Raw genomic sequence first — 56,336 nt, forward strand, 5'->3', positions numbered from 1 at the left:
GCGCGGCCGGCGAGTTCCGGTGCGGCACGGAGAAAGGCTTCGTTGAGCTGGTCGGGCGTGAAGTCGAAAACCGCTTGGACATCGGGCACGGCAAAGTGGCGTTGGGCGATGCCGCTCTCGCCTTTGAGGACAGCTTCAAGGAGGAGCAGTGAACGCGTGGAAAGCCGTTGGCGTGCGTGGGACCGCGCCATGATTTCCCAGCACTCCGGTTGGGTGAGGACGTTCGGCGGGACGGCGGTGGCGAGGGCGTGAAGATACATCGGCTGTAGGGTCAGTGCGTGATTTTATAAAGGGGTTTCATCGGCAGCAGTCGGAGACGACTGGCGGTGGCGAGCCAGCGCTGGCGGGCGGGTTTGAACAGGAACGGATGAAGGGCCGCGGCGGACGCGAGGCGCAGGCGGAAAAGGGTGCGCAAACGCTGTTGCACGGTGCGAAGCGTGGATTCCCACGAAGCCTCGCCGCGCGACCAGGCGAGCAAAGGATCGAGGGCCTGTTCGGCGCTTTGAAACGCCATCGCCATGCCATGGCCGGTGAACGGCGGAATCATCGCGTAGGTGTCGCCGAGGACGATGCGGTCGGTGCGCGTGGAGGGCTTGGAAAACCCGAGTCCGGCAATGGCGGAAAACGAAGCAGGATCGATTTTGGCGGTCGAAAGACGGTCGGCAAGTGCATCCAGACCGACGGCGCGCAAGTAGGAGACGAGTGCGGTTTCGCGGGTGAGTTCGCGGAGATCGGCGCGTTGTCGGAAAAGACCGGAGACATTGATGCGTCCGTCTTCTACGGCGCACAGACCGACATAGGCATGATCGCCCAGATGGAGTTCCAACTCTGCGTTGAGCGGGAGATGAAACGCATGGCATTTGAGGCCGATCCATTCAGGGCGCGCAGGACGGCGACCAGTGGCGAAAATGCGTCCGTCGGGCGCATCGCTTGGGTCGATGCGTATCTGCGTGCGGAGATCGCCGCCGACCGCGGTGAACGCATCGGCGAGACGTTGATCGAGCGCGTGCCGGCTGAGCGCGAGGGCGGGCGAGGCCAAGGTTTGCCGGCGCAACGGCTGGTCGCGCAAAAACCACGCGACCTCGCGATGAGGCGTTGCGTCGGCGAGAAATGGGGCGAGTCCGAGGCGCTCGATCGTCGTGGCGGAGAGTCCGGTGATGAATTCGCCGCAGACGCGGTGACGTGGATACGCGCCGGCTTCGAATAACGTGACGGGCACCGCGGCCCGGCGCAGCGCGAGGCCGAGGGAAAGACCGGCGAGGCCGCCGCCGATGATTTCGACCGGACGGTTCACGGGCGGCGTTCGGCGATCAGCCGATAGGCACCGAGCCACGTGTGGGAAATTTTCCAACGCCACGCGGCCGGATCGAGACCGAGGGCACGCGGAAGTTCGTCGCCGCGAAAACCGGCGGCGATGCTCACGTAGCCGTCGTGGCGGGTGACATGGTTGGCTCCACCCAGGGGCGCGAGGATTCTCCACATGTATTGGTTGAACCGCTTGCGCGTGGGCTCACTGAACAAGAGCAGGCGAGCGTGCGGACTGATGGCGTTGCCCAAGGCGTGAAGGGAGGCGTCGTCAAAGTGATGAAGGATGAGATTACCGATGATCACCGAGTAATCGTTCCAGCTGGTGAACGCCTGAATGTCGGCCTGATGCCAGAGCGACGTGGCGGGCCAAGACGGCGGCGCGGGAACGCGATCAATGCCATCGACACGTGGAGCGACGGTGCGGAGACGTGAGGAGAGTTCGCCGGTGCCGCTGCCGAGTTCGATCACGCGATCATCGGAGCGGATGTTGCTGGCGAGTGTGCGCTCAAACCAAGCGGCGTTTCCCATCGCGCGATTGATGACGCGCAAGTCGCGGCGACTGTGAATCGCATCGGGATCGCCGGGCGGAAGCGAATCGAGGAGCTCGGGTTCGAGGCGGCGTTGCACTAGAGCGGATTGTCGGTGGCGATGAATTCCCACGGCAGGTCGAACTTCGCGGCGAGCTCGGCTGCGAGGGCTTTCACACCATGGACCTCGGTCGCGTAGTGTCCGCACAGATAGAGATTCAGTTTTTGTTCCTGCGCGGTGTTGAACCACTCCTCGCGGAGTTCACCGGTGACGAGCGTGTCGACTCCGGCGGGCAGGAGCTCGTTAATCGCGCTATTCCCGCTGCCGCTGCAAAAAGCCACGGATGCGGGGGCATCGGAACCGTATTCGATGGCGATGACGCGGTCGTAGAGGCTTTCGAGTTGGGCACGCAATTCCGAGCGCGGACGTGAACCGGGCCGCGATGCGATGCGACCGATGGATTCGCCGTCTTTCACGAGGAACGGTCGGTCGGGCACGAGGCCGAGCTGGCGGGCGAGGAGGGCGTTGTTACCCAGCTCGGGGTGGCCGTCGAGCGGGAGATGATTGCTGTAGAGAGCGCAGTCGCCGCGAATGAGTGTGGTAACGCGGTCGTAAACCGGGCCGGTGATCGGGCGCGGCATGTCCCAATACATACCGTGATGAACGATGAGAAAATCCACGCCGGCGGCGACGGCCTGCTGGAAAGGGATGACGCCGGCATCGACGGCGGCGCCAATTTTGGTGATGCGGCCGCTATTGGAGAGTTGCAGGCCGTTGAAGGCGCCGGGGGCATCCTTGTAGGCGGAACGACGGGTGCGTTCATCGCAGTAAGTGACGAGATCTTGCAACGTGGCCATGCGGGTTGATGAAGACGCGGATTCGGAGTGGCAATTTTCAAAACGCGGGCTACCGATTGCGCACATGAGCGAAACCAGCTCCGCGGTCGACCTGATCGCCCAAGCCACCCAGCAATTTACCGAACGCCCCTCGTGGGATGATTATTTCATGGCGACCGCCGTGTTGATCTCCACGCGCTCGCCGTGCGAACGCCTCCATGTGGGCTGCGTCATCGTGAGCGGCGGCGACCGGCAAAACCGTATCATCGCCGCCGGATACAACGGCTTCCTGCCGGGCACGCCACACCTCTCGCGTCTGCGCGAAGGCCGCGAACAGGCGACGGTGCACGCGGAGCAAAACGCCATCGCCGACGCGGCCCGCCGCGGTAGTCCGGTCGAGGGCGGCGTGGCTTACGTGACCCATTACCCGTGCATCAACTGCGCGAAAATTCTCGCCGCCGCGGGCATCGCCGAGATCCGTTACCGCGAGGATTACACCAACGATCCGCTGGTGGGGCCTTTGCTCACGGATGCCAACGTGAGCATCGTGAAACTCTAACGCGCACGCGCTGTCTTTTATTCGTCGATGTCCACCCGCCATCCCGATTCCTCCTCCGTGCTGGGCGGTTCACTCCTGCTGGCGCATCCGTCGCTGCGCGAGGAGACCTTCAAGCACACGGTCATTCTTATCGCCTCGCATGATGATGACGGCGCCATGGGCGTCGTGCTCAACCGTCCGCTCGAGAAATGCCTGGGCGAGCTCAACGACGAGTTTGGCCAGAGTGCGCTCGCGCAGGTGCCGTTGTTTGAAGGCGGACCGGTGCAGCCGACGCAGGTGATCCTGTGCGTGTGGCGTCCGCATCCGGAGAGCGAAGGCTTTCAACTCATGTTTGGCATCGATCCGCAACGTGCGGAGGAACTCATGCACGAGGAAGGCGTTCACATGCGGGCATTCTTGGGTTACGCCGGATGGACGGGCGGCCAGCTCGAGGATGAAGTGAAGCGCGACACCTGGGTGGTGAGTCCGCTGGTGGCCGACCTGCTGGAAGATTCGCCCGACGAACAGCTTTGGCGTGATTTGCTGGGGCAGATCGACGACGAGTGGAAACTGCTCGCGAACGAGCCGGAAGACCCGAGTTTAAATTGAGTGACGACGGCGATATTTGCCGTTGACAGAGGCACACCTGAACTGTGTTTTCGTCTCTTTTATGAAAGTTGTTTCCTCTATCAAATCCGCGAAGAAGCGTCACCCTGCCTGCCAGGTCGTCCGCCGCAAAGGCCGCATCTACGTCATCAACAAGGTCGAGCCGCGCTACAAGGCCCGCCAAGGTTAATCTAAATCCCTCTTTAATAACGTGAAAGCCGAAGGCCATCCCGCGCTCAATAACGTTTGCTACCTCGATGTTTCGAGCGGCAAGCGTTTCCTCACCAAGTCCACGATGAAATCCGCCCGTAAGGAAGTCATCGATGGAGTCGAACATTTCGTCGTCCTCCGCGACGTGACCTCTGATTCGCATCCCGCCTACACCGGCGAGAAGCGCATCGTGGACACCGCCGGTCGTGTCGAGAAGTTCACCTCGAAGTTCAAGCGTGGTGCCGCCAAGGCCAAATAAGGCCTGAGCGACAGACGAACAACTTTCAGCCCGCCTTCACCGGCGGGCTTTTTTGTGCCCGTAAAACCGGACGCGGCTCCGTTTACGGTGTCGGCGGTGTGTCCGTGCCAAGGTTAAGCACGCGGGTTCGGCGGGCTTGGGTGCGGCTGCCTACGCGCTTACGGCTGGCGGGTGTGCTGTAGGGATTACGGCGGTAACCCTGGCGGGTCGGATCACTGGCGCACTTGAGTTGGTAGTCCTGCATGCGCGCGAAGAGGTCGAGCAACTGATCGGGCAGCGGATAGTCGTCGAGGCCGGAGCGTTGCAACGCGAGCAACAGTTCGTGCGAGGCTTCGAGCGTGGAAAGGCAGCCCTCGACGGGTTGTTGTTTGATCACGTAGCGACTCAGAGCAGTCGGCGTGAACATGAGGCGTGGCAGACGCTGGAGCGACGGGCTGAGACGCAGCATTTTTTTGGCTCCGGACCATGTGGCATCAAGGAGGAAAACCACCAGCCGACGTCCTCCGAGATCGGCGGGCGTGAGGTCGCCTTTGGAGAGGTTGCGCGCGCCGACACTCGGGTAGACGAGCATGACGAAATTCTGCGGATCGTTAATGATCTCCTGAACCGATTCATGGTCGTCGAAGGCGAGTCCCATCTGAAGTTCGCTGTTGGCGAGGCAGAGATGCGTGAGCCGGCCGGTGGCGGCTTTCTCGTGCTTGAATTCATGAGGGTGCATGAGAAAAACGAAACGAGTGCGCGTCTCCATCGGGGTGATCGAGGGACACCAGCAAATCGGCTTCGGCCAGAAGCAACGGTAGCACATTTCGCGACTCATGCTGCAACCTGAGTTAAACGGGTCGCCAAGCTCAAGTTCCGTCTTGCCGTCCGCCGATGCCAGATCGTTGCGGTAGTAACTGAACGAATACAGCCGTAAGCTGGCGTCATGACTGCACGGGAAACTTCAAAAGTGGCCTGACTCCGGCTGACAGACGTGAACTAATTCTAATTCGCATGAAACAACGCGGTAATAGGCACGAAGTGGATCTGGTATTCGTAGGCGCGGGGGTGATGACCACCACGCTGGCCACGTTGCTCAAGGAGCTGCAGCCTGACCTTACGATCGAAATCATCGAGGCGCTCGATACCGTCGCGGCCGAGAGTTCGAATCCGTGGAATAACGCGGGCACGGGCCACGCCGCTCTGTGCGAACTCAATTACACGCCTGAAAAAGCCGATGGCTCGGTGGACATCTCGAAGGCCATCCAGATCAACGAAGCCTTTGAGGTTTCGAAACAATTTTGGACCTCGTTGGTCGAGCGTCGCCGCCTGCCCGCGCCCCACGAGTTCATCGCCGCGGTGCCGCACTTGAGTTTTGTGCGCGGCAAGGACGTCGCGTTCCTGCGTGCGCGCCACGAGGCGCTCGCGGCCCACCCGCTGTTTGCCGGTATGGAATACACCGAGGACCGTGCGAAGATCGCCGCCTGGGCTCCGCTGGTCATGGCTGGTCGCGATCCCGCCGAGCCGGTGGCCGCTACACGCGCCGAAGAAGGGACCGATGTGAATTTCGGTGCGTTGACGCAGAACATGCTCGAATCGCTGAGCAAACAGCCGGGCGTCACCGTTCGCCTCGGTGAACGCGTGATCGATGTCGCGCGCAAATCCGACGGACGCTGGAAGCTGAAGATCGACGGCCGCGACGGAAAACGCCGCGTGCTGGCGCGCTTCGCATTTCTTGGCGCGGGTGGTGGTGCGCTGCCGTTGTTGCAGAAATCCGATATTCCCGAAGGCCGCGGTTTTGGCGGTTTCCCCGTGAGCGGTCAGTGGCTGCGTTGCGACAATGCCGAGGTGGTCGCGAGTCATCAGGCCAAGGTTTACGGCAAGGCCTCCGTGGGCGCGCCGCCGATGTCAGTGCCGCATCTCGACACGCGTGTCGTTGATGGAAAAAAGTCGCTGCTCTTCGGGCCTTACGCCGGATTTACCACGAAATTTTTGAAGAAAGGTTCGTTCCTCGATCTTCCGGGTTCGATCAAGCCGGGCAATCTCGGACCAATGCTGGCGGTGGCACGCGACAATGTGGACCTCACCAAATATTTGATCGGACAAGTCATCCAGTCACCGGAGCAACGTTTCGCTGCGCTGAAGGAGTATTTCCCCGAGGCCAATCCTGCGGACTGGCGTCTGGAGATTGCCGGCCAGCGCGTGCAGATCATCAAAAAGGACGAGAAAAAAGGCGGCGTGTTGCAGTTCGGCACAGAGGTCGTGACTGCGGCGGACGGTTCGATCGCGGCCTTGCTGGGCGCCTCGCCCGGCGCCTCGACGGCGGTCTCCATCATGCTTGGATTGATTCAGCGTTGTTTCCCCGAGCAGATGAAAACCGCCGCGTGGCAGGACAAGTTGCGCGAGTTGGTTCCATCCTATGGGAAATCACTCGCCAAGGATGTGGCTTTGCTGGCGCAGGTGCGCAATCATACCAATCGCGTGCTGGGACTCGCCGGTGCCGCGGCGGGAACGGACACGCGGTGAACTCCGGGTTGCGACCAAGCGAAGTTGGGGCATGGTAATGGAAGCTAAGCTACTTTTACCATGGTCGCCCTCAATCTTCGCTATGTTGCCGAGCTCGTCGGATCGGGCCGGTTGGGATTCGTCGCCACCAACGGCCTGCAGGACTATCTCGTGATCGAAGGTCAGCAGGAGGACGAGTATCGCCTGCGGATTAAAGAAGGGTGGCGCGTGGCGGAGATCCGGCCGATCTGCCGCAGCATCAATCCCAAGCTGATCCATTCACATCCCGACCTGCTGAAGGCGCGGGCGTTTTCCTACACATTGGTGATTCTCGAGCACCCGGCGCTGAAGGCCCGCGAAGGAAAACACGACGGAGACGCGGTGATATCCGACGACCCAATCAGGCCGGGGAAATGATCGGGCTGGGAGTTGCGATGGCGGATTTGGGGCGCACGGATGATTTGTGTGACCCGGGCGGCGGTTCATTAAGCACGGCCCAAAACATGCCGAGTTCACGCACGGCTTCGATGAACTCACTGAAGTTAATCGGCTTCACCACGTAAGCGTTCACGTTGAGTTTATAGGCACGGGTGAGATCACTTTCCATCTTGGACGAAGTGAGCATGACCACCGGAATCGATTTCAGATTCTCGTCCGACTTGATGTATTCGAGAACTTGGATGCCGTCGATTTTGGGTAGCTTCAAATCAAGCAGCACAACGGCGGGGTTACCACTGGGCCGATTGGCGTAGTCACCTTCGCGCTTGAGGTAGTGCAGTGCTTGTTCGCCGTCGCGGACGGTGACGACTTCATTGGCCAAATTAGTTTTGGTCAAAGCGCGCAAGGCGAGTTCCAGGTCGTCCGGATTATCTTCAACGAGAAGGATGGGCTTAAGCATGGTGGGAAGAGGTTTTACTGCTGATGACAGGCAATGACAGGTGGAAAACTGCGTATTCGTCCTGTCGGCTTTCGGCCCAGACACGGCCACCATGGCGTTCGATGATGCGTCGCACACTGGCCAGACCTATGCCGAGGCCGGTGAATTGATCGGAGGTATGCAGGCGTTGGAAGACTCCGAAAAGTTTGTCCGCATACTTCATATCAAAGCCGGCGCCGTTATCTTTAATGGTAACGATGCATTCATGATTGGTTTCTACTGCAGACACCTCGATGACGGCGTGGTTGCGCTTTGACGTGTATTTAACTGCGTTCTCGAAAAGGTTTTGCAGGGCCAGCAAGAGGAGGTTCGCGTCGCCGTTCACGCGCGGAAGTGGCGCGATATGCCAGTCGATCGAGCGGGCTTCGGCGTTTATCATGGCGTGGCTGCGTGCGGTTTCCACAAGGTCATTCAAATCCACCGGCTCAGTGTTGAGTGGGGTGAGATTCATGCGTGAAAAAGAGAGAAGCGTGTCCACCAGATTTCCGGCGTAGGCGGTGGATTTTAAGATTTTCTGAAGGAGGAAACGTCCCTCGTCATCAAGGAGTTCGCTTTTGTCCATCTGGAGCAGTTCCGCATAGCCGCGCACGTGACGGAAAGGTGCGCGCAAGTCGTGGGAAACGGTGTAGGCAAAAGCTTCCAGCTCCTTGTTCATGCGCTGCACCTCGGTGAGCAGATGTGATTTGGCGGCGGCTTGCTTGAGCACGATGTCAACGACGGCACTGCGGAAAATCATGGCGGCCTCCAGTTCGGCCTGAAGCCAAGGTGAAGACCGTCCGCGCACGGTTTCCTTCCAAGTGTCGAAACTCTTGCGCGGGTGCATGCGCAGCGTGTCTGTTCCCGAGGACGGTAATTTGTGGGGTTCGCCGCTCCATAGAACGGTGGTCACCAGTTCGGCCCGGAACCAAAGAATGTAACATTGCTCGACGGGGGAAATCGAAATGGCGAGCAAGCCGCCGGCAACGGATGCATCGTCGCCAATTTCTGGATACACGAACGGCAGCTCGTTGGTCTGGAAGAGACCGCCGGTGATGCGCGGGCCGACCCAGTCGCGGAGCTTGAGGATGGCGTCGTCGGGCGGGGTGATTCCATAGCGTATGATCTCGCCTTCACGCACGAGTGCGCTGCCGTGCGCGCCGGTGAGCTCCAGCATGTGACTGGAATCGAGTGCGGTGGTGAAATCCACGGCGTCGGTCATGTGGGCCAGCAAATCGGTGAGCACCTTGCGCAGCTGCACCTGCCGGGCGAGCTGGTCGGATTGTTCACGCGCGGCCAGTTGCATCGAAAGAATCTGCGCCAGTAGATCGCAGACAGAGCGCGTGGCGAAGGAGAGGTTGCGGGGTTCGCGGCCGTGGCAGGAAAGCAGTCCCCACAGTTTGCCATCACGCATGATGGACGCACTCATGGAGGAGCCGGTGCCCATGTTGCGCATGTATTCGAGGTGGATGGGCGAGATGCCGCGCAGCGTGGAGAGAGTTAAATCCAACGGAGGCAGTTCGCTCGAAACAGCCAGCAACCGCACCGGCTGGTAGTCGTTGCTCGCGATCAGGCGGAGGCGGTTGATGTGATAGAGATCGCGCGCCTGCTTCGGAATGTCGAAGGCGGGGAACCGGTGGTTGAGATAGGCCGGCAGCACATCGTTGCGGCTTTCGGCAATGACGGTGCCATTCCAGTCGGCGTCGAATTGATAAATCAGGACGCGATCAAAGGCGGTCAGGCGGCGGGTTTCCTCGGCGGCAAGGACGCAGAGTTCAGTGGCCGAGGACGTTTTACCCATACGCGCCAGCAGGGGCGGAAGTTCATGCCCCTCAAGCCCGGCATGCAATGCGTCGTCCACGGCATATTCACCTTCGACGATGATAAATCCACCGCGCGTGTGTGCGATCAGAGTCACCGGTGAGGCATCGGACGAAGGAGACCAACCGCTCGCCAGGCTGAGTGGATTTACGGTGAAACTTGGGTCGTCCAGCGCGCGGCGCAGTGCGCGGGCGTTGGACACACCGAGGGCTTGCTCCCATGTCCGGCCCAACACCGCGGCACCTGTGCCGGCGAGAGTGCGGGAGTTCTCGCTGGTGTGCGAAATGAGTGCGTCGATACCGCGAGCGGCCAGCAGAAAGCCGTGTGGCTGAATGGTGCCGGGAATGTGGATCGGCTCGCGTTCGCAATCGGACAGATCGGCCTGCGGAATGTTTTCGGAAGAGTTCACGCGTGGGCAAGGTTGGAGGCAAACCACTCGTGCAGACGGGCGAAGGTGGCTTGGGCGGAAGCGACGATCTGATCGTCGGTTTCAGGAGATGAGTGGGAGAGAAGAACCTGACGGAGCTCCTGCCATTTGTGCGGAGTATCGGCGCCGTAGCTTCGATAATAACTATAGCCGGCCCCTTCGCTGAAACCGAACTGCTTCTCCAAGTGACGTGAGATCATTTGTCCGCCGAGGGTGGAGCCTTCGATGACGTAGAGGGCTCCGAGCACTTCGGGCAACGTGTCGGCGGGCGGCAATTGTGTGCAGCGGGGAAGTGCGGCTATCCCGGCGTCATCGAAGCCGGCATGGTGAAGATCGGAGATGAGCAGCGGGGTTTTTTCACGTCCGTTCAAAAGCTCGCCATAGGCGGACTCATGGATGGTTTTTTCCCACTGCTCGATGAAACCAAAGAAGCCGCGAATGAGTGCTTGATGGTGCTGTATTGATGAGGCCAAGCCGACGACCTCTTCGAGTCGGACGTGGTGAGGGCGGCTTTCGTGACGCAGGCGGTCTAACAGCATAATATCAGGGTGGAGTGGGGCGGCGGCCGGGCAAGGGAGACCTTGGTGTATTTGACCTCTTATGGCTATCAGGTTTTCTCCGGTTCAAGGCGGGGAATGCGAGCCAGTGCATCAATCAAAGTGGGCAGGTTGACGGGCTTGGTGATGAAGTCATCCATGTCCAGCGCAAGGCACCGTTCGCGTTCGCCTTTGAGGGCATGGGCGGTGAGGGCGATGATGTAAGTGCGGGGGCTTCCGTTGGTCTGCGAGGAACGGATATGGCGGACGGCTTCGTAACCGTCCATGACAGGCATTTCCAAGTCCATGAGAACGGCGTCAAAGGATGTGCGCGCCAATAGATCGAGGCCTTTACGGCCGTTGTCGGCGACTATGACTTCGTGGCCGAGGCGACGGAGAAATGCGCGGATCACCGCTTGGTTGACCGCGTTATCTTCGCAGACGAGCAGCTTGAGAGATCGTGAACTCGCGCCGGACGAAGCCGTGCTGGTGGACGGGGGGCGCGCAGGTGCGTTGGTTGCGGCTGGAGCGCGGATCGTGGCACTGAAGACGGATCCTTCGCCGGGGCGGCTGGAAAGCGTGAGACTGCCGCCCATTAATTCGCAGAGATGTCGTGTGATGGACAGGCCCAGTCCGGTGCCTCCGAAGCGACGCGTGGTGGAAGCGTCGGCCTGATTAAACGCGGTGAAAATGCGTGATTGGTTTTCGGAAGCGATGCCGATGCCGGTGTCGGTGATCCGAAAGACGATGACATCGGGGGCAGGAGCCTCGACCTCGAGGGTGACACCCCCGATTTCGGTGAACTTGATAGCGTTGCCGATCAGGTTGGTGAGTATCTGGGTGATGCGCACGGGATCGCACATCACCAAGGCAGGCACGTTGCGGGCGATGGAGGTGGTGAGCGCGATGTGTTTTTCGGTGGCGGTGGGCAGCAGCAGGCGGCTGGTCTGGGCGATGATGACGTTCAGGTCGCAGGGCACGCGTTCGATGTCCAGCTGCCCGGCGGCGATTTTGGAGTAGTCGAGGACGTCGTTGACGATGACGAGAAGCGAGCGGCTGCTGTGATCGATGAGGTCGAGATATTCGTGTTGCAGGGGATTCAGCGGCGTCTCTTTCAGCATGTGGGTGAATCCGATCACGCCATTCATCGGCGTGCGGATTTCATGGCTCATGGTGGCGAGGAAACGGGATTGGGCGTGCTCGGCTGCCTCCGCGGTATCTTTGGCCAGCCGGAGCTGGGTCTCGGTTTCCTTGCGGCGTGTGATGTCGCGCAGGATGAGCACGCGCGCGCGGGTGCGTTTGCCGTCGGAGGCGAAGACATTGAAGAGCGACGCTTCAAAGTTGAGCCCGCCAGCCTCGACTTCGAGGCGCGGAATTTCCGGATTGGCCATCAACGACAACAGGGCGGGCCAGCCGGAGAGCAGTTCGGAGGCGGCCCGGCCCACCGTGCGGTTTTGGGGGAGGTTGAGGGTGGCGGCGGCGGCTTGGTTGTGATCGACGATGTAGTCTTGATCATCGAGAACGATGATACGGTCTTCAAGCTGCTCGATCAACGCGGCGCGGGCCACGGGGGCCAGATCCAGCATGCGATGGCGAAGCAGTGCGGCGGCGACAAACGCACTGGTGAGCGGAAAAAAAATCGGCGCGTAGTTCAGCCCGTGCGGATAGCTCACTCCAAATAAATGCAACGCATCGGTGGTCCATCCAACCAAGGCGGCCGCGAGAATCAGTAGGCGTCCTCGGCGTTCCCAGAATGTGTGATGCCTCCGGGGATAGAGCAGCAGGAACACGGCGGCCCAGACGAGATAGTTGTAGATGTAGTAAATGATTCCCCAAGGGCCCAAGGTGTTTCGCAGCACGGAAATTCCGCCGGTGGAATCTATCCGGAAATCGTGGCGGAGCAGCGGATTCTGGCCGGGGCCGGGGAACCAGATCAGAAGCAAGGTGATCAGCGGCACGACCAGAATCGCGGCGAGCGTCCAGCCGCGAAGCAGCGGACGGTCGCGAGTCATTCGATGCACGGTCTCGATCCAGACCGGCGCATAGAAACAGAGGAAGGAGCAGCGAATCTGAAAAATCAGGGTTTTGTCCGCCAGATCGGGCACGCTGAGTTCAATCGCATAACCGAGTGCCCACAGCGCGTTGAGCAGTAGGGCGAGGCAAAAGGGTGCCGCAGTGGAGGTGCGCAGACGACCGCGCACCAGAAACAGCATCACCACCTCGAAGACGCTGGAGAAAAGTAAACCCGTGATCTGCCAGGACACGCCTTAGAAGACGACGCGCGAGCGGGTGTGATCAAGCTTTGTGACGCAGGGGTTTCCCCCAGAAATGGGCACGAAAAACACGACCCCCTTGCGAGGGTCGCGTTGGTTTTCACGGGAGAATTTCCCTGAAGGCTTACTTGCCGAGGCTGGCGCGGAGGCTGTCGAGCTGGCCGGCGGAGCCGAGGAGCACGTTGCGCGAAGCGATGAACTTGGCGTATTCGACGATGAAGATCTTGCCCGGGGGGCGGAAGTCGAACTCGGAGGGCTTGTCGCGGAAGAACTCGCGGTGAACGCGGGTCCAGACGAGACGGCCGTCGGTATCGATATTGATCTTGGTGACGCCGAGCTTGGCGGCGGGGAGGTATTCATCGACGTTGACGCCCATCGAACCGGCGATGGTGCCGCCGGCGGCGTTGATGCGGGCGACTTCGTCCTGGGGGACGGAGCTGGAGCCGTGCATGACGAGGGGGAATCCGGGGACGAGGGCCTTGATCTTCTCAAGGACGTCGAAGTGCAGGGACTGCTTGCCCTTGAACTTGAAGGCGCCGTGCGAGGTGCCGATGGCGCAGGCGAGGGAATCGCAGCCGGTCTGCTTGATGAACTCCTGGGCTTCCTTCGGGTTGGTGAGGGTGGCGTGGCCGTCTTCGACGACGATGTCTTCCTCAACGCCGCCGAGCATGCCGAGTTCGGCCTCGACAGAGATGCCCTTGGCGTGGGCGCGGTCAACGACGCGCTTGGTGATGGCGACGTTCTCCTCGAACGGATCGTGGGAGGCGTCGATCATGACGGAGCTGAAGAAGCCGGAATCGATACAGTCGTAGCAGGTCTGCTCGTCACCGTGGTCGAGATGGACAGCGAAGATCGCGTCGGGGAAAATCTCGTCGGCGGCGCGGATGATGGCCTCAAGCATGCGCTTGTCGGTGTAGGAACGCGCACCCTTGGAAATCTGGATGATGAAGGGGGCCTTGGAGTCCATGGCGCCCTTGAACAAGCCCATGGCTTGCTCGGCGTTATTGATGTTGTAGGCACCCACGGCGTATTTGCCGTAGGCGTGTTTGAAGAGCTGCGCGGTTGTTACGATCATAGGGAAAAGTGGTTAACGTGAACGGCTAGGCTACCGACCGCACGAATTGTGCCGCAAGGGTTTTCTCCACGCGGTTTTTGGCGGCAAGTGCGCAGCGGTTGCAGGAAATGGCCCGGATCAACCCAGCTTCAGGCGGCCGGTGCTGTCGCCGATGCGGTCGGCTTTGACCCCGTTCAGGTCGAGCATGGACAGGTAAAGGTTGGTCATGGGCTGATCTGAAGGGAGTTGCAGGTAGCGACCGGTCTGGATGCGGCCACCGGCGCGTCCGGCCAGGATGACGGGCAAGTCGGTGTGGTCGTGGCGGTCGCCATCGCGAATGCCGGAGCCAAAGACGACCATCGAGTTGTCCAACAGCGTGCCTTCGCCTTCCTGAACGCTCTTCATGCGTCCGATCAGATAGGAAAACTGGCGCATGTAGAATTCGTCGATTTTGCGGATCTGCGCGAGTTTGTCGGCCCGCTGCTCATGATGGGACAAGCTGTGGTGACCCTCGGTGATGCCGAGCGTGGGGAACGTGCGACCGCTGGCCTCCGAGGCCAGCATGAGTGTGGCTACCGGTGTGCTGCGTGTCTGGAACGACAACACCATCAAGTCGCACATGAGGCGCATGTGCTCCTCGTAATCGGACGGAATGCCGGCGGGCAGCGGGGCCTCGGGACGGGCGGCAAAGGATTCGAAGGATGTGACGCGTCGTTCGATCTCGCGGACGGAGGTGAGGTATTCGTCGAGCTTGGCGTTGTCGGCGCGGCCGAGATCGCGTTGAAGGCGGCGGGTATCGTCCATCACGAAGTCGAGAATGCTCCGGCGCTGGCGGGCGCGAACTGTGCGGCTCTCGACGGTTTCCTGAACCGAGCCGCCGCCAAACATGCGCTCGAACACGAGACGCGGATTGCGTTCGGCGGGGAGCGGCTGGTTTTCGGAGCGCCACGATAAGTTGAACTGGTAGGCGCAGCTGTAACCGGAGTCGCAGTTTCCGGCCAGGCGCGGGGGATCGCAACTGAGTTCAAGTGAAGGCAGCCGGTGACCCGCGCCGATGCCGGCGGCGATCATCTGGTCGATGGAACGGCCGGCGCGGATGTCGCTGCCGGAGGTTTTGAGCGCCTGCGTGCCGGTGAGAAACGTCGCGCTGGCACGCGCATGGTCGCCGGGGCCGTCGCCGTTGCCGTTGGCTTTTTTATGACCGAGGCCTGCGATTATCTGGAGATCGGATTTGTGAGGTTCGAGCGCGGCGAGCGAGCTGCTGAGTTGGAACGAAGAACCGGCGCCGGCGGTGGGCCACCAGTGGGCGTTGTTGACGCCATTGGGGACATACACGAACGCGGTGCGAAGAGGCGGAGCGAGCAGTGAACCTGGACCGGCGGCGGCGCTTTCGGCGGCACGGAGCACGGGGCCGGGAATGAGACTCTCAAAAATGGGCAGCGAAACCAACGCGCCGAGACCGGTGAGAAACTGGCGGCGGTTGAGCGAAAACGGAGGCGTGGGCGCGGGCATCGGCTTGGGCGTTCAGGGTTGGCGTGAGAGGGCGGCGACCTGCGGGGTGGCTGGAGTGTCGGCGCGTTGGTTTTGGAAGGCAATGCTCGCGACCACCGCGTCGATATAGGCGGGCAGCGTGGAGCCATGGTTGGCGGCGGTCGTCACGATGGTGTCGACGGTCGGGCGGTCGTAATAATCAAGGCCGCGGCCGAGGGCGTAAGTGAGGAGCGTGCGGGCGAAGTTGCGGTTGAACTCGTCTTGACGCGCGTTCGCCAGAATGTGGGAAAGCGAAACGGGAGAGTTAACGGCTTCGCCGGTGACCAATTTGCCGGAAGAGTCGATCGGTTGACCGCCGTCGGTTTCACGACGACGCCCGAGCGAATCGTAATTTTCCAAGGCGAAACCTATGGGATCGATAAGCGCGTGGCAAGAGGCGCAACTGGGATTGCTGCGGTGAAGCTCGAGCCGGCCGCGCAAAGTCTGGGGTTGTCCGCCGCCGGCGTGTTCGGCGAGCGAAGGGATATTCGGCGGAGGCGGTGGCGGCGGTGTGCCGAGGATTTTATCGAGAACGAATTTGCCGCGCAGGACGGGCGAGGTGCGGTTGGGGTAGGATGTAACGGTGAGAATGCCCGCCTGGCCAAGCAAACCGGCGCGACGATCAGCGGGAAGTTGCGTGCGAACGAATGCCGTTTCGGAAGCGGGCACGGGGAGTCCGTAGAAACGCGCGAGACGTGCATCGACGAACGTGTAATCGGCGGTGAGCAGTTCGGTGAGCGGGCGGTCGTTAGTGAGGAAATCGGAGAAGAAGCGAAGGATTTCCTCCTTCATGGAAGCGGCGAGGGCCGGAGACCATTCGGGGTAGAGCTTCGGGTCGGGTGTTCGCAAAGGCAGATTGCGCACCTCGAGCCACTGGCCGGCGAAGTTTTGCACGAAGCGGCGGGAGCGTGCATCGGCGAGCAGGCGCTTGGTTTCTTCGGCGAGATGAGACTTCAATTCGCCGCGGTCGGCCAATTGCAGCAGGCGTTCATCGGGCGGTCCGTTCCAAAGAAAGTAAGCCAGGCGTGAGGCGATGGCGTGTTCTGACAACGACTGGCGTTGTATTTTATCTCCGGATACGGATGAAGAGATAGCGGAGGTTTCGCCGATAAAAAGAAAGCCGGGGGAAGTCAGGATGGCCTGAAGAGCGACCTGAAGCGCGGCGGCGGGAGAGTCGCCGGATTTTTCGGAGCGTTCGGCGAGGAAGGCGAGGCGGTCGATTTCGGACGGTTTGGGGGGACGGCGGTAAGCGCGGGGGACTAGGGGAGTGAGCACGCGGGCATACCAATCGAAGCGGTTTTCGCCGGGCTTGGGTGCGGCGACCCACGAAGGCAACGGCCCCTCGGGCCGCGTCTGGCCGGGGACGAGATAAGGGCCTTCAAGGCTCGCGTCCTGCAGGTAAAAATTGCGGTCCTGCTGCTTCGTTGTGGCTGTGGGCTCGGCGTAGAAATCGTTGAGGAAGGCGATTTGGATTCGGCTCGGGCCGGCGGGCAGATCGACCTCGATCTTGTGCTGGCGTGGACGGCGGCGGGTGCCATCGGCGGCAAGCTCGGTGATGGGTTTGTCGTCCACCTTTACGGAAAAGCGTGCGGCTTCGTTGCCTGCCGCGTCCTGGGCTACGCGCACGGTGAGCCGGTAGCGACCGGCGGCCGGCGGGGTGATTTTGAACGTAAGGACGGTGTTGGAGAACAAGGCGGCTTCGCCCTCGCTGTTGCTGCCGGTCCACTTTTCGGGCGGGGCGACAAAGATGCGCGGCGGGGGCATCGGGTCGGGAATCACCGCGGCTGCGACTTGCTCGGCGGCGGTGAGGTAACGCTCAAACAGCAGCGGTGAAACGCTGAGCACGCTGGCGATGTGATCGAAGCCGTGGCCGCTGTCATCGTCGGGGAAACTTTCGGCAGGGTTGAACGTGATGCCGAAAAGATCCTGCACGGTGTTTTTGTATTCTTCGCGATTCAGGCGGCGGATGACGACGCGACCGGGATCGGGATTGCGGGGATCGACGGGATGCAATGTGCGATCGAGCCATGTGATGAACTCCGCGCGCTCGGCCGGCGCGGGCTGAGTGGCATCGGCGGGCGGCATGAGGTTGTTGCTGACATGCCGGAGCACGCGTTCCCACGCTTCTCGGCTGTCGCTTTGCGGGACAGGCAGGGAAAGACGGTCGAGTGCGAAGTCGCCTTTGCGTGAGCCGCTGTCGTGGCATTCGTAACACGTGCGATTGAGGAAAGGCTGTATCCGCCGGTTGAACACAACCTCTGGAGAAGGTGCGCGCACGTGCCACCACCAGTCGGGCCAGGTTTGATGCGCGGCGCCGCCGAGGATCGCGCAGAACGCGAGCAGCAGGGCGGTGGCAAAGAGGCGCATGAGAAAGGAGGGGCGGGGTGCTTCAGGCTTTCCGACGGAGGCAAAACTACGTTGGATGGGGAAAATGGACGGTATTACCCTCGAACGTCTCGGCAACCTGCATCTCGTGTTTTTGCACCTACCCATCGGTTTTGTGGTGGCGGCGGTGCTGCTTGAATTGTGGCGCTGGCGGCGCCCGTCGGTGGAAGGCGCTTGGCTGCAAGGACGTCTGCTGGCGGCCAACGCGGTGGCGTCCTTGTTGACGGCGGGCGCGGGTTTATTGCTGGCGTCGGGCGGCAATTACTCGGGAGAGGTGCTGGCCCTGCATCGTTGGGCGGGCGTGACGTGCGCGGCTCTGGCGATCGCGGCTTGGATGGCACATGCGCGAGGCGGCAAATGGGCCGGGCGCGTGATGTTGTTCGCCTTATTGGTCGCGACGATCGTGGCCGGACATCTCGGAGCGACGCTGACTCACGGATCGGCCGTGACGGTGTGGTGGCGCACGGAAAAAACGGAGTCAAAGAAGACCACCGTGGCGGTGCATCCGATCGCGGCCGATGCACCGGTGTTTGAAAAAGAAATACGTCCGCTGCTGGAGCGTTCGTGTTTCGAGTGCCACGGGCCGCTCAAGGCCCGCGGACGCCTGCGACTCGACACACGCGAGGCGGCGCTGGCGGGTGGCAAGAGCGGGCTGCCGGCCATCACGCCGGGCAAGCCGGAGGCGAGCGAATTGCTGCGCCGCATTAAACTGCCACGCGACGATGATGAGGCGATGCCCGCTGGAGACGCGCTGGAGCTGACTCCTGCGGAGATTGCGCGGCTGGAGAAATGGATCGTGGACGGCGCGTCCTGGCGCTGAGCCTGCCCGATTACTTGGCGGGCGTCGCGGCGGCAGCACCGGCGGTTGTGCCCTTGGCGTTGCTGGTATTGGCGCGCATCAACTCACGGATCTGTTGCTGGGCTTTTTGCTCGGACTGAAGCTGGGTCAAGGCGGATACCTGATCGGGGGTGAGCACGCTCTTGGCCTGTGCGATGACAGCATCGCTGATGGTCGCGCGGTTGCCGCCGCCCCAGTTGCCTGGGCCGCCACCGCCGCCCTGATCGTTGGTGGATGCGGTGCTGCTAGTGGCGAGGGCGCTGACGAGGAAGTCGCTTTGCGTGCTGTTGAGCGGCGTGGATGAGTAGCTTAGGCGCTGGTCGAGTTGGGAAACCAAGGCACGCTGGGACTGGGTGGTTTCGTAATTTTGATATTGGTTGAAGGCCGTCTCGCCGAGGGCGGTCTTGATGCTGGAGTCGACCTCGGACTGGGCCTCGTCGGTCATCTTGCGAAGTTCGTCGCGATTTTCGCGGGCGTTGAGGCCGCTCTCGCGGGCGGCAGTCATCACATCCATGCGGGCGGTCTGGCGCTCAATGAGGAGGTCTTTGAACTTCTCCAATTGGGCGGGGGACAGATTAAGCTTTTTGAAAAGATCGGCGTAGCGGCCGTCGAGGGCGGCGCGTTGCTGAACGGACATGGCTTGCGCAAACTCGGGATTGGCCATGAGGGCGGCGAAGTTGGGGCGGTTGTTGTTGCCGCCGCGCTGGCGCTGACGGGCTTCGGCCTCTTCGGTGTTCGCGGCCGGTTCGATTTCGGCGGGCGTGGTGGTCGCGGGAGCAGTGAAGGAGGCGGCGATCGGGGCGGGCTTGGGTTTGACGGTTGCGGCGGCGGCGGAGGCCTTGAGCAGTTCGTTTTGCAGGGCGGTCAGGCGGCGGCTTTGGCTCCAGGCGATCAGACCGGACGAAATCGTGGCGACGGCGAGGAGGATGATGAGGTAGTTTTTGACCTTGGGCGACATGTGGAGGAATGACGCACAGGCGAGGCGTCGGGTTTCATTTAGAGTGTAAAAGAAAACGGCCGGCAACCCGAAGGTTACCGGCCGTGCGCAGCGCGACCCGAACGGGTTGCGGCTTATGTCCAGATCAGCGCGAGGGGAATTCGAACTCGGCCTTCTTTTTGTCCTTAGAGAGCGTCAGGTAGGCGCTGAAGGTCGTGCCGCGCTTCGAGAGCAGGCCTTCGATGAGGCCGGTCTTGCCCATCTCGACGAGACGTTCGACCTCGTCCACGGGGAGTTCTTTTCCGCAGAGAATGCGTTTCAATTCAAACACGGTGCGCGGGGTGCCGTCGGCCTGAGGCTTTACGACTACAAACGCGTCGGGCGTGAGGTAGAGGTCGCCGTCGTGCAGTTTGCTCTCGCCGAGCTTCTGGGCCTTGGTGATGTCGAGAGGCTCCTTCTTTTTCCGCGGAGTCTTGACCGAGCCGTCGGCGTTTTTACGAGGAGCGCGGGGCGGGAATTCCCAGGCGATCTTCGGGCCGACGCGGAGGAGGAAGGCATCGAAGGGACGGCCTTTCTTGGAGGTGAAACCTTGGATGAGACCGGTCTTTTTGGCCGGGCCGACGAGGTCGATGGCCATCTCGCGGGTGATGGGCTTTTGACACATCAGGCGGCCGACTTTGAAGGACTCGGTCCATTCGCCGTCCACTTTTTCGCGGAGAATGTAGCTGGTGGGGCCTTCGCAGAGCTCGGCGCCGGTCTCGGGATCGGTCCAAAACGGTTCGAGGGTGTTGACGTCTACCTTGGCGCCGAAATCGAGCTCGGCCTTTTTCTGGCCGGGCTTCTTTTCGTCGTCGACGATCTTGATCTTGGAGGGGAAGCGGTTGCCGGTCTTGGCGGAAACGAAGCCGTCGAGGGGGCCGATTTCGCCGGTGGCGACGAGCTGGCGGACCTCGGACTCGTCGAGTTTACGGCCGCTCATCACCTTGTAGATGGAGAGCACGCCATCGCGGGAACGGAAGGCGCGGAGGGTTTCGAGCATGGGCTCGCCGTCGGTGGGCGAGACGATGTCGGTGACGCGGGAGTTGGACTCGTTTTCCTCGAAGGTTTTGGTGCGTTCGACGATGCCCTTGGTGACCTCGATGATTTCCTGCATGAACTGGTCACGCGGGTATTTGTTTTGCTCCATCTGGCGAAGCTTGGACTCCCATTCGCCGGTCATGTCGGGCTTGGTGAGGGCGTCGGCCTGGACGGCGTGGAGGAACTCGATGACAGACTCGGCTTTCGTCGTAGGAGCGAGTTCGCGCTGGTTGCGCTCCATATACTTCTGGTTGATCAGGCCTTCGATGGTGTCGGCGCGGGTCGCCGGGGTGCCGAGACCGCGTTCTTTCATGGCGTCGGCCATGGCCTCGTCGTCGACGAGCTTGCCGGCACCTTCCATGGCGGAGAGGAGCGTGGCTTCCGTGTAGCGGGGCGGCGGCTTGGTCGTCTCGGTGTGAAGCGTGGAGGTTGAAGTGACGGCCTTGGAGTTGTCCGAGGGAGAGAGCGCGGGGAGGGCTTTGGAGTCGGGAGAGTCATCGTCCACGACGGTCTTATTATATACCGCGAGCCAGCCGGGAGCGGTGAGGACTTTGCCCTCGGTCTTGAAATCGTGGCCGGGAGCGACGGTCGAGATGCGCGTGGTGATGTCGAATTCGGCGGACGGGAAGAACGTCGCGACGAAACGGCGGGCGATCATATCGTAGACCTTGGCTTCCATCTCATCGAGATTCGACGGGGCGGTGGTGGTCGGGATGATCGCAAAGTGATCCGAGATCTGCGCGTTGTTGAAGATGCGCTTGTTGGGCTTCAGCCAACCTTGAGCGAGGATGGTATCGGCGTGTTTACCGAGTTCGCCGGAGAGATTGGTGAGCGTCTGACGCACGGTGGGGATGTAATCCTCGGGGAGCGCGCGGGAGTCAGTTCTCGGGTAGGTGATGGCCTTGTGGCGCTCGTAGAGAGCCTGGGCGATCTGCAGCGTGCGACGGGCGGGGAGACCGAAACGACCGTTGGCCTCGCGCTGGAGCGTGGTGAGGTCGTAAAGACGCGGGCTGGCCTGATTGGAGGCCTTTTTCTCTTCGCGGACGGAGGCAGGAGGCTGGCCTTGGCAAGCGGCGAGGACGGCCTCGGCCATGGCTTTGTCCCAGACGCGGTCGATGCGATCATGCTCGTCGTTTTCGGCTTTTTTGAAATTGGCGCGTTGGTAAAAGCCCTCGTAGCTGCCCTTGGCTACGGTGAACTCGGCGGTGACGCGCCAGAAAGGACGGGGCTTGAAGTTGCGGATTTCGAGCTCGCGGTTGAAAACGATGGCGAGGGTGGGGGTTTGCACGCGGCCGACGGAGGCGACGTTGCCGGCGCGGGAGCCGAACATGCGCTTGGTGAGGGCGCGGGTGCCGTTGATACCGATGAGCCAGTCGCTTTCGGAACGGCAGCGGGCTGCGTCGGCGAGGCCGGCCATTTGTTCGCCGTCGCGGAGCTTGGAGAAGGCGAGCTGGATGCCCTCGGTGGTCATCGTTTGCATCCAGGCGCGCTTTATGGGTAGCTTGGATTTGGCGAGCTGGTAGAGGTAGGCGAAAATGAGTTCACCCTCACGACCGGCGTCGCACGCATTGATGACTTGGTCGATGTCGTCGCGGGCGAGGAGCTTCTTAAGGTGGGTGAAGCGCTCCTTGGAATCGGCGATGGGCTTAAGGCCGAATTTTTCGGGGATGATGGGAAGCACCTCGAGGCGCCAGAAACCGTATTTCTTTTTGTCGATGTCCTCGGGCATCTCGAGTTCCACCAAGTGACCCACGGCGGAGGAGATGACGAATTCGTCGTTCTCGAAGTGGTCGCCTTTCTTGGGGATTTTACCGAGGGCCTTGGCTAAATCTGCAGCCACGGACGGCTTCTCGGCGATGATGAGGGACTTCATGTAGATGCGAGCGGTTACGGGGCGAGGCGGGCGATTTCAAGGTTTTGTTTTTTTCGTGACCCGAGTTTAACGCCGCAAACGCGGGTCGATGGCGAAGCCGACGGGCGTGGCGATCACGAGTTGAGCGAAGCGCGGATGGGCGGGATTTAAGAGGAGATTGAACTCCTGCGGGACGATCGCGCTGGGGACGGAAAGCGCGAGGTGTCGGCCGGCTTTCAGCCATTCGTCACCGATGCGACGGGTTTCAGTGAGATGGGGTAGCGGGCCGGGGAATGAGTATTGTCCGGGCAGGACGGCGGTGGCGATGTCGTCGGCGGACAGGTGGACCGAAAACGCGATGAAGCGTGGCAACGGCAAGGCGTTGTCCAGATGCACGAGGGTTTCGAGCGAGGCGAGCGCGAGGGACGTGCTCGTATATACGACGCGGTGGCCGATGGAATTCCAGCGTCCGCCGTAGATGCGTGCGCCCTCGCCGTCGAACGCGGTTTCGAGGTGCCTCTCTTTCACCATCCGCCACACGCGCACAAAGGCGGCGGAGGGTTCAGACATAGACGCCGTGTTCGATGCGACCGATCAGGTATTCGACCTCGCGGGCGCCCGTCTCGCTCTCGGCAAAATCGAGAGGGACGCGACCCTGCAAGCCGAGGGCGGGGCGACGCAGCCACACGCGGGCGGTGGCGGCATCGCCATCGTGCAATTCGACCGCGAGCCAGTAGAGGCGGGCGTAGCGCATGATGCGGTCGCCATGCGAAGGATCGAGCGGCTCGCGGTGCTTGCGGCGACGGGCCAAGGTGGCGACCGAGATACCGATCTTGCGGGCCATGTCTTCGACGGTGAGGCCGAGTAATTCGCGCAAGGCATCGAACTCAAGGACGGGCAAACCCTGCAGGATACGATCGACGATGGCAGCGGGATCGGCGGGAGCCGTGGCGGTGGCCTCATTTAATACCCACGCCTCGGCATCATCTAATTTACGAGGTGTGTATTTCATTTGATGAGCATTTTACTCTCAAATGAGAGAGTCAATGAATTTGGGCATGAAAAACGGCAGGTCTTGTGGGACCTGCCGTCGAGGACGGAATAGACTGATACAGTGCTACTAAAGTCGGCCTTAAGCGGCGGGGGCAGCCTTGGGGGTCTTAGCCAAAGCGGCATCGAGGGCCTTGATGAGCTCGGCGATGGTCGCGTCGGTTTCGTCACCCATATTGGAGATACGGAAGGTCTTGCCCTTCAGTTTTCCGTAGCCGCCGTCGATCACGAGCTTGTGCTCGGACTTGAGGATCTTGTTCAGCGCACCGAGATCGATGTTCTGGGTGTTGGCGAAGCAGTTCAGCGCAACCGAGCCGTAGCCTTCCTTCGGGAACAGCTTGAAGCCCTTCGAGAAGATGAAGTCCTGCACGGTCTTGTTGAGGCGGGCGTGGCGGGCGTAGCGGTTCTCGATGCCCTCGGCCATGATGTCCTCAAGCTTGGACTTGAGAGCGTAGATCAAGGCGATGCATGGTGTGCTCGGGGTCATGCCGTTCTCGTGGTTCTTTTGGAACTCGATCAGGTCGAAATAATAACCGCGGTCCTTGGCGAGGGCGGAGCGCTCAAGGGCCTTTTTGGAAACCGTTATGAGCGCGAGGCCAGGAGGCATCGCGAGGGCCTTCTGCGAGCCGGTGATGATGATATCGATGCCGAGTTCGTCCTTCTTGATCGGAACGACGGTAAACGACGAAACGGTATCGATGATCGAAATGACGTCGGGGAACTCGCGGAGGACGGCGGCGAGCGCGTTGATGTCGCTCATCGTGCCGGTGGAAGTCTCGTTGTGAATGATGGTGACGCAGTCGTAGGCGCCGGTGGCCAGTTCCTTGCGGACGGCCTCGGGATCGACGGGCTGGCCCCACTCGGCTTTGAGAGCGGTAGCTTGTTTGCCGCAGCGCAGGGCGACGTCGTTCCATTTGTCGGAGAATGCGCCGTTCATGCAGTTGAGCACCTTCTTCTGGCAGACGTTACGCAGGGCGCCTTCCATGACACCCCAGGCGGAACTCGTGGAGATATACACCGGATCCTTGGTGTAGAAGAGCGCCTGCAAGTCCGGTTGGATGGAATTGTAGAGCGCCACGAAATCGGTGCTGCGGTGACCAATCATCGGCTGCGCCATGGCGCGAAGCGTCTTGTCGGAGACGGCGATGGGACCGGGAATGAACAGTTTGTAGCTCATGGGCGTGTGTGTGATCCACCGGCGACGTTCACCGGCGGTTGACAGCAACTGGCAGAGGATTGAGTTGCGTGACCCGGCTTGCGACGTGGTAGAACGTTCAGCCAAGCCCTTCCGCACACCCACCGTCAACACCCTAATCCGCCCGCATGTCGTCCTGGCTCAAGCGCCAACTCAACTCCTTCGAGCACTACACGATCGATGTCATTTTCGGTCGTCGCGAGGGGATGCGGGCGACGGTCTTCGCGGGGTTTTTACAGGGGTTATCGTATATTTTCAGTGGAATTGCACAGTCGCGCTTGTGGCTCTACCGCAAGCGGATCCTTCATGATCAGCCGCTGGGGTGCCTCGTTGTCGTCGTAGGGAATCTCACAGTTGGCGGCACGGGCAAGACCCCGGTCGTGGAAAAATTCGCCCGCGCCCTGCGCGACCGCGGTCGGAAAGTCGCCATCCTCTCTCGCGGTTACCGCAGTAAATCCGCTCCGATGTGGAAAAAGTGGTGGTATCGCCTCTCGCACACCGCCGAGCCGCCGCCGCGTATCGTGAGTGATGGACAACGCGTGCTCCTCGATTCCGAGCAGGCTGGTGACGAACCTTACATGTTGGCACGCAACCTTCCCGGCGTCTTCGTCATCGTGGACAAAAACCGCGTGAAGGCCGGCACCTATGCCATCAAGAAATTTGGCTGTGACACGTTGATCTTGGATGACGGTTTCCAATATCTGCCGCTCAAAGGCCGGCTCAATTTGCTGCTCGTCGACAAGACCAACCCCTTTGGCAACGGCCAGCTTTTGCCGCGCGGCATCCTGCGCGAACCGATCAAGCATCTCAAGCGCGCCAGCTACGTGTTTCTCACCAAGTCCGATGGCGTGCGTGATGTGGAACTCGAGGAGTTGATTCAAAAGCACAACCCCGGGGTGGACATCATCGAGTGCGCGCATCGGCCGCAGTATCTTCAGCGCTTCGGCACCGACGAACGCCAGCCGCTCGAATGGTTGCGCGGGAAAAAAGTCGGTGCGTTCAGCGGTATCGCCGTGCCGGAAAGCTTTGAGAAATTTGTGCGCGACCTGGGCGGACACATCGCGTTCACGCGCCGCTTTCTCGATCACTACCGGTTCACATCGGAGGACTTTGTTTCGATTTTTACCGAGGGCATCGAGCAAAAGGTGGAGTTCATCGTCACGACCGAGAAGGACGCGGTGCGCCTCCCCGAGGGGTTGCCTTGCGCCGTGCCGATTTATTATCTGCGTCTCGAAATCGACATCATTCGCGGGGCCTCCGACTTTGACGAAGCGGTCGAGCGCATCTGTTTTCATGATGCGCCCGTGCGCCCTTTGGACTAACTTTATTTAACCATTTATCACGCCATGATCATCGACTCCCGTTACAACGAACTCGCCCGAGGCCTGACCGCTTTTTCCTGTGAACTGAAGAAAGGTCAGCGCGTGCTGATCGACGCCTTTGATGTGCCCGAGGCGATGGTTATCGCGCTGATCCGCGCCACCCGCGAACTCGGCGCCCATCCCTATGTGAACCTCCACCGCGCCCGCGTTTCGCGCGAGCTCATGCTCGGCGCCGAGGAGGCCCAATACGCACCGCATGCCGAGATCGAGTATGCGCGTATGCAGAAAATGGATGCCTATATTGCGTTGCGCGGCTCCGATAATATTTTCGAAAATTCTGACATTCCCGCCTCCCGCGTGCAGATGGTGTCGAAGATCATGAAGCCTGTTCTGGATCATCGCGTGAACAAGACCAAGTGGGTCGTGTTGCGCTGGCCGACGTCTGCCATGGCGCAGCAAGCAGCCAAGAGCACCGAGGAGTTTGAGGATTTCTATTTCAAGGTCTGCACGCTCGACTACTCGCGCATGATTCCCGGCATGAACGCCCTCAAGGCGCTCATGGATAAAACCGATAAAGTCCAGATCACCGGTCCCGGCACCGACCTGCGTTTCTCGATCAAGGGCATCGGTTCGCAGACCTGTGGCGGTCGTCGCAACATCCCCGATGGCGAAGTGTTTTCCTGTCCGATGAAGGACAGCGTCGAGGGCGTCATCTCCTACAACGCGCCGACGGTTTATCTGGGCACGTCCTTCGACAATATTCGCCTCGTTTTCAAGAAGGGTAAAATTGTCGAGGCCACCGCCAACAACACGAAGCGTTTGAACGAGATTTTGGACAGCGATCCCGGAGCGCGCTACATCGGCGAATTCGCCCTGGGTTTTAATCCGCACATCCTCGAGCCGATGCGCGACATTCTGTTCGACGAGAAGATTGCCGGCTCGTTCCACTTTACGCCCGGTCAAGCCTACGAAGGCGTGGGCAATGGCAACAAGTCTCAGGTGCATTGGGACATGGTGAATATCCAGCGTCCGGAGTGGGGCGGCGGTGAGGTGTGGTTCGACGGCAAACTCATCCGCAAGGATGGCATCTTCGTGCCGAAGACGCTGCACAAGTTGAACCCTGATTATCTGCTTGGTAACAAGTGAAGGACTTCATCCAGTCTCTGCCGAAAACCGAGACGCACCTGCACATCGAGGGTGCGTTGCCTTACGAGCTGTTGCGTGCGTGGAAGCCGGATACGTATCCGGATAATCCCTACTTTCACGCGCCGGATTTCCGTTATCCGTCGTTCCCGAAATTTGACGAGATTCTCCTCGGGCACGCGCTGCCGTGGTTTGTGTCTGCGGAGCGCTATTACGAGGCGGCCAAGGCGATTTTCGCCAAACACGTTGCCCAGAATGTGCGCTACGTGGAGACGTCGTTTCATCTTCCGGTGACGGGATTTATCGGTGTTCCCGGGCCCGAGATCATCGCGGCGATTCGCGCGGCGGTGCCGGCGGGGCTGGAGGTGCGGATTTTTACCGGCATGGCGCGGACTGATTATCAAGGGCCGATGCAGGCCGTGATTGATGATCTGGGTCGCTGGGAGGGTCTGGCGGGTGTGGATTTACACGGACTCGAAAGTCTCCCGAACGAGCCTTGGACGGCCAAGGTGTGGGCGCGGCTGCGGTCAGAGGGCAAAGTTACCAAAGCGCATGCGGGCGAGTTTGGCGGAGCGAATCGTGTTCGCGAAGCCATCGAGGAACTGGGCGCAACGCGCATTCAGCATGGCGTGCGGGCCATTGAAGATCCGGCGGTCGTGGCCTTGGCGGCGGAACGGGGCGTGACGTTTGACGTGTGCCCCTTGAGCAACGTGAAGCTCTGCGTAACGCCGTCGATCGCCGGGCATCCGCTGCGGGCGCTGTCGGCCGCGGGCGTGCGTTGCACGATCAGCACGGATGACCCGCTGGTGTTTGGCAACGCACTCAATGATGAGTATGCCGCACTGGCGGACGAAGCGGGTTTTACGAAGGCGGAACTGGCGCGTTTGGCGAAAAACGGCTGGGAGGTCGCCGATGTGCCGGTGGCGACGCGTGCAGCGATGATTGCGGAGATTGATCGCCTTGCGGCAAAATCCTCGTGAGCGTGGGCGGCCCGTATGTCCATTAGCCACACCGTTCCGCCTGATTCTTCCCGCGCCCGAGCCGACAAAGTGTTGGCGACGGCGTTTCCCGAGCATAGCCGGGTGGCGTTTCAACGGTGCCTCGACGCAGGATTGGTGACGCGCAATGGCAAGGTGATCGATCGCAGTGCCGAAGTGGTGAGCGGCGATGAACTCATTTTCTCATTCCCCGAGGTCAAGTCATCGGAGATCAAGGCGGTCGATATTCCGATCAACGTCGTTTATGAGGACAAGCACTTGCTCGCGATCAACAAGGCCGCAGGGATGGTCGTGCACCCCGGGGCCGGCACGGGCGACGACACGCTGGTGCATGCGTTGCTCGCGCATTGCGAGGGCGAGCTGAGCGGCATCGGTGGCGTGGAGCGTCCCGGAATCGTGCACCGCCTGGATCGCGAAACCTCGGGCATCATGCTCGTGGCAAAAAGCGATGCAGCTCATCGCGGTATCTCGGAGCAATTCGCCGCGCGGACTTCGCACAAACAATATCTCGCGCTGGTGGACGGCGTGCCGTCGCTCTTGAGCGGCAGTCTGCACAAACCGATCGGGCGCAATCCCACGCAGCGGCACAAGATGGCGGTTGTGGAGGGTCCGGGCGGCCGCGACGCGCACACCGATTGGGAACGCGTTGAAGTATTTGGCGGCAATCTCGCATCGCTCATCCGCTGCACGATTCACACGGGACGCACGCATCAGATTCGCGTTCACATGAAGTCACTCGGACACATTTTGCTGGGTGACGTGGTGTATGGCTGGAAGGCGAGTCCGCGTCTGCCGGTTCAACCCACGCGCATGATGCTTCACGCCGAGCATCTGGTGGTGAAGCATCCAATCACGGGCAAAGTCCTCGATCTGCGCGCGCCGTTGCCGAAGGACTTTGAGAAGATGCTCAAGGGTCTCCGCAAGCTGGAGAAACCGGCGGCGACGATGATCAAGCGCGGGCTGCGCAGTCCCAAGGGACCGCAATAAGGATGGAAGGAGAACGGACCTCCCGGTCCGTTCGGGGTGTGGGCGTGAGATGAGCGCGGTTCGGTTTGGGACGGACCGCAGGTCCGCCCTCCTTCAGGCGAGCGCGCTCGCAGCCAATCCCCAGCGCAGGTTGTAGAGCGAGTGGTGGAAACGGTCGAAAAGCCCGAAATCGGCTACCGTGACGACGGTGATGAGCGCGGCGGGAAACACATCGGCGCGGGCTGCGGGCATTCCGGGGATGCCCTTGCGTTCTTCGAGGGTGAGCGGACCGACTTCATCGAGTAAATCGGTGAGCGTTTCGAGCGACACGAGGGCGGACGTATCTTCGAGTTTCACCTGATGAAGCGCAGCCTTGATGACGCGCACGCTGGTAAATGTGCCGCCGGTGAAAACGGCTTCGGCCGCGCCGAGATTGAAGCGGAATCCCGCGCGTTTGAATTCATCGCGCACATGCAACGCGAGCGCGGTGCATTCCTTCGTCACGAGTGGAGCGTGCGGATCGGTAATGAACTTTTCGGTCATGCGCACACAACCGAGTTTCAGGCTGAGCTCCTGTTCGATGCGACGATCACGGAAGGCGAGGCACTCGAGACTGCCGCCGCCGAGATCGAAGACATAGAAATCGCGAAGGTGGGCGAGGGCGGGGTCGCAGGTGAGCCCGCGTCCGATGAGATCGGCTTCCTCATCACCGGTGAGAATGCGAATGGTGTGGCCGGTGGCGGTGAGCACGCGCTCGCGAAACTCAGGGCCGTTGGCGGCATCACGCACGGCGCTGGTGGCGACGAGCACGGTGGTAGTCGGTGAAAACGGCACGGCGAGGGCGAGCAAGTCCTGGATCGCGGAGAGTCCGCGGCTCATGCCGTCTTCGCTCAGGCGCGGCACGGCCTGGCTGATTCCGGCGCTGATGCGGGCGTCGATGGTGTGGGCCTTGAGCGACTCGATGCGTCCGTCCTCACGGCGTGTGGCGACAAGGACCTTGATCGAGTTGGAGCCAATATCGATGACGGCGACGACGGGATTCATTGTAGGGTGTCGGAGTCGTGGTGTTACAGGACGAAATCAGCGGGGGCGATCAGCACGACGAATTCGCCTTTGAGGCTGCCTTTGAGTAAGCGATCGCGGACGTCGGCGGCGCGGCCGACGTAGAACGTTTCGTGGAGTTTGGTGACTTCCTTGGCGATGCACACGACGCGGTCGGGGCCGAGCGTGGCGACGATTTCCTCGGCAAATTTATCGATGCGGTGGCAGCTTTCGTAGAGTGCGAGAGTGAAGTCGAAGTCCCGGTATTTCGCTAGAAATGCGGTGCGGGCGGAGGTCTTTGAAATGAGGAAACCGGCGAATAAAAACCCGTTGGTGGGAAGTCCGCTCGCGCTGAGCACAGCGGCGACGGCGCAGGCGCCGGGCACGGGAATGACGGGAAGGTTGCGGCGGCGGCAGGCGCGCACGATACGGAATCCGGGATCGCTGATGGCGGGCGTTCCGGCGTCGGATACGACGGCGACGGATTTACCGGCGGCGATCTGGTCGGCGAGTCTTTCGGCGACTTCGATTTCGTTGTGATCGTGGTAGGGCACGAGGTCGCGATGCAGTCCGTAGCGGGTGAGCATCGAGCCGGTGGTGCGGGTATCTTCGCAGGCTACGAGATCGACGGCACCGAGGATGGCGCGCGCGCGTTCAGTGAGGTCGGCCAGGTTGCCGATGGGAGTGGCGACGACGTAAAGATGGCCGGGCTGCGGCGTGAGCGAGGCGTTGGGTGCGGAGTCGGCCATGTGCGGATAAACAGGCACAAAAAAATCCGGCCTGAGCGAGGCCGGATTTTTTTAGAAACGATCAGCGCATACCGCCGCCGGGCGAGCCCATGCCGCCCATGCCAGGAATGCCGCCTTCCCAACTGGCGGGACGGCTCCACGGAATGGAGCTGTCCTGCTCGGTCTTGGTGGTGCAACCGGAGAGGAGGAGGGAGGCGCCGGTGAGGGCGAGTGCGGTGAGCAGGAGTTTCTTCAGGCGGACCATATTATTTGGTGAGCTTGGCGGTATCACCCTTGGCCAGGCCGCCGTTGATGGAGCCGGCGTTGATCTGGGCGATGGAGAAGTTTTCCTGGACGCTGCTGACCTGCGAGGTGGCGACGGTGGCGCCGCTGCGGATGATGGCGAAATGCTGGCCGGTCTGAACGCCTTGGGTGGAACCGGCGTTGAGAACGACAAACGCATTCTGGGCACCGATGCTGACGACTTCAGCGCTGAGATCGGCGACGGGCGCGCCGGCAGTGTTGCCAGAAGCGGTGCCGCCGGTGGTGTTGGCCATTGAGCCGGTGGTGTTGCTGCGGCCGGCATCAAATTCCTTCACGCGGGCTTCGAGGGTCTCGATCTTGCTCTTGTAGGCTTCGATCTCTTCGGGAGTCGCGGCGGAAGCGGAGAGCTTGGCCTGGGCGAGTTCGCGCTTCAGCTGGGAGATTTCTCCGTTGAGGGACTGTTCAGCATCGGTCTTCGCGGTGAGCTGATTGCGCAACTGGGAGACGTCGCGGCTGAGCTGGGTGTTGCGGGATTCGGCGGCGGTGGTCTTGGACTTGGCTTCGCCGAGGTCGCTGTCGAGGGCGGCAAGACGCTTCTGGAGGGCTTCACCTTGGGCGCTGGACTCGGTCAACTTGCCTTGAAGCTGTGTGGTCTCGGTCTTGGCGTTGGAGACCTCCTGCTGGAGCTGCTCCTTGGTGTTACCAATTTGGAAATAGAAGAAGGTGGATGCAGCCGATCCAAGAATGGCGATCACACACAGGGCAAGGGTAAGGGATTTCATAAGGGGAGATGTGGCGTTAGTCTCAGCAGCGCAGACCCTCTTGAAAAGGGAAAAGTTTCCATAAAAACACGCCCGGACATGGATACATGTGCCGGGCGGTCAAACGGGCTACTTGATGCGAGCCGGTTGCGGGATGATTTTAGGAGGCGTAGGTGGACTCGAACCAAGGCGTGTTCGTGGTCTTTTTTACCGAACCGTTGGCGGCGAGGTGTTCGAGAACTTTGAATACGAGCTCGGTCTTTTCAGGCACCGCGAGGGCGGTGGCGAGGGAGTCGGCGGTGAAGGTCTGGCCGGCAGAGGACTTGAGTTTTTCGGTGATCTTCAACTTGAGGTCGATGACGGCACCGGCGGCTTTTTTGCCGGCTTCGACACCGGGTTGGTGATAGGCGTTGATACCGACCAGCGAGGCATAAAGGCCGACCACACGCTCGTAGAGGGCGATCAAGATGCCGAGCGTGCGCGGGGAGACATCGGCGACCGTGATCGAGACGGACGAGCGATTGCTTTCGGACAACGCATCACGGGTGCCGAGGTAAAAGCCTTGGAGGTAATCGCCGGTGGTGACTCCGGGATCGACGTCGAACGAGGCTCCTTCGCGGTCCTTGAGAACCTCGATGAAGGTTACGAAGAAGTTGTTCACGCCATCGCGCAGTTGCTGCACGTAGGCGTGCTGGTCGGTCGAGCCCTTGTTGCCGTAAACGGCGATGCCTTGATTGACGACGTTGCCCTTGAGGTCGCGCTCCTTGCCGAGCGATTCCATGACGAGCTGCTGGAGGTAGCGGGAGAAAAGGAGCAGGCGGTCTTTGTAGGGAAGGATAACCATGTCCTTGGTCCCTTTGCCATCCGTGGCATAATACCACATGAGGGCGAGGAGCGCGGCGGGGTTTTCAGCGGTCTTGGTGGAGCGCGAGATGACGTCCATCGCGGCGGCGCCATCAAGGATTGCCTGAATGTCGATGCCCTGAAGAGCGGCGGGCAGGAGACCGACGGCGGAGAGCTCGCTGGTGCGGCCGCCGACCCAGTCCCACATGGGGAAACGGGCGAGCCACTTCTGGTCGATGGCGGTTTTTTCGAGCTTCGAACCGGCGCCGGTGACGGCGACGTAGTGTTTCGTGAAGTCGAGGCCGGCGGCCTTGAATGCAGCGGCGGCTTCGAGCTGGCCATTGCGTGTCTCGGCGGTGCCGCCGGACTTGGAGATGACGACCGCGAGGGTCTCGGGGAGTTTGCCGGCGAGCGAGGCCAGCACGTAGTCGATGCCGTCGGGGTCGGTGTTGTCGAAGAAGGAGACGACGAGCTTGTCGGCGGCGGGCTGGCCGAGGGCGTGATTGACGAATTGCGGGCCGAGGGCGGATCCGCCGATACCGATCACGAGCAGCTGTGTGAATTTCTGGCCAGTGGAGCTGAGGATTTTCCCGGAGTGCACATCGGCGGCGAAGGACTTGATGGTGGCGAGGGTGTCGCTGATTTCCTTGGCGAGCTCGGGGGTGGGAGCGAGCTTCGGGGCGCGCAACCAATAGTGGCCGACCATGCGGTTCTCATCGGGGTTGGCGATGGCGCCTTTTTCGAGCGCAGCCATGTCGGTGTAAGCTTGCTGGAGCGCGGATTCCTTTGCGGCGAGAAAGTCATCCGGAAACGGGATGCGGCTGATGTCGAGCGCGAGGCCGAGATCGGCATTCTGGTAGTAGTGCTTTTTGAAACGGGACCAGGTGGACATAGGAAGTGTTGAGAACGGTTATGAACTCATGGGCCAAGCACAAGCGAGCATCCGCCGGCGCGCGAAGAATGAAAAGATTCTGTCATCGCCATGAAGCGGCGGTCCTGGCCTGCCCGGCCGATGGGGCTCGCTAGTAGGAGGGCCTTCGGGGACAACCGACCACGCCTTCGGGGAAAACAACATTCCGACGGTGAGGAAATTCAGTCATAACAAAGATCCCACCATGGGCGACCGCTCCCCCAAATCCACGCAGAAACAGGCTTCGCAAAAACAGGCGAAGTCCAATGTCTCGAACAACAAAAAGCAGGCGCTCGTCACCGAGCAGCAGGCCACCAAGGCGAAACTCGCGGCCAATAAGAAAAAGTAACCGCTTCGGCGCGCGGCTTGCCCGCGCGCCGGACTTCGGTTGGATTCACTTTCTGTTCAGCAATCCTTCATCATCGAAATCACCATGGCCAAAACACAAAACTCCAAGAAAGAGACCAAGAAGCAGCCCTTGAAAACTCCGGCCGAGAAAAAGGCCGCCAAGCGCGACAAGAAGAACACCCGTTAAACCGGGCTGTTATAAAAAAGACGCACACCCGGAACGGGCGTGCGTCTTTTTTTTGTGCCGGCAGGATTTACTATTGGGTGACGATTCGCAGGCGTATGAATCGCGGATCGATTGACGAAGGTGGCGTCAGGTCCCTGACCCGGATCGTTTGTGTGTAGCCGTCATCGTCGAGAACAGTGGCGGCTGACACGTCTGAAGCGCTGAATTTCCATGTCTTGAGATCGTTCGAGACCTCGACGATGTAAGCCAGATCGGAGGCGGTTTTGCTTCGCTGATAGATGAGCGCAAGCTGGCCGTTTTCAAAAGCGCTTTGCTGGTGGAGCGAGTTGGCAACCTTGGGATTCGTGCCCAAGGCATACTCGAGGAGGTTGGAATAACCGTCGCCGTCAGGATCGGCGGATGGGGCGCTGATGGCGGCGTCGTTGAGTTCGGTGGTGGTGAAGAACGTGGTCTGGAAGGTCGCGAGATTGGCCGGCTGAAAATGTGCCACCAGAGAACGCGATTCGTTGAGCGTAAAATTATAGACGGAGGCGGTGGTCACCGAGGCGCTGTTTTCGCGCCAGCCGGCGAAGCCGTAGCCAGCCGAGGGCGTTGCGTTCAAGCTGATGGCGGTGCCGTTTTCAAAAATACCCGAGCCCGCAATCGTCCCTGCGCCGGTCGGCGATGCGCTGACCGAAAGCGTCGAGGCGGTGAGGACGGGCGTGGTGTTTTCCACGGAGACATCGGTAACGGTCGCGGTGGCGCGGACGGTATCGGTGCCGGCGCAGATCGCCAGGCCGGCTTGCGGCGCGCCGGCAAAATTGGCGGCGACACTGCCGACCGGAGTCCATGAAATGTTATTCGTGGAGTAAGCGGCGGTGATGGTGCCGCTGGCTTGGTTTAACTTGAGCCAGACAGGAGCCGCCACCGTGGCCGAGGCTTGGACTGCGGTGGCGGTGGCACCGACGACGGTCCGCGAGCGTAGAGTAATGAGTCCGGCGGGGGAAACGGTGAGGGCGACAAACGGGGCGTTGGCATCGGTGCCGTCGCGCAACATCACGCCGGCCTGAGCGCTGACGGGAGTGGTTTGAACGGAAGTGATGCGGGCGACGATCGACGGCGTGGCGGTGGTGGTTTGCGCGGAAGTGAAGGCGAACTTGTCCGAGGTGGCGCCGATTTGCGTGCCGCTGCCGGTGAGGGTCCAGGTCGATCCGGAGTAGGTCGCGGCGCCGCTGAGCGCGGGGGCGCCGATGTCGAGGTGGCTCCAACCATCCGGGATGAGGCTCGTGGTGATCGTGCCGGTTCCGGTGAACGTAACGCCGCGACCGTTGAGGTCGTCGGTGGTGTAGGTGCCGGCCGGGAGGATGGTTTTGCCGATGGTGAGGCGGGCGACTTTGACGGCTTTGGAATTGATGACCGCCGTGCCGGTGGCGAGGGCGAGCGGGCCGCAGCTGGTGACGTTGATCGGGAAGGACAAGGTGCCGCCGGCCAGGTTGAGTTTGCCGCGATAATGGGTCGCGTTGGAGACGTTGAAAAGCAGCGAGCCAAACGTGCCCGTGCCGGGGCCGTTGGTAAGGGTGAGCTCGCCGGGGCCGGTGAGCTTGGTGACGCGCAAGTTCAGGCCGCCCGTGGGTGTGGAAATGTTGCCGCCGTTAAGAACGCGGGTGGTGCCGAGGCTGTTGAAGGTGCCGACGGTGAGAAGCTGCGTGAGCGTGCTGACGAAGGGGTTGATGCTGCCGCCGTTGGTCGTGAGCGTGGGCACGGTGTTGGTCGGCATGCCGCTGGAGCCGTAATACGCGGTGAGGGCCAGCGAGAGTTTTGCCGCGGGCCCGTCGAGCACGATGTTGTTACCGTAGAAGCTCTGGTCGGGCGGATAATAAGCGTTTTTGGTGCGGAGTTCGAAGCCGTTGGTGTGAAATCGATCATTGACCGTGCCTCGGGAGAACGCGCTCAACTGTGTGCCGCCGGTGGGCTGGCTCTTCCATACCGGCAAGTTGTTCCAGTGCTGGCCGGACGGCTGGTTGGCTTGCAGATACCAATCGGCCGGCGCGATATCGGTGCGATCGTGAATCATCACGGTCGCCGAGCTGTCGGAGCCGATGATGTAGTCGCTACCCGGCGCGAGCGTGATGACGACGCTTTGTTCGCCTTCGTAAACGGAATTGGTGACGGGTGTCGCGTTCAGCGTTGCCGAGGACGACGCGATTGCGAGCGGACTGGCGGCGATATTGAAACGAGTGCCGTTGGCGGCGGTGCCCGTGAGTAGGTAATTAACGGATACAGGTTGCGTGCCGGAGGTGGAAACCGTGAAAACGCCGGGGGCGGCACCGGTCTCATAAGCCTCGGGTGAGGTGGCCTTGATCGTGACGACGGGGAGGGCGCTTTCGGTGATCGAGACGGTTCCGCCATTGGGAAGCGCATCGTAGCGAATCGATCCATTACTGACGGGAACGCTCACGGTTTTGGCTCCTTGGACGACCGTCGCAGCACGCCAAGCGGAGGGAACCTGCGTGTTCACGGTGAGCGGCAAATCGTAGAGCGCATTGGTAGTGGTGGTCAGCGTCAACGTGACGAGCGACGAGGTGGCGGCGGTGACGGTGATGGTCGCGCTATTTCGCTCTTTCTCATATTTGTGGTAGGAAATCGGATCAGTGATCCAGAGGTCGCCGCCGTCGCGTCTCGTTTTCAAGCCGTCGAGAAAACGGCGGTAGACGTCTTTATCGAACGCCCAGAAATCTTGTCCGCCCTGGTCGGGATCGCCTTCCGAAGGCCGGCGCTGGAGTCCGTGGAAGATGGTGTAACCCATTCCTTTTTGCGTGATGGCGGTGTCGGCGACCGCGAGGAGTTCGGGCAGGGTGTTGATGCCCGTGAACGGAGCCTTGCCCGCGATGAATTCCGGACGGCTGATCATATTGTAGTTGTTCAATATGTCGGTGAGCGGCTGGCCGTAACTAAACCACGTATTCACGCCAGGCTGACCGTAGGAGATCAGGTGCGGGCTGGTGTCGCCGGGATAATAGATGTTGCGGATGACTTCCCAGCATTTGCGGATCTCGTCCTCCATGCCGACGAGCGTGGTGGTGTTGGCGTGTGACCATGTGTGGTTGCCGTAAACCATTCCCAGTTGCGGGATCACCGTGTTCCATTGCGCGGCATTGGAGGTGTAGCCGGAGCCGCCGGGATTGACGTAAAACGTTCCGATCATCCCGCGCTTCACCATTTCGGGTATGGCCACCTGAAAATGGCTGGGGCAGCTGTCGTCGAACATCAGCAGGAAGCAGGCGGTTTTGTTGTCCTTCCATCGGGCGACTTGGGAGTCACCGATGGCGGCATGCGCTGACGCGGAAAACGCTGCGGTCACAGTGCAGGCCAAAAGGGTCAGGAGGGGGCGCTTAAAAATGGAAAACATCGTCGAGGGTATTCGACGAGATGATCAAAACAGCCGCGGGATTTTTAGCCTGTAAAATACCTTTAGGCGGAAAAACAAAGCGGATTGCTCAAACAAATAACCAGCACTCCCACGCTGAGCAAAATACAATGACCTCTTTAATTAAGAGAGATCCTAGGCTGCGGCTTAATTCAGGCGCAACGCGGACGCCGGCGCAGCACCATGCAGGAGGCGACGGCAACCAGGCCGGCAAGCGCATATGTGGACGGTTCGGGCACGGCGGAGAAGAAAACGCCGTTGACGCCCGAGAAATCAAAGCCGCCCGCAGCACCTTCGCCGTCGGATGTGTTGGTCGGGAAGTAAGTGGCTGAATTCCAGTTCAGCAGATTGTTGGTGTTGCCGCCGTCGGTCACATCGTAACCAAAAAGCGAATACCCGTAGATCGTCGTGCCGGGGTCGACATCAAAGTCGTCGAGCGTGAAGACCACGCCGCCGGGTCCCTGGTTGGGGCCGTTGAAGATGGCGTAATCATCCGTCGTGTTGTCGCCGTCGGCGTAACGGTGGATCGAAAACGTGCTGTGGTTGTAGACGTTGTTGGCTGTGAACGGCACGGTGCTGGCGAGTGCACTGTAACCGGTTGGATTGCCGAAGGCATCCACGCTGGTGACGAGCGCTATCTTGAACGATTCGTGCTGGGGGTTTATGCCGAAATCGAAGACGGGAATCGCGAAATCAGCCGTCGCGCTGAAGCCGCCGTTTGAGATGAAATCGACGCGCTCGATGTTGGCATACGACGAGCCGGCGTTGCCGAATAAGTTGTGCACCCCGCGGGCGAAATTATTGTCCAGCAGCACCTCTTGAAAGGTGTCCGCATGATCGGCGATGCGGTTGCCGGCGGCGCTGGCGGTTTGATACCACACATGGGCATTGTTGGTGCCGCCCGAGCTCCGTCGAATGAAGACCTGATCGGCCATGCCGGTGAGGGCATACGTGCCGGTGGACGTGGTGAACGTCTGCAAAGCGACCGTCGTGTTTTGAAATGTATAGCCTTCGTGAACGGTGTCGGCGGAATCAGTCGTGATCGTCGTGACCGCGGTGATGGCGGTTTGTCCTGAAAGCCCGGCAGGCACAGCCAATACCCACGCCAGCAACAGGCCAAAAGGCCAGGCTTGGATCGTTGGCAGACATTTCATGCCGGTGACCCTGTATCGTTTTTGGGCGAATTGAAAGTATGGATAACGGACAATCCTGATAACGCGTCAACTTTGTGGCAGGGCGGGAGGTTCTGCGGCGGATGTTTCGACCAATACCAAACGGAACTTACCAAAATTCTTACCGAGGATCATCTTGATGGGGAAAATGGATATCCCGAGGCCGATGAGTGCGCCAATCGGTGCGGTCACGAATTGAATGGTGCGAGTGGGGACGCCGGCCATGCCCATGCAGAACCCGATTATAAATCCGGCGATGCCACCGAGAATCATGGCGACGAGCATGGCGATCAGGCTTCGCCAGAGATAGGCCCACCAAACACGCAGCACGCGCGGCCAAGTAATTTCGAGTTCGTTGTTCATGGTTAAAGTGAATGCGCTCCGTTTATTTTTTCAGCAGCTTGGGCCACGACGCGACGAGTTCGTTCACGAGTTTATCGAAGGCACGGGTTTCGGTTTGCCGGCGAGCCTCATCGGCTGACTCACCACTGCTCCATGAAGTCGATAACATGGCTTTTCGCTCGGTGACTTCGTAAGCCGAGTAAATGTAGCCTGTGCGAGTATCGAGCAGCAGAGCCGATACGGTGGTGACAGCCGTGATTTGACGGGTGGGAGAGAGCCCGAGCGTGATCACGGAGAGCGGCTTTGCGGCGTCCTTGTCGATGAACGCCGTGTCGAAAGTGTAGAGAAAAATCAAGTCGGCGTGCAGCCGGGCAGCGGCTTCACGTAGCTCGCGGTCACTTTCCAGTTTGTTGGGAAGCAGCAACCGGTTGAGTGTCACCAAGCCGGTAATCTGCGGGAGTGCTGAAATACGGTCTACTTGTGCCTGCGTTTCTACTTCCCTCGTCATGATGACGGAGTAACGCCCTTCGCCATACTGGCCTCCATTTTGGCGCAGGTAATAGTTGCTGTAAGTCGGGGCCTGCACGCGCACGGTGGCCATACTGGCGGGAAACGGATGGGTGGGCTTCGTGGCAAAACCAGCCTCAATGCTGGCGGGGGAAAAAGCCTGAAGATCAGCTTTTGCACCTGGAGTGATGTAAGTTGAGCAACCGGTGGTGAATCCCAGCACCAGCGTAAGAATTAAAAGTAGAATGTAGTTTTTCATCAAGGGGTAGCGGTAATGCTAATTCGCCTATGTGTGGATGAGCATGCAGGCTCCTTGTCCAGCCAAACGTTTGCAGTGGGGATCAAGAGCTCTCAATTTGCCGACTAACGACGAATTCAGCGTGGACGTAAAAAAGGCGCTGCGGGATGCGCAGCGCCTTTTCGTGATACCGAGTCGGGCTCGGCAATACCGGCTTCTGCTTATAGATACTTGTCGGTGACGGCGCCTTCGGAGGCGGTGCTGACGAGGCGGGCGTATTTGGCGAGGACGCCGCGGGTTTCCTTGGGGGGAAGCGGCTTGTAGGCGGCCATGCGAGCGGCGTAGTCGGCTTCGGGGATGAGGAGGCTCATCGTGTTTTTGACGGCGTCGATCTCGATGAGATCGCCGTTTTTGACGATGCCGATCGGACCACCCTTGGCGGCTTCGGGCGTGATGTGGCCGACGTCGAAACCGTGCGAGCCGCCGGAGAAACGTCCGTCGGTGATGAGCGCAACATCCTTGATGAGACCGCGGCCGGCGATCGCAGAAGTGGGAGACAGCATCTCGCGCATGCCGGGACCGCCGACGGGGCCCTCGTTGCGGATGACCACGACGTCGCCTTTGACGACGTCGCCACGGAGGACGCCTTGGAGCGCGTCTTCTTCGCCTTCGTAAACCTTGGCCGGACCTTTGAAGTAGAGACCTTCCTTGCCGGTGATTTTACCGACGGCGCCGCCGGGGGCGAGATTGCCGTGGAGGACGCGGAGGTGGGTGTCTTTCTTGATCGGCTGATCGAAGGGGCGGATGACGTCCTGTTCCGATGGATACGCGGGGTAGGGCTGAACGTCCTTGAGGGACTCGGCGATGGTGTCGCCGGAGACGGTGAGGCATTCGCCGTGGAGCATGCCGCGATCAAGAAGGATCTTCATCATCGGGCGGATGCCACCGATACGGATGAGGTGGGCCATGCCGTATTTACCGAAGGGCTTCACGTCGGCGAGGAGCGGGACGCGGTCACCGATGGTCTTGAAGTCGGCGAGGGTCAGCGGGACTTCGGCGCAGTGAGCGATGGCGAGGAGGTGGAGAATGAGGTTGGTCGAACCGCCGAGGGCCAAGCAAACCGTGATAGCGTTCTCGAAGGCCTGGCGGGTGAGAATATCGCGGGGCTTGATGCCTTTTTTCAGCATGGCCATGACGGCGGCGCCGGCGCGTTCGCAGTCCTCGCGTTTTTCTTTGCCGACGGCGAGTTGGGCGCTGCTGTTGGGCAGGCTCATGCCGAGGGCCTCGATGCAGGTCGCCATGGTGTTGGCCGTATACATGCCGCCGCAGGAGCCGGGGCCGGGGATGGCGGTGGCTTCGACGTCACGCAGGCCGGCGTCGTCGAGTTCGCCCTTGGCGTGTTTGCCGACGGCTTCGAAGACGGAGACGATGTCGAGGGGCTTCTTGTGGTCGCAGTCGGAGGCGGCGAAGCCGGGGAGAATGGAGCCACCATAGATGAAGACGGCGGGGCGGTTGAGGCGGGCAATGGCCATCATGCAACCGGGCATGTTTTTATCGCAGCCACCGATGGCGACGAGGCCGTCAAAGCCTTCGGCGGCGACAGCGGTCTCGATGGAGTCGGCGATGACGTCACGGGAGACGAGGGAGTAACGCATGCCCTGCGTGCCCATGCTGATGCCGTCGGTGACGGTGATGGTGTTAAAATAGACGGCTTTGCCGCCGGCGGCATTGATGCCCTTCTGCGCGTGCTCGCTGAGGTCGCCGAGGTGGACGTTGCAGGGCGTCATGTTACTGGCGGAAGACGCGACGGCGATTTGGGGCTTTTTAAAATCCTCGTCGGTGAAGCCGACGGCGCGGAGCATGGAACGGGCGGGCGCGCGGTCGTTGCCATCAACAACGACGGAGGAGTGCGGACGCGGGAAAGAGGAGGACGTGGAGCACATGGGTTAAAGGATGAACAAAACCAAGCGGGTGGGGGGCGGGCAAGCGCGATGTCTGGGCAAGGGAGCGGTCCAATTTCCAGGGTTGCGTCGGTTTCCGGCGACCGCATCACTCTCGGGTTTTCTTTCGCATGGCGTTCAACCTCAAAAAAGTGCTCAAGGCGCTGCTCTTCTCATCGAGCGAGCCGCTCTCGGTTAAGGATATCCAGACGGCGTTCGCCCGTTTCCATGACCAGGCCTTGTTGCCCAAGGCGGTCGTTGATCCGACGGTCGAGGGTGAGGCGGAAGTTCCCGCTGAAGACGCACCCGCAGCCGTTGCGGGCGAGGCTGAGGCCGCCGAGGTGCTGGTCGCCGCGCCGACCGAGACCGACGCGGATCTGTATCAAGACGTGCCTTCGCTGATCACCGCCACGCAGATTCGTGAAGCGATGGATGAACTGGCGTCCGAACTGCGGGCGGCGGATGATATTTATCTGCTGATCGATGGTGCGAGCGGTTACCGCTTGGTGACGCATCCGCGTTTCGCGAAGTGGATCCGCATCCAACGCGACGAGCCGGCTCCGGCCAAGCTCACGCAGTCGGCCCTCGAGACGCTTTCCATCGTGGCCTACCGCCAGCCGGTTACACGCACCGAAATCGAGACGATCCGCGGCGTATCGGCCGAGGCGGGCCTCAACAAACTGCTGGAGCGCGAACTGGTTTACATCGTGGGACGCGCCGATCTGCCCGGACGCCCGTTACAATACGGCACGACCGACAAGTTTTTGGAATTCGTCGGCGTGAAGTCGCTGGTCGAGTTGCCGGCGTCCGACGTGCTCTCGCCGCGCCAGATCGACGAGTGGCTCAAGAACGCGATCAACGTGAAGCCGCCCGCGGACGCCGAGATGGGCCTGCCGCTCGAAGAGGGCGAAGGCGAGACGCCGAATCTCTCCGAAGTTGATGTCGAGCACGTGCCGATGTCGGCTGAAACCGCCGCCGAGGTGTTCGTTGAAGCGGCTGCCGCTGAAGAGCCGGCTTTGGTCGAAGAACCAGCACAGCCCGCGCCCGAGACTCTGTCCGACGACGAAGACAAACCTGCCTCCGCCTGATTTCCATGTCCGACCCGCTCCAACCCATCCGGGAACAAATCGATGCTCACGACCGCCATCTGGTCGAGTTGTTGAACAGCCGTCTCGCGCTCGCCGCCGAGATCGGAAAACTCAAGCGCAGCACCGGCGGTCAGATCTATGTGCCCGAGCGCGAGGACGCGGTGTTCCGCAAGGTCACGGCGCTCAATCAAGGTCCGATCAAAAACGAGGCACTGCAGGCGATCTATCGCGAAATCATGTCGGCGGCCATCGCGCTTGAGAAGCCGTTGCTCATCGCCTACCTCGGACCGGAGGCGACCTACACGCATGCCGCGGCGATCAAGAAGTTTGGCGCGAGCGTCGATTACTCGGCCATCGCGACGATCTCGGATATTTTCACCGCGATCGAAAAGGGTGAAGCCGATTACGGGATCATCCCGATCGAGAACTCCACCGAGGGCTCCGTGCGCGAGGCGCTCGACGGCTTCGTTGATAGCGATCTGAAGGTGGTCGCGCAGGTGTATTTGGAAATCAACCACGCGTTGATTTCGTCCACGCCGCTGGCGCAGATCGACAAGGTTTATTCGAAGGACCAGGCACTTGCCCAGTGCCGCGCCTGGCTGCAGCGCCACCTGCCGCATGCGCAGTTGATCGACACGGCGAGCACCGCGAAGGCTGTGCAGATTGCCAAGGATACGCCCGGTGCCGCGGCCATCGCGGCGGAACTCGCGGCGCAGGTGCAAGGCGTGCCGGTAGTCGCGAAAAATATCCAGGACCAGAATGACAACACCACGCGGTTCTTTGTCGTGGGCAAACGCCCGTCCGGTCCGGTCGGCGGCGGTCGTGACATCACGAGTCTCGTCGTCTCGCTCGGCGACGAAGCGGCTGCGAATTCCGGTTCGCTGTTGAAGATGCTCATGCCGTTCGGCCAGCGCGGCATCAACCTGTCGAAGGTCGAGTCGCGCCCGAGCAAGAAACGTCCGTGGGACTACTTGTTCTTCATCGACGTGACCGGTCACTACGAAGACCCGGCGATGAAGGAAGCCATCGCGGAGCTGCGGAAGTTCTGCCCGTTGGTGAAGTGGCTGGGGAGTTATCCCTCGGTCCAATAAAAAAAGGCCGGCTGTGAAGCCGGCCTTTTTTGTGGGCGAATAAAACCAGCCGTCGGGCGCTTAGCGCGCGATCAGCTTGAGGAATTCCTCGTTGGTCTTCGTCTTCGAGAGACGGGCGATCATCGTGTCGGTGGCCTCTTCGATTTTCTGGGCGACGAGAGCGCGGCGGAAGAAGTGGATCGCATCGAGCTTCTTGGCGTCGATGAGGAGCTCTTCTTTGCGGGTGCCGGAGGACTGGATGTTCATCGCCGGCCAGAGGCGCATCTCGGCGCATTTGCGGTCAAGGACGAGGTCGCTGTTACCGGTGCCTTTGAACTCCTGGAAGATCACGTCGTCCATGCGGCTGCCGGTCTCGACGAGCACGGAGGCGACGATGGTGAGCGAGCCGCCTTCCTCGATGTTACGGGCGGCGGCGAAAAGCTGGCGGGGCTTTTCGAGGGCGCGCACATCGAGACCGCCGGAGCCGGTGCGGCCGGAATTTTTGAGCGTGTTGTGAGCGCGGGCGAGACGGGTGATCGAGTCAATGAAGAGCACGACGTGGCGGCCGGTCTCGACGAGACGCTTGGCGCGTTCGATCGCCATGTCGGCGATGCGGACGTGGCTGTCGACGTTCTCGTCGTTGGACGAAGCCCAGATCTCGGCGGGAACGCTGCGGCGGAAGTCGGTGACTTCCTCGGGACGTTCGTCGACGAGGAGAATCATGACGTGGCACTCGGGATGGTTTTGGAGAACGCCCAGCGCCATGTCGCGGAGAAGCGTGGTCTTGCCGGTGCGGGGCGGGGCGACGATGAGGCCGCGCGTGCCTTTGCCGATCGGGCAGAACAAGTCGACGGCGCGGGTGGTCATGCGGCCGTCCTTGAGCTCCATCTTGAGCTGCTGGTCGGGCGACATGCTGGTGAGTGCGATGAAGTCCATGCGGGCCTTGCGGTCCTCGATGGACATGCCGTCGACGGATTCGACGAACTTCATCTTGGGGTTGGGGAAACGTCCCTCGGCGGGCCAGGCGGTGCCGGTGATGTGGCTGCCTTGGCGGAGCTTGAAGCGGCGGATGAGTTCCTTGGGAACGAAGGTATCCGAGGGCCGGCGTTTGCCGTAACGGGTGAGGTCGAGCAGCTGGCCGTTGCCGCCTTTCTGGATGTCGATGTCGAGGACGCCGGAAACCTGGATCACGTTTTCGGGACGCTCCGGGGGCTGGGGAGCGGCGGCGGTGGCGGGCGCGGAGTTGGCGGCGGGAGCGGTCTCCGACGGGGTGGTGTCGGAGGTCGGTTGTTCAGGGTTATTAGCCATGTAGTTAAATTGAATGAATGAATCGTATGCGGTGCTTGACGCTGCAAACCACGGGCGAAATAAGGGCTAAGTGTCAGGCGCGCGAACGAACGCGCGTTTGAAAAAATCCCTAACAAAAGCCCCTAACGTGTCGGACCAAAAGAAAACCTCAGCATCCCGTGAAAAACGGGTTTTTAAGCCTTCGGCCGAGTTTCAACGTCAAGCCAATCTCGGGAGTCTTGCCTCCTATAAGAAGCTCTATGCCGAGTCTGTCAACTCCCCAGAAAAATTCTGGGGACGGCAGGCCAAGGAGTTGCTCGTGTGGCGCAAGCCCTTCACGAGCGTCCTTAAATGGAAGGCTCCCCACGCCAAGTGGTTTGGCGGCGGCAAGCTGAACGTCGCCGAGAACTGTCTCGACCGCCATCTCGGCACCGCGCTCGAGAACAAGGCCGCGATCATTTTCGAAGGTGAGCCCGGCGATGTGCGCACCATCACTTACAAGCAGCTCTCGATGCACGTCTGCCGTCTGGCCCACGTGTTTGAGAACATGGGTGTGGTTGCGGGCGACCGTGTGGCGATCTACCTGCCGATGGTCCCCGAGGCCGTCGTGGCCATGCTGGCCTGCGCCCGTATCGGCGCGGTGCATACGGTGATCTTCGGTGGCTTCAGCTCCGAGGCCATCAAGGACCGCATCAACGATTGCAAAGCCAAGCTCGTCATCACCGCCGACGGCGGCTGGCGTCGCGGCAAGATCATCGAACTCAAGCCCGCCGTGGACCGCGCTCTCGAGGGCACGCCCACCGTGCAGTCGGTGATCGTCCTCAAGCGCACCGGCAACGAGGTCAAGATGGCCGAGGGCCGCGATGTATGGTGGCACGACGTCTGGAAGGGCGGCCCGAATACCCACAAGGCCAAGGCGTTCGACAGCGAGCACCCGCTCTTCATTCTCTACACCTCGGGTTCTACCGGAAAACCGAAGGGCGTGCTGCATACCAGCGCCGGTTACCTGCTCGGTGCGAAGATGACGTCGCACTACATTTTCGACCTTAAACAAAACGACCGTTACTTCTGCTCCGCCGACATCGGCTGGATCACTGGTCATAGCTACGTCGTTTACGGCCTCCTCTCGAACGGTTCGACCGTGTTCCTCTACGAGGGCGCGCCCAACCAGCCCGAGCCCGATCGTTTCTGGCAGATGATCGACCGCCACGCGATTACGATCCTCTACACCGCGCCGACCGCGATCCGTGCGTTCATGCGCTGGGGTGACAACTACGTCCTCAAGCACCGTCTCGATTCGCTGCGCCTGCTCGGTTCCGTCGGCGAGCCGATCAGCCCCGAGGCTTGGCTGTGGTATCACAAGCTCATCGGCAAGGGCCGCTGCCCGATCGTGGATACGTGGTGGCAGACCGAGACCGGCTCCATCATGATCGCGCCGATCCCCGGTGCGGTTCCTCTCAAGCCCGGCTCGGCCAGCCTGCCGTTCTTCGGCATCGTTCCGAAGATCGTCGACGAAAAGGGCAAGGAAGTGCCGCGCGGCACCGATGGCAAAATGATCATCACCAAGCCCTGGCCTTCGATGCTTCGCACGCTGTGGGGCGACGACGAGCGTTTCCAGAAAACCTACTTCGGCGACTATCCGGGAATCTATTTCACCGGCGACGGCGCGAAGCAGGACAAGGATGGCTACTTCTGGATCTCGGGTCGCGTGGACGACGTGCTCAACATCTCGGGCCATCGCATCGGCACGGCCGAGGTCGAGGCTGCGCTGGCGACGCATCCGGCCGTGGCCGAGGCGGCCGCCGTGGGCCGTCCCGACGATCTCAAGGGCCAGGCCCTCGTCGTGTTTGTGAGCATCAAGACGGGTGTGACCGCCGACGACAAGTTGAAGGAAGACCTCCGCGCGCACATCGGCCGCGAGATCGGTTCCTTTGCGAAGCCCGACAGCGTGCGCATTGCGCCGAGCCTGCCGAAGACGCGCTCCGGCAAAATCGTGCGCCGCATCCTCAAGGACATCGCCGCGGGCCGTCAGGTCACGGGCGACACGACGACGTTGGAAGATATCTCCGTGATCGCCGCGTTGCAGACCCAGGATTGATTCCGCTGATCGGTCTGTTGATTACAAAAAGCCCGCTGCACAACGCAGCGGGCTTTTTTTTGCGCGTGGTGTTTAAGGCCAGCGTGGATCGCGCCACAGTTCGCGACCCTGGCGATAAGTGCCGAGGACATCGGCGGGCGTCACACGCGTGAGCACGCTTGCAATGATGTGGCGCGTGGCTCGCAAGTGGGGCGCATGGAAATCGAGCACCACAAAATCGGCCGGCAGCCCGCGTTCGAGGTAACCGTAATGATCGCCGCCGAGGAGCGGGCGGATGTTGCTCGTAGCCATTTTTAAAATGGCGCTGGGATCAGGCGAGAGGGCGTCTCCAAACTGGGACTTGGCGAGTTTGTAGGTGAAATCGAGTTCGGGGAGCAGCGAAGGTGAATTGAGCATGCCGTTATCGGTGCCGAGCAGGAGATTCACACCGGCGCGAAGCAGCGCGGCGACGGGAGGGAGCGGCAGGCCGAGGCTGGCGTTGGCGCGCGGATTGATCGCGGCGGTTTTCCCGGAGCGTGCGAGCAGGGCGATCTCGTCGGAGTTGGCGACGGTGAGGTGAACGATGAGGTCGGCGTCGTAGACCTCGATGGCGCGGATGAGATCGCCGCGTCCGGTGATGGCGTGCGAGCGGTCGCGGTAGCCGGCGCTTTCGAGGCAGTGGATGGCACGGATTTTTTTCGCGGCGGATGTAGCGGTGCGAATTTCACGCCAGGCAACGTCGGTGAGATCGTTCATCGTGCTCTCGGAAAAACCGTCGGCGACGGCGAGCATGGCGTCCAGTTCAGCGCGGGCTGAGGCGGGAAGCGGCGCGGTGTTGGCGTCCAGATCAGCGGCGGTGAACGGCGGCGAATCGAATTGGTTGAGGATGATTGATTCGACGCCGGTGGCCTCGGAGGCCTTGCGCAGGAGCCGTGCTCCGTAGGCGCCTTGCTCGCGAAAATCGAGATGGGCGATCACGCCGGTGCGCGCCATGTAACCGAGGTGGGCGACGAGATGCGGGAGGTGGGTTTCCTCGGAGAGCTTGGCGAGTTCCCGGTATTTATAACCGGCGGGACGAAAAAACGCCTCTTCAAGTGTGAGGCCGGTGGCGCCGTCGGGCAGGGCGCTGTCGCCCATGTGGGTGTGGCCGTTGTAGAGACCGGGAATGATGACGAGCGCGCCGTTGTCGATCTGCCGGCAAGGTTCGCCGAGATCCAGGGCGGTGATCGTGTCGGTTTCCCAAGCAAAACGATGGCACCGATGCGGCGCCAGATCGGGGCCGTGCAGGACGATGCAATCGCGGATCTCGGGCATGATGTGCGGCGACCCTTAGTAACTCGTGTCGCGGGCGGTGTAGATGACGCGGGTGTTCATCAACAGGTCGCCGTGATCGCGGAGTCCGTAGCCGACGAGCCATTCTTTGCCGGCGAAAGTAAAGCCGGTGAGGTCGGGTGTGTGCAGGGAATCGGGCCGCACGCGGTAAACCATGCTGACGGAGCGGACTGAACGGGCGCCTTGGGCGAGCAACTGGCCGGCGGCTTCCTTAAAGGTGCGGCCGCTGTCGCAGATGTTGTCGAAGAGCACGATGTCGCGACCGGCGAGCTTGGTGCTCTGCCAGTCGATCTCGATGTTATCGAGGGGTTTGTTGGTGTTCTTGTCGTAGGAACGCGCGCGGCAGAAGGCGGGCTCGACCGATTGGCGCATACGCAGGAGCAAATCGGAGAAGAAAAACGCCCCACCGCGCAGGAGGCAGATGCAGAGCAGGAGCTTGCCGGTCTCGGCTTTGGATTCGGCGGCCCACGTGTCGAGTTGCGCGGACAGGATGACCAGTTGTTCTTCGATCGCCTCGGGCGGATACAGCAAGTCGAGATGCGCAGGAATGGTGCTCATGGGATTTCAGGTGTCGGGACAAAAGCCGTAGAGAAGATCGTCGCGGCCCTTGCCGGGCCAGTTCACCTGGTCGACGCGCAGGTGTTTCATGACGTCGAAGACGAGGGCGTTGAGCGCGGCTTCGAATCCAAAAATCGAATACAAGGCGGGCGCATCGACGCAGATGACGAAGGCGCCGAGTCCGGCGTCGCGCAGCATGCGCACGCTGCGATCGACCATCTCGGCTTCCATGGCGGAGCCGCCCTGCAAGATGATGACCGGCTTCGGGTGGGCATTCATCTGCTGGAAGGGGCCGTGGGCGAATTGCAGGAAGTCGCTGATGGGCGGGCACGGCCAGAACACACCCTCCATGAATTTGCAGGCGAGGTTTTGCGCGAAGTCGGAAATGGGCGCGGCGGTGACCAGATTGAAACCCTGCGAGAAGGCGCTGGGCAGACCGATCATCGCGGCGCGCAGGTCATCGGGCGGCTTGATTTCGAGCAGCGGGAGAATTGTCGCGGCGGTGGGCTGCGGAAAGCGGCAGCCGGCGAAGCGGGCGGCGAACTGAAGGGCGGCGAGGTAGCCGGCGAGCGGACCGACGAAACGGATGAGCGTGGTGTATTCCTCGGCGAGGGGGAATTCGATGAGTTCGCCTCCGTCATTGAGGATGGCCTGAAGCAGTTCGGCACGGTCGGCTTTTCCGGCGGCGAGGGCGGCGGCCGGAGTCGTGGCGGTAAACAGAATGCAATGGGCGAAGTCACCGCGACGGTTGAGCGCGATGCGGGCGTTGGGCGAGACGCCTTGGGAGAAAACGACGAGGGTTTTATCGGCGAATGCTTCCGGCTCGGCGACGGTGAAACCTGATAACGGCAGGTAGGCGGCGGAGCGGTCGGTGTAGAGATTCAGCAGCATCGCGAGGTAGCGCGCGTGCGCCTCGGAGCTGCCGGTGCCGGTGACGATGAAGCGTCGTGAAGCCAGCGAGGCGGGGCGCAGCGGAGGCGGCGGCGCGTCCAGCATGCCCGCCAGCACCGAGGGAATACTGGCGAGGCGCTGGCCGAGGAGATCGTGGCCGAGCGGATCGGCGGTGGAGGTGGACATGCGATGGGGCGGGTGGCGGCAGATCAGTCTTCGAGGAAAATCCACTTCTCGACCTCGATCTTGTGACGGTTGAGGGCCTCGGCATATTCGGGCTTTTTGACGAGGCTGGTGGGCGAGTTCATCACCATCTGAATCTTGGTGTTCGGGATGTGATGCTTGAGCAGCAGGATGGATGCATCGTAGTCACGACTGTCGTAATCGACGCCGATTTTGCGATAGGCCTCGTCGGAGGAGAAAGCCTGCCCGGCGTCGGTCATCATGCGATCGGTGGCGTGGGCGCCGAAGCCGGCGCCGCGTCCGTCGTTGTGCAGGAGCAGCAAGGCGCCCACACCGTATTCGATGATGTGTTTGACGGAGAGCTTGAGCTTGTCGCGGTTCTCGACGGTGCGCAGCGGGAAGCGGTTGAAGAGCGATTCGCTGTGCAGGCGCACGACGGGAATCTCGTAGATGCGCGGCTCACCGTGGGTGAGAATCACGAAGTCCTGGCTGGTCACGATGTCGTAGTAGACGTGAACGCGGAACCAATACGGCGTGGTCAGCAGCTCGACCACGGGATCGTCGGGATTGTCGTCCTTGTAGTGGGTGAGGTGGTCGGGATCGATGGTGATGAGAAAGCGATTCTGGCGGATGGCCTTGTAGCCTAGGATGACTGGTCGCGCGCCGCCCATGTAGCGCTCGAGGGATTTTTTTTGGAAGATCTCGGTGAACTGCGCCTCGGTGACGAGGATCTCGTTGTCCACCGGTTTCATCGGCAGGAAATAACTGGCCGAGTAGATAAAGCGCTTGGCGTCGGACAACGCGTAGGGGCGGAAGGGAATGACCGGCTCGGGCGGGAGCGCGCGGCGCACAGACGTGGCGGTCGGGCGGCTGAGGATGTGGCCGCCGGCAGCCTTCGAGGCGAGGTAGGCGAGGTTGAAGGGGCCGGGCTCGAACTCGAGCGACTCGGTGCCGGCGACGACGATGCCCTGCGATTTCAAGGCGTTCACCTTGTCGGGGTTGTTGGTGAGGACGATGAACGGTGCGGTGACGTTCAACAAATGGCAGATATGCGAGATGTTGTCGTAGTTGCGGTGGTCCTTTTGGAGACCCATCGCGGCATAGGCGGCGAAGGTGGAGATCTGGTCGAGCGAAGCCTGCACGAGCATGCGGTCGCGGGCCTTGCCGACGTAGCCAACGCCGCGGCCTTCCTGCATGAGGTAAAAGAGAATGCCGTCGCCCTTTTCGGAGATGACCTTGAACGCGCCTTCGAGCTGCTGGACACAGTCGCAGTCACAACCGCGCAGCGTTTCGCTGGTGATGCACGACGAGTGCAGGCGGGTGTAGAGCGTCTTCGCATTCGCGATGTCACCGTGGGCCATCGCGACGATGTAGTGCTTGTCGATGATGTCCTGGAAAATGAACGCGCGGAACAAGCCGAAGCGCGTATCAAGCTGGCATTTCGCGATGAAAAGCGTCGTTCCATAGAGCGGACGTTCATCGAGGACGCGCGGCGCGAGGATGGCGCCGGTGGCGTGTTGCAGGCGGGCGATCAGTTCTTCGAAGTCAGGGGAGGTGACGGGAGTTTCCGGAGTCAGTGAGGACATGGATGATTTTGAAAATGTGGGAATGAGAACGACTCAGCGCGCGGGACGGAGCATCAGGCGGTGTCGTTGGAGGGGCGCCTGATTCCATGCGGATTGAAATGCGCTGAGCGTGCCGCAGGCCGATTTTGCGAGGGAGCGGTAAGGGATTTCGAGGACGATCTCAGGGCGATCTGAAATCCAGGGATCGAGCGTGTAAAGAGCGGGGTTCACCGGCGTGCAGCGGATGGCGTGGCGTTGTCCTGAGCGGTCGGGATGAGTGTGGCGAAGATCACGCGGAACATCGTAGCCCGAGCAAACGATGAGCGAGAGATTATCGCAACATTGCAAAAACTCAAAACCGCGTTGCAGCGCGGACTGGTCGAGACCGAGTTGGGCGGCCGTTTGTTGCTGCCAGGCGAGCTGGGCCGAGAGAAAATCCGCGTGCGCCTGGCGATGCTCGGGACGGATGGTGTTCACGTCGGCCTGCTCGGACAGCAAGTTGTAGGTGTGCATGGACACGAAGATGGCGGCGGCGGGATCGACCGCGGCGACGGCGGCGGTGGCATCGCCCCGAACTTTCAAGTAGGAAGGGAGATCGATTTCTTCGAAGGCGCTATAAGCACCGACGAGTTGGCGCGTGAAGGCTTCGGGGCGGTTGTCCTTGGTGAGCACGGGCGCGGTATCGCGGGCCAGCCAGCCGTCGTCGTGATGATAAACGGCGTAGCGAATCGCGTCGTAAGGCTTGGGTGGGGCGAAGCGGTCGTTGCCCCACGCATCCGCAAACTGGCCGGCGACATCGGCGTGATCGGGATGGGTTACCAATAGCCAATGGGTCGGAGTCTCCTGCCTGATCATGCGTCGATAAACGCATAATGCGCGCCAAGTGTGCGGCGACACAGGAATGAGGGTAATTCATGTTGGCTTTTAATCTGCTAACCAAAGGTCGTGCCCCGCACCTCTCCGACTCCATCTCTTTGCATCTGTGATGATGCGACTTTTTTGCCTTGGCGTAGCTGGATGGAAATCAGCGAGATCGCCGAACGTGAACGTGTGGTTCTGGTGGTGCCGGTCGCGGGATTTGCCGATCACGGGCCGGACCTCCCGCTTGATGCGGAGGAGCAAATATTAATGCGCGTGGTGAAAGAAGCGTCTCTCCAACGTGGGGAAACACGCCTGCTGGTGGTGCCGCCGCTGCGTTTTGTGACCGGGCCGGCGGATGGAGCGGCGTTCACGGTCGAGGTGCCGGTGGCGCATGCGTTCATCGATGAGGTCTGTGCGTCGCTGGCGGCGGTAGGTTTTCGACGCGTGGTTTTGTGCAATGCGAGTCCGTGGAACGAGGAGTTGTGCGATGCGGCGGCGCGGGATATTCGAATCGCGCGGGGACTTCAGATGTTTTGCGTGAATTTGAGTGCGTTGGAAATCGGGTTCGCGGCGACAGAGGATGCGGAGTTTGCGAAGGCCGGCGGACGGTTGGCGGCGTTGTTCGCGGAGATCGCGGGGCGTCCGGCGCTGGCGAATGACGGGAAACTTTTAACGATGGAGGCACCTGCCAAATGAGCTCGCGCGAACGTTATCTTCCCTCGATGACAGCGGTGCAGATCGCAGCGTTGCCGGACAAGGCTTCGGCGCCGGTGATCGTGACCACGGGTGCGATCGAACAGCACGGTTATCATCTGCCGGTCGCGGTGGATTCGCTGATGGGACAGGTGTGGATCGAGCGCATCACGGAGGCGCTGCCGGACAACGTGCCGTGTTATATCGCGCCGCCGATCACGATTGGAAAAAGCAACGAGCACGTGGGTTTCCCTGGGACGCTGATGATTTCGAAGGAAACGTTGCGGATGCAGTTGTTCGTGATCGCGCGGCAGGTGAGCGCCTGGGGTTTCAAGCAGCTGGTGGTCTTGAATACGCACGGAGGGAATACGTCGGTGCTGATTTATACGCTACGGGAAATCGAGGCGGCGTATGGGCTGAAGACGACGTTCTTGAAACACGGTGTGAAGCTGGAGCCGGAGTTATCGGCGCAGGAAGACGCGTATGGGTTTCACGCGGGGGAATTGGAGACGTCGTGGCTGCTGGCGGTGGCGCCGCAATGGGTGAAGATGGAACGTGCGGTGTGCGAGTATCCGGCGCGGTTGAGTGATCCGGGCGAGCTCAGGCCCGAGGCGGCGCCGGCGACGTTTGCGTGGGCTTCGCATGATGTGTCGGCGTCGGGCGTGATGGGTGACGCGACGGCGGCCACGGCGGAGAAGGGCGAGCGGTGGATTTCACAGATGGTGGCGGGCTATGTGGCGCGCATCACGGAACTGGCTGCACCCAAATCGAACCCTTGATTCTTTAATATGCATCATACGCTTGGCTCTGCTCCGTTGGTTCATCGTTGGAATAATGAAATCGCGCCGCGCCTGACGGTGGCGTCGGGCGACACGGTGACGTTTCAATGCGCGGATTCGAGCGGCTGGCAGGTGAAGCCGGAGTGGACCGCGGCGGATTTCAAGGCGGGGTTCGATCCGTTGCAGGTGCATGCGCTGACGGGACCGGTGGCGATCGAAGGGGCGATGCCGGGCGACATGCTGGAGATCAAGATCGAGGCGTATCGACATCATGGATTCGCGTGGACGAGTTTGATTCCGGGGCTCGGTTTGTTGCCGGAGGATTTCCCAAATCATCATTTGATGATTTGGAAACTGGAGGAAGCCGTGACGCGGAGTTTCCCGGGCGTGACGCTGGATCTGCATCCGTTTGCGGGGATCATCGGTGTGCAACGGGCGGAGACGGGCGAGTTTCGCACGCGGGCACCGGGGGCTTTCGGTGGGAATCTCGACGTGCGTCAGCTGACGGCGGGGACGACGTTGTTTTTGCCGGTGTTCACGCTAGGCGCAGGCGTGCTGACGGGCGACTGCCATGCGGCGCAGGGCGACGGCGAGGTCTGCATCAACGGGATGGAAGCGGCTATGGATGTGACCCTGACCTTCAAGGTGCATAAGCAAAAATCGTTGAGCGGGCCGTATGCGATTTTTCCGGGCGGGTTCACGCCGGCACGTTATGTGACGAAGCCGTGGCATCTGTTCATCGAGTCGGATGAGAATCCGCGCGAGGCCTGCAAACGCGTGGTGCGGCGGGCGATCGAGTTCATCGTGGGCCGATTGGGGGTCACCCCTGAGATGGCCTATACGTTGTGCAGCGTTGTGCTGGACCTGAAAGTAAGCCAGTTGGTAAATGTGCCGACGACGACGATCACGGCGTGTTTGCCCGAGGCGATTTTCGACTGAACTTGAAACGAATTTTTAAACGCAAAGACGCAAAGGCGCGAAGAACCTGAAAATCACTATGCCGATCATCGAAGCCAAACTGAAGGAGCTGGGGTTGACGTTGCCGGCGGCTCCGGTGGCGGGCGGGAGCTATCTACCGCATCGCATTAACGGGAACACGTTGATCCTCGCAGGAGTGATCAGCGTGAGGGATGGCGTGATGACGCATGTCGGGCAGGTGGGCGCGGGCGTGCAGACGGTCGAGACGGGGATCGCAGCGGCGCAGGTGTGCGCGCTCAACGTGCTGGCGGCGATCAAGGGCGCGCTGGGGGATCTGGATCGCGTGAAGGAGTTTTTGTATGTGGGCGGCTACGTGAACGCGGTCGCGGGGTTTGCGGAGAGTCCGCAGGTGATCAACGGCGCGAGCGACCTCTTCGTGAAACTCTACGGTGACGCCGGTAAACATGCGCGCGCGGCGATCGCGGTGGCGGGACTGCCGAAGAATGCTACCGTGGAGATTCAGGTGAATGTCAGTTTTGTTTGAGCGCATGACGTTCGCCGACTGGCAACGACTCTCGCCGGCCGAAGTGGCCCGCACGCTTCACGCGAAGGCGGATGCGTTGCGGCCCGGACAACGCGAGGCGGTGTTCGCGATGCTGGCGTGCGAGGAGGAGATCGCGGGGCGGTTGGAACGTATCGGCGAAGGAGTGACGGCGAATCCGTTGCTCGCGGGGGTGCCATTTGTGGTGAAGGACGTTTTTGATGCGGCGGGATGGCCGACGAAGGCGGGTTCTACTTTTTTGGATGAGGAGCGTCCGCGGCCGGAAGCGGATGGGGTGCTTGTGAAGACACTGCGCGAGACGGGGGCGGTGTTGGCGGGAAAGACGCACCTTCATGAGTTTGCTTACGGAATCACCGGGGAGAATCCGCATTACGGCTACGTGGAGCATCCGCGGTTGCCCGGACGGACTTCGGGCGGGTCGAGCAGCGGGAGCGCGGCGGCGGTGGCGGCGGGCGTGGTTCCGCTGGCGTTTGGGACGGATACGGCGGGATCGATACGGGTGCCGGCGGCATTTTGCGGACTGTTTGGTTTTCGGATGGCGCCGCATCATCCGTGGATCGCGGATGCGTTTCCACTGGCGCCGAGTTTTGATACGGCGGGTTGGTTTACGGCCAACGCAGGTGACATGGCGGCGAGTTTTCAGGCGCTGCTCGGCGTGAAGGCGACGGGGCGGGTCTGGCGTGGGGCCTGGCTGCCGTT

53 protein-coding genes (2 of these 53 only partly in view) are annotated in these 56,336 nt (G+C 61.1%); 20 read left to right on the plus strand and 33 right to left on the minus strand.

Annotated elements, in window-relative coordinates; all coding sequences use genetic code 11:
• The 4 genes in view from FPL22_RS00825 to FPL22_RS00840 are tightly spaced (at most 11 nt apart) and all read right to left on the minus strand, a layout consistent with a single transcriptional unit that may run on beyond the window.
• Nucleotides 1-260, minus strand: partial view of a type III polyketide synthase gene (locus tag FPL22_RS00825; protein ID WP_144228226.1) — the start only. 787 nt of this gene lie to the left of the window's left edge; 260 of the gene's 1,047 nt are visible here — the first part of the coding sequence; its start codon is at nt 258-260; its stop codon lies beyond the left edge, outside the window.
• Nucleotides 261-271: 11 nt separating this feature from the next.
• Nucleotides 272-1,294, minus strand: a complete 1,023-nt coding sequence (locus FPL22_RS00830) for an NAD(P)/FAD-dependent oxidoreductase (protein ID WP_144228227.1) — start codon at nt 1,292-1,294, stop codon at nt 272-274.
• Nucleotides 1,291-1,935, minus strand: a complete 645-nt coding sequence (locus tag FPL22_RS00835; RefSeq protein WP_144228228.1) for a class I SAM-dependent methyltransferase — start codon at nt 1,933-1,935, stop codon at nt 1,291-1,293. Before FPL22_RS00835 ends, FPL22_RS00830 begins: the two co-directional genes overlap by 4 nt.
• Complete coding sequence (locus FPL22_RS00840; RefSeq protein ID WP_144228229.1) at nt 1,935-2,693, minus strand: Nif3-like dinuclear metal center hexameric protein; 759 nt, start codon at nt 2,691-2,693, stop codon at nt 1,935-1,937. The genes FPL22_RS00835 and FPL22_RS00840 overlap by 1 nt, the downstream gene beginning before the upstream one ends.
• A gap of 64 nt (nt 2,694-2,757) precedes the next feature.
• On the opposite strand from FPL22_RS00840, the gene FPL22_RS00845 reads away from it, so the two are divergent.
• The 4 genes from FPL22_RS00845 to FPL22_RS00860 all read left to right on the plus strand — a co-directional run bounded on the left by FPL22_RS00845 (nt 2,758) and on the right by FPL22_RS00860 (nt 4,285).
• On the plus strand, nt 2,758-3,231 hold the full coding sequence (locus tag FPL22_RS00845) for a deoxycytidylate deaminase (RefSeq protein ID WP_144228230.1): 474 nt from the start codon (nt 2,758-2,760) through the stop codon (nt 3,229-3,231).
• 27 nt (nt 3,232-3,258) lie between these two features.
• Nucleotides 3,259-3,819 carry a YqgE/AlgH family protein gene (locus tag FPL22_RS00850; protein WP_144228231.1) on the plus strand — a complete coding sequence of 187 codons (561 nt, stop codon included), beginning with the start codon at nt 3,259-3,261 and terminating at the stop codon, nt 3,817-3,819.
• A gap of 61 nt (nt 3,820-3,880) precedes the next feature.
• Nucleotides 3,881-4,006, plus strand: a complete 126-nt coding sequence (gene ykgO, locus FPL22_RS00855; RefSeq protein WP_144228232.1) for a type B 50S ribosomal protein L36 — start codon at nt 3,881-3,883, stop codon at nt 4,004-4,006.
• Between the two features lie 21 nt (nt 4,007-4,027).
• Nucleotides 4,028-4,285, plus strand: a complete 258-nt coding sequence (locus FPL22_RS00860; RefSeq protein ID WP_144228233.1) for a type B 50S ribosomal protein L31 — start codon at nt 4,028-4,030, stop codon at nt 4,283-4,285.
• An 82-nt stretch (nt 4,286-4,367) separates the two neighbouring features.
• On the opposite strand, the gene FPL22_RS00865 is transcribed toward FPL22_RS00860, so the two are convergent.
• Entirely contained in the window at nt 4,368-5,102 is a 735-nt protein-coding gene (locus tag FPL22_RS00865) for a tRNA-uridine aminocarboxypropyltransferase (protein ID WP_144228234.1), read from the minus strand.
• 176 nt (nt 5,103-5,278) lie between these two features.
• Here FPL22_RS00865 and FPL22_RS00870 point away from each other — a divergent pair, with 176 nt between their 5' ends.
• The gene (locus FPL22_RS00870; RefSeq protein WP_144228235.1) at nt 5,279-6,790 is read left to right on the plus strand and encodes a malate:quinone oxidoreductase; all 1,512 of its coding nucleotides are present in this window, start codon (nt 5,279-5,281) and stop codon (nt 6,788-6,790) included.
• A 60-nt stretch (nt 6,791-6,850) separates the two neighbouring features.
• The gene (locus tag FPL22_RS00875; protein ID WP_144228236.1) at nt 6,851-7,186 is read left to right on the plus strand and encodes a hypothetical protein; all 336 of its coding nucleotides are present in this window, start codon (nt 6,851-6,853) and stop codon (nt 7,184-7,186) included.
• Here FPL22_RS00875 and FPL22_RS00880 read toward each other — a convergent pair.
• From FPL22_RS00880 to FPL22_RS00910, 7 genes are all read right to left on the minus strand, one after another.
• Nucleotides 7,170-7,667 carry a response regulator gene (locus FPL22_RS00880; protein WP_144228237.1) on the minus strand — a complete coding sequence of 166 codons (498 nt, stop codon included), beginning with the start codon at nt 7,665-7,667 and terminating at the stop codon, nt 7,170-7,172. The two genes, FPL22_RS00875 and FPL22_RS00880, sit on opposite strands and share 17 nt — an antisense overlap.
• On the minus strand, nt 7,660-9,912 hold the full coding sequence (locus tag FPL22_RS00885; RefSeq protein WP_162525146.1) for an ATP-binding protein: 2,253 nt from the start codon (nt 9,910-9,912) through the stop codon (nt 7,660-7,662). The genes FPL22_RS00880 and FPL22_RS00885 overlap by 8 nt, the downstream gene beginning before the upstream one ends.
• Nucleotides 9,909-10,469, minus strand: coding sequence for a biliverdin-producing heme oxygenase (locus FPL22_RS00890; protein ID WP_144228239.1), 561 nt, complete (start codon nt 10,467-10,469; stop codon nt 9,909-9,911). Before FPL22_RS00890 ends, FPL22_RS00885 begins: the two co-directional genes overlap by 4 nt.
• A 68-nt stretch (nt 10,470-10,537) precedes the next feature.
• Nucleotides 10,538-12,730, minus strand: a complete 2,193-nt coding sequence (locus FPL22_RS00895; RefSeq protein WP_144228240.1) for a histidine kinase N-terminal 7TM domain-containing protein — start codon at nt 12,728-12,730, stop codon at nt 10,538-10,540.
• Between the two features lie 133 nt (nt 12,731-12,863).
• Nucleotides 12,864-13,814: a class II fructose-bisphosphate aldolase gene (locus tag FPL22_RS00900; protein WP_144228241.1), complete on the minus strand. Its 951-nt coding sequence runs from the start codon at nt 13,812-13,814 to the stop codon at nt 12,864-12,866.
• A gap of 117 nt (nt 13,815-13,931) precedes the next feature.
• Nucleotides 13,932-15,305, minus strand: a complete 1,374-nt coding sequence (locus tag FPL22_RS00905) for a DUF1552 domain-containing protein (protein WP_144228242.1) — start codon at nt 15,303-15,305, stop codon at nt 13,932-13,934.
• A gap of 12 nt (nt 15,306-15,317) precedes the next feature.
• Complete coding sequence (locus FPL22_RS00910; protein ID WP_162525147.1) at nt 15,318-17,690, minus strand: DUF1592 domain-containing protein; 2,373 nt, start codon at nt 17,688-17,690, stop codon at nt 15,318-15,320.
• Between the two features lie 64 nt (nt 17,691-17,754).
• Here FPL22_RS00910 and FPL22_RS00915 point away from each other — a divergent pair, with 64 nt between their 5' ends.
• Nucleotides 17,755-18,528 (plus strand): c-type cytochrome domain-containing protein, encoded by a 774-nt coding sequence (locus FPL22_RS00915; protein ID WP_162525148.1) that lies wholly within the window; start codon nt 17,755-17,757, stop codon nt 18,526-18,528.
• Nucleotides 18,529-18,538: 10 nt separating this feature from the next.
• Here FPL22_RS00915 and FPL22_RS00920 read toward each other — a convergent pair whose 3' ends face one another.
• From FPL22_RS00920 to FPL22_RS00940, 5 genes are all read right to left on the minus strand, one after another.
• Nucleotides 18,539-19,504 carry a hypothetical protein gene (locus tag FPL22_RS00920; protein ID WP_144228245.1) on the minus strand — a complete coding sequence of 322 codons (966 nt, stop codon included), beginning with the start codon at nt 19,502-19,504 and terminating at the stop codon, nt 18,539-18,541.
• Nucleotides 19,505-19,628: 124 nt separating this feature from the next.
• Nucleotides 19,629-22,433: a type IA DNA topoisomerase gene (locus FPL22_RS00925; protein WP_144228246.1), complete on the minus strand. Its 2,805-nt coding sequence runs from the start codon at nt 22,431-22,433 to the stop codon at nt 19,629-19,631.
• Nucleotides 22,434-22,499: 66 nt separating this feature from the next.
• The gene (locus FPL22_RS00930) at nt 22,500-22,982 is read right to left on the minus strand and encodes an RES family NAD+ phosphorylase (RefSeq protein WP_144228247.1); all 483 of its coding nucleotides are present in this window, start codon (nt 22,980-22,982) and stop codon (nt 22,500-22,502) included.
• Nucleotides 22,975-23,424, minus strand: a complete 450-nt coding sequence (gene parS / locus FPL22_RS00935) for a type II RES/Xre toxin-antitoxin system antitoxin (RefSeq protein ID WP_144228248.1) — start codon at nt 23,422-23,424, stop codon at nt 22,975-22,977. The genes FPL22_RS00930 and parS overlap by 8 nt, the downstream gene beginning before the upstream one ends.
• 120 nt (nt 23,425-23,544) lie before the next feature.
• On the minus strand, nt 23,545-24,639 hold the full coding sequence (locus FPL22_RS00940; RefSeq protein WP_144228249.1) for a pyridoxal-phosphate-dependent aminotransferase family protein: 1,095 nt from the start codon (nt 24,637-24,639) through the stop codon (nt 23,545-23,547).
• Between the two features lie 146 nt (nt 24,640-24,785).
• On the opposite strand from FPL22_RS00940, the gene lpxK reads away from it, so the two are divergent.
• Genes lpxK through FPL22_RS00960 form a run of 4 tightly spaced genes read left to right on the plus strand, consistent with a single transcriptional unit; the run spans nt 24,786 to nt 29,107 of the window.
• The gene (gene lpxK / locus FPL22_RS00945) at nt 24,786-25,979 is read left to right on the plus strand and encodes a tetraacyldisaccharide 4'-kinase (protein ID WP_144228250.1); all 1,194 of its coding nucleotides are present in this window, start codon (nt 24,786-24,788) and stop codon (nt 25,977-25,979) included.
• A gap of 24 nt (nt 25,980-26,003) precedes the next feature.
• The gene (locus tag FPL22_RS00950) at nt 26,004-27,125 is read left to right on the plus strand and encodes an aminopeptidase (protein ID WP_144228251.1); all 1,122 of its coding nucleotides are present in this window, start codon (nt 26,004-26,006) and stop codon (nt 27,123-27,125) included.
• Entirely contained in the window at nt 27,122-28,102 is a 981-nt protein-coding gene (locus FPL22_RS00955; RefSeq protein ID WP_144228252.1) for an adenosine deaminase family protein, read from the plus strand. The genes FPL22_RS00950 and FPL22_RS00955 overlap by 4 nt, the downstream gene beginning before the upstream one ends.
• A gap of 15 nt (nt 28,103-28,117) precedes the next feature.
• On the plus strand, nt 28,118-29,107 hold the full coding sequence (locus tag FPL22_RS00960; protein ID WP_144228253.1) for an RluA family pseudouridine synthase: 990 nt from the start codon (nt 28,118-28,120) through the stop codon (nt 29,105-29,107).
• A 93-nt stretch (nt 29,108-29,200) separates the two neighbouring features.
• Here the strand turns inward: FPL22_RS00960 and FPL22_RS00965 are convergent, their stop codons facing one another.
• From FPL22_RS00965 to FPL22_RS00985, 5 genes are all read right to left on the minus strand, one after another.
• A complete protein-coding gene (locus tag FPL22_RS00965) occupies nt 29,201-30,130 on the minus strand; it encodes a Ppx/GppA phosphatase family protein (RefSeq protein WP_144228254.1) in 930 nt (309 codons plus the stop codon).
• Between the two features lie 23 nt (nt 30,131-30,153).
• Nucleotides 30,154-30,876: a 16S rRNA (cytidine(1402)-2'-O)-methyltransferase gene (rsmI, locus tag FPL22_RS00970; RefSeq protein WP_144228255.1), complete on the minus strand. Its 723-nt coding sequence runs from the start codon at nt 30,874-30,876 to the stop codon at nt 30,154-30,156.
• A 61-nt stretch (nt 30,877-30,937) separates the two neighbouring features.
• On the minus strand, nt 30,938-31,120 hold the full coding sequence (locus FPL22_RS00975) for a hypothetical protein (RefSeq protein WP_144228256.1): 183 nt from the start codon (nt 31,118-31,120) through the stop codon (nt 30,938-30,940).
• 1 nt (nt 31,121) lies between these two features.
• Nucleotides 31,122-31,901, minus strand: a complete 780-nt coding sequence (locus FPL22_RS00980; RefSeq protein ID WP_144228257.1) for a hypothetical protein — start codon at nt 31,899-31,901, stop codon at nt 31,122-31,124.
• Between the two features lie 139 nt (nt 31,902-32,040).
• On the minus strand, nt 32,041-33,615 hold the full coding sequence (locus FPL22_RS00985) for a glucose-6-phosphate isomerase (protein WP_144228258.1): 1,575 nt from the start codon (nt 33,613-33,615) through the stop codon (nt 32,041-32,043).
• A 223-nt stretch (nt 33,616-33,838) separates the two neighbouring features.
• Between FPL22_RS00985 and FPL22_RS17785 the strand changes: the two genes are divergently transcribed.
• Nucleotides 33,839-33,982 carry a hypothetical protein gene (locus FPL22_RS17785; protein WP_203235091.1) on the plus strand — a complete coding sequence of 48 codons (144 nt, stop codon included), beginning with the start codon at nt 33,839-33,841 and terminating at the stop codon, nt 33,980-33,982.
• 256 nt (nt 33,983-34,238) lie between these two features.
• Here the strand turns inward: FPL22_RS17785 and FPL22_RS00990 are convergent, their stop codons facing one another.
• From FPL22_RS00990 to ilvD, 5 genes are all read right to left on the minus strand, one after another.
• Nucleotides 34,239-37,508: an InlB B-repeat-containing protein gene (locus tag FPL22_RS00990; RefSeq protein ID WP_162525149.1), complete on the minus strand. Its 3,270-nt coding sequence runs from the start codon at nt 37,506-37,508 to the stop codon at nt 34,239-34,241.
• Between the two features lie 218 nt (nt 37,509-37,726).
• Complete coding sequence (locus tag FPL22_RS00995; protein ID WP_144228260.1) at nt 37,727-38,728, minus strand: PEP-CTERM sorting domain-containing protein; 1,002 nt, start codon at nt 38,726-38,728, stop codon at nt 37,727-37,729.
• 66 nt (nt 38,729-38,794) lie between these two features.
• Nucleotides 38,795-39,109: a hypothetical protein gene (locus tag FPL22_RS01000; protein WP_144228261.1), complete on the minus strand. Its 315-nt coding sequence runs from the start codon at nt 39,107-39,109 to the stop codon at nt 38,795-38,797.
• A 22-nt stretch (nt 39,110-39,131) separates the two neighbouring features.
• Complete coding sequence (locus FPL22_RS01005) at nt 39,132-39,854, minus strand: hypothetical protein (RefSeq protein WP_144228262.1); 723 nt, start codon at nt 39,852-39,854, stop codon at nt 39,132-39,134.
• A 200-nt stretch (nt 39,855-40,054) separates the two neighbouring features.
• Complete coding sequence (ilvD, locus tag FPL22_RS01010) at nt 40,055-41,776, minus strand: dihydroxy-acid dehydratase (RefSeq protein ID WP_144228263.1); 1,722 nt, start codon at nt 41,774-41,776, stop codon at nt 40,055-40,057.
• A 128-nt stretch (nt 41,777-41,904) separates the two neighbouring features.
• Here ilvD and scpB point away from each other — a divergent pair, with 128 nt between their 5' ends.
• Both scpB and pheA read left to right on the plus strand, forming a co-directional pair.
• Nucleotides 41,905-42,861 (plus strand): SMC-Scp complex subunit ScpB, encoded by a 957-nt coding sequence (gene scpB, locus FPL22_RS01015; protein ID WP_144228264.1) that lies wholly within the window; start codon nt 41,905-41,907, stop codon nt 42,859-42,861.
• A gap of 5 nt (nt 42,862-42,866) precedes the next feature.
• Nucleotides 42,867-43,952, plus strand: a complete 1,086-nt coding sequence (pheA, locus tag FPL22_RS01020; RefSeq protein ID WP_144228265.1) for a prephenate dehydratase — start codon at nt 42,867-42,869, stop codon at nt 43,950-43,952.
• Between the two features lie 60 nt (nt 43,953-44,012).
• Here pheA and rho read toward each other — a convergent pair whose 3' ends face one another.
• The gene (gene rho, locus FPL22_RS01025; RefSeq protein WP_144228266.1) at nt 44,013-45,239 is read right to left on the minus strand and encodes a transcription termination factor Rho; all 1,227 of its coding nucleotides are present in this window, start codon (nt 45,237-45,239) and stop codon (nt 44,013-44,015) included.
• 127 nt (nt 45,240-45,366) lie between these two features.
• On the opposite strand from rho, the gene acs reads away from it, so the two are divergent.
• Complete coding sequence (gene acs, locus FPL22_RS01030) at nt 45,367-47,316, plus strand: acetate--CoA ligase (protein WP_203235092.1); 1,950 nt, start codon at nt 45,367-45,369, stop codon at nt 47,314-47,316.
• A 72-nt stretch (nt 47,317-47,388) separates the two neighbouring features.
• Here acs and FPL22_RS01035 read toward each other — a convergent pair whose 3' ends face one another.
• From FPL22_RS01035 to FPL22_RS01055, 5 genes are read right to left on the minus strand one after another with little or no spacing between them, the layout of a single operon-like run.
• On the minus strand, nt 47,389-48,609 hold the full coding sequence (locus tag FPL22_RS01035; protein WP_144228268.1) for an amidohydrolase family protein: 1,221 nt from the start codon (nt 48,607-48,609) through the stop codon (nt 47,389-47,391).
• 15 nt (nt 48,610-48,624) lie between these two features.
• On the minus strand, nt 48,625-49,185 hold the full coding sequence (locus FPL22_RS01040) for a phosphoribosyltransferase (protein WP_144228269.1): 561 nt from the start codon (nt 49,183-49,185) through the stop codon (nt 48,625-48,627).
• Nucleotides 49,186-49,191: 6 nt separating this feature from the next.
• Nucleotides 49,192-50,262 (minus strand): creatininase, encoded by a 1,071-nt coding sequence (locus FPL22_RS01045; protein ID WP_144228270.1) that lies wholly within the window; start codon nt 50,260-50,262, stop codon nt 49,192-49,194.
• 23 nt (nt 50,263-50,285) lie between these two features.
• Nucleotides 50,286-51,845 carry a GTP cyclohydrolase II gene (locus FPL22_RS01050; protein WP_144228271.1) on the minus strand — a complete coding sequence of 520 codons (1,560 nt, stop codon included), beginning with the start codon at nt 51,843-51,845 and terminating at the stop codon, nt 50,286-50,288.
• A 33-nt stretch (nt 51,846-51,878) separates the two neighbouring features.
• The gene (locus FPL22_RS01055; RefSeq protein WP_144228272.1) at nt 51,879-52,679 is read right to left on the minus strand and encodes a DUF3891 family protein; all 801 of its coding nucleotides are present in this window, start codon (nt 52,677-52,679) and stop codon (nt 51,879-51,881) included.
• A 144-nt stretch (nt 52,680-52,823) separates the two neighbouring features.
• Here FPL22_RS01055 and FPL22_RS01060 point away from each other — a divergent pair, with 144 nt between their 5' ends.
• The 5 genes in view from FPL22_RS01060 to FPL22_RS01080 are tightly spaced (at most 58 nt apart) and all read left to right on the plus strand, a layout consistent with a single transcriptional unit that may run on beyond the window.
• Nucleotides 52,824-53,381 carry a creatininase family protein gene (locus FPL22_RS01060; protein ID WP_238991270.1) on the plus strand — a complete coding sequence of 186 codons (558 nt, stop codon included), beginning with the start codon at nt 52,824-52,826 and terminating at the stop codon, nt 53,379-53,381.
• Entirely contained in the window at nt 53,378-54,157 is a 780-nt protein-coding gene (locus tag FPL22_RS01065; protein ID WP_144228273.1) for a creatininase family protein, read from the plus strand. Before FPL22_RS01060 ends, FPL22_RS01065 begins: the two co-directional genes overlap by 4 nt.
• A 9-nt stretch (nt 54,158-54,166) precedes the next feature.
• Entirely contained in the window at nt 54,167-55,096 is a 930-nt protein-coding gene (locus tag FPL22_RS01070) for an acetamidase/formamidase family protein (protein ID WP_144228274.1), read from the plus strand.
• Between the two features lie 58 nt (nt 55,097-55,154).
• The gene (locus tag FPL22_RS01075; RefSeq protein WP_238991271.1) at nt 55,155-55,619 is read left to right on the plus strand and encodes a RidA family protein; all 465 of its coding nucleotides are present in this window, start codon (nt 55,155-55,157) and stop codon (nt 55,617-55,619) included.
• Nucleotides 55,603-56,336, plus strand: partial view of an amidase gene (locus FPL22_RS01080; RefSeq protein ID WP_275263000.1) — the 5' portion only. 565 nt of this gene lie beyond the right edge of the window; only the first 734 of its 1,299 coding nucleotides appear in the window; it begins with the start codon at nt 55,603-55,605; its stop codon lies off the right edge, out of view. The genes FPL22_RS01075 and FPL22_RS01080 overlap by 17 nt, the downstream gene beginning before the upstream one ends.

Source organism: Rariglobus hedericola (assembly GCF_007559335.1).
GTDB lineage: Bacteria > Verrucomicrobiota > Verrucomicrobiia > Opitutales > Opitutaceae > Rariglobus > Rariglobus hedericola.

Bases quoted from the DNA above. Each gene is read 5' to 3' on its own strand.
- FPL22_RS00840 (WP_144228229.1), bottom strand. From the start codon at position 2,693: ATGGCCACGTTGCAAGATCTCGTCACTTACTGCGATGAACGCACCCGT.
- FPL22_RS00845 (WP_144228230.1), top strand. From the start codon at position 2,758: ATGAGCGAAACCAGCTCCGCGGTCGACCTGATCGCCCAAGCCACCCAG.
- FPL22_RS00850 (WP_144228231.1), top strand. From the start codon at position 3,259: ATGTCCACCCGCCATCCCGATTCCTCCTCCGTGCTGGGCGGTTCACTC.
- ykgO (WP_144228232.1), top strand. From the start codon at position 3,881: ATGAAAGTTGTTTCCTCTATCAAATCCGCGAAGAAGCGTCACCCTGCC.
- FPL22_RS00865 (WP_144228234.1), bottom strand. From the start codon at position 5,102: ATGAGTCGCGAAATGTGCTACCGTTGCTTCTGGCCGAAGCCGATTTGC.
- FPL22_RS00870 (WP_144228235.1), top strand. From the start codon at position 5,279: ATGAAACAACGCGGTAATAGGCACGAAGTGGATCTGGTATTCGTAGGC.
- FPL22_RS00875 (WP_144228236.1), top strand. From the start codon at position 6,851: ATGGTCGCCCTCAATCTTCGCTATGTTGCCGAGCTCGTCGGATCGGGC.
- FPL22_RS00880 (WP_144228237.1), bottom strand. From the start codon at position 7,667: ATGCTTAAGCCCATCCTTCTCGTTGAAGATAATCCGGACGACCTGGAA.
- FPL22_RS00890 (WP_144228239.1), bottom strand. From the start codon at position 10,469: ATGCTGTTAGACCGCCTGCGTCACGAAAGCCGCCCTCACCACGTCCGA.
- FPL22_RS00900 (WP_144228241.1), bottom strand. From the start codon at position 13,814: ATGATCGTAACAACCGCGCAGCTCTTCAAACACGCCTACGGCAAATAC.
- FPL22_RS00905 (WP_144228242.1), bottom strand. From the start codon at position 15,305: ATGCCCGCGCCCACGCCTCCGTTTTCGCTCAACCGCCGCCAGTTTCTC.
- FPL22_RS00910 (WP_162525147.1), bottom strand. From the start codon at position 17,690: ATGCGCCTCTTTGCCACCGCCCTGCTGCTCGCGTTCTGCGCGATCCTC.
- FPL22_RS00915 (WP_162525148.1), top strand. From the start codon at position 17,755: ATGGACGGTATTACCCTCGAACGTCTCGGCAACCTGCATCTCGTGTTT.
- FPL22_RS00920 (WP_144228245.1), bottom strand. From the start codon at position 19,504: ATGTCGCCCAAGGTCAAAAACTACCTCATCATCCTCCTCGCCGTCGCC.
- FPL22_RS00925 (WP_144228246.1), bottom strand. From the start codon at position 22,433: ATGAAGTCCCTCATCATCGCCGAGAAGCCGTCCGTGGCTGCAGATTTA.
- FPL22_RS00930 (WP_144228247.1), bottom strand. From the start codon at position 22,982: ATGTCTGAACCCTCCGCCGCCTTTGTGCGCGTGTGGCGGATGGTGAAA.
- parS (WP_144228248.1), bottom strand. From the start codon at position 23,424: ATGAAATACACACCTCGTAAATTAGATGATGCCGAGGCGTGGGTATTA.
- FPL22_RS00940 (WP_144228249.1), bottom strand. From the start codon at position 24,639: ATGAGCTACAAACTGTTCATTCCCGGTCCCATCGCCGTCTCCGACAAG.
- lpxK (WP_144228250.1), top strand. From the start codon at position 24,786: ATGTCGTCCTGGCTCAAGCGCCAACTCAACTCCTTCGAGCACTACACG.
- FPL22_RS00950 (WP_144228251.1), top strand. From the start codon at position 26,004: ATGATCATCGACTCCCGTTACAACGAACTCGCCCGAGGCCTGACCGCT.
- FPL22_RS00960 (WP_144228253.1), top strand. From the start codon at position 28,118: ATGTCCATTAGCCACACCGTTCCGCCTGATTCTTCCCGCGCCCGAGCC.
- FPL22_RS00965 (WP_144228254.1), bottom strand. From the start codon at position 30,130: ATGAATCCCGTCGTCGCCGTCATCGATATTGGCTCCAACTCGATCAAG.
- rsmI (WP_144228255.1), bottom strand. From the start codon at position 30,876: ATGGCCGACTCCGCACCCAACGCCTCGCTCACGCCGCAGCCCGGCCAT.
- FPL22_RS00975 (WP_144228256.1), bottom strand. From the start codon at position 31,120: ATGGTCCGCCTGAAGAAACTCCTGCTCACCGCACTCGCCCTCACCGGC.
- FPL22_RS00980 (WP_144228257.1), bottom strand. From the start codon at position 31,901: ATGAAATCCCTTACCCTTGCCCTGTGTGTGATCGCCATTCTTGGATCG.
- FPL22_RS00985 (WP_144228258.1), bottom strand. From the start codon at position 33,615: ATGTCCACCTGGTCCCGTTTCAAAAAGCACTACTACCAGAATGCCGAT.
- FPL22_RS17785 (WP_203235091.1), top strand. From the start codon at position 33,839: ATGGGCGACCGCTCCCCCAAATCCACGCAGAAACAGGCTTCGCAAAAA.
- FPL22_RS00995 (WP_144228260.1), bottom strand. From the start codon at position 38,728: ATGAAATGTCTGCCAACGATCCAAGCCTGGCCTTTTGGCCTGTTGCTG.
- FPL22_RS01000 (WP_144228261.1), bottom strand. From the start codon at position 39,109: ATGAACAACGAACTCGAAATTACTTGGCCGCGCGTGCTGCGTGTTTGG.
- FPL22_RS01005 (WP_144228262.1), bottom strand. From the start codon at position 39,854: ATGAAAAACTACATTCTACTTTTAATTCTTACGCTGGTGCTGGGATTC.
- ilvD (WP_144228263.1), bottom strand. From the start codon at position 41,776: ATGTGCTCCACGTCCTCCTCTTTCCCGCGTCCGCACTCCTCCGTCGTT.
- scpB (WP_144228264.1), top strand. From the start codon at position 41,905: ATGGCGTTCAACCTCAAAAAAGTGCTCAAGGCGCTGCTCTTCTCATCG.
- pheA (WP_144228265.1), top strand. From the start codon at position 42,867: ATGTCCGACCCGCTCCAACCCATCCGGGAACAAATCGATGCTCACGAC.
- rho (WP_144228266.1), bottom strand. From the start codon at position 45,239: ATGGCTAATAACCCTGAACAACCGACCTCCGACACCACCCCGTCGGAG.
- FPL22_RS01035 (WP_144228268.1), bottom strand. From the start codon at position 48,609: ATGCCCGAGATCCGCGATTGCATCGTCCTGCACGGCCCCGATCTGGCG.
- FPL22_RS01040 (WP_144228269.1), bottom strand. From the start codon at position 49,185: ATGAGCACCATTCCTGCGCATCTCGACTTGCTGTATCCGCCCGAGGCG.
- FPL22_RS01045 (WP_144228270.1), bottom strand. From the start codon at position 50,262: ATGTCCACCTCCACCGCCGATCCGCTCGGCCACGATCTCCTCGGCCAG.
- FPL22_RS01050 (WP_144228271.1), bottom strand. From the start codon at position 51,845: ATGTCCTCACTGACTCCGGAAACTCCCGTCACCTCCCCTGACTTCGAA.
- FPL22_RS01055 (WP_144228272.1), bottom strand. From the start codon at position 52,679: ATGATCAGGCAGGAGACTCCGACCCATTGGCTATTGGTAACCCATCCC.
- FPL22_RS01065 (WP_144228273.1), top strand. From the start codon at position 53,378: ATGAGCTCGCGCGAACGTTATCTTCCCTCGATGACAGCGGTGCAGATC.
- FPL22_RS01070 (WP_144228274.1), top strand. From the start codon at position 54,167: ATGCATCATACGCTTGGCTCTGCTCCGTTGGTTCATCGTTGGAATAAT.
- FPL22_RS01075 (WP_238991271.1), top strand. From the start codon at position 55,155: ATGCCGATCATCGAAGCCAAACTGAAGGAGCTGGGGTTGACGTTGCCG.